This window comes from Stenotrophomonas sp. YJH_SMC_91 (assembly GCF_059368495.1).
In genome coordinates, this window is the sequence record NZ_JCAFRT010000025.1 from 1 (window position 1) to 46,978 (window position 46,978).

The window sequence follows — 46,978 nt, forward strand, 5'->3', positions numbered from 1 at the left end:
CCCATCCCGAACTCGGAAGTGAAACGCAGCTGCGCCGATGGTAGTGTGGCTCAAGCCATGCGAGAGTAGGTCATCGCCAGGGTTTACACCCAAAACCCCGCTGCTCACGCAGCGGGGTTTTTCTTTGTGCGCAGTAAATGCAGGTAGTGCCGGCCGCTGGCCGGCACCCGATGGCATTGCATCACCCGGTAGATCCACGCCATGCGTGGATGCCCTCTGCGAGGAGCCAAGGCGCCAACCAAGGTTGGCCGCTACCAACAGCAGGCCCACACAGCAATCGATTGCCGGCCAGCGGCCGGCAACTTTGTGCGCGGTAAACACCGGGTAGTGCCGGCCGCTGGCCGGCAACCCGATGGCATTACATCGCCCGGTAGATCCACGCCATGCATGGATACCCCCTGCGAGGAGCAGCGGTGCCAACCAAGGTTGGCCGCTACCAACAGCAGGCCCACACAGCAATCGTTTGCCGGCCAGCGGCCGGCACTACCAGGGGCAGGTCACGCATAAAAAGACGGCGCCCTGCGGGCGCCGTCCTGATCAAACTCGAATGGAAGGCCAGGATCAGGCGACCCGCGAGACCTCGAGCGGTTCCTGCTGGCGGAATACCGAGACTGCTTCGGTCAACGTGCCGGCCTGGTTCTGCAGCTCGCGTGCGGCAGCGGTGGCTTCTTCCACCAGCGCCGCATTCTGCTGCGTGGCCTGATCCATCTGCACCACTGTCTGGTTGATCTGCTCGATACCGATCGACTGCTCCTGCGACGCTGCAGAAATCTCGCGCATCAGGTGGCTGACATCCTCCACGCCGCCGACAATTCCCTGCATGCGCTGGCCGGCATCGGCCACCAGCTGGGCACCTTCGCCCACCTGCCGGCCCGCTTCGTCGATCAGCTTCTTGATCTCCTGTGCGGCCGCCGCCGAACGCTGCGCCAGCACGCGCACCTCGCTGGCCACCACGGCAAAGCCTCGGCCCTGCTCGCCGGCGCGTGCCGCCTCCACCGCTGCGTTCAACGCCAGGATATTGGTCTGGAAGGCAATGCCGTCGATGACGCCGGTGATGTCGCCGATCCGCTTCGAGGCACCTTCGATGGCCTGCATGGTATCCACCACCCGCTGCATGGCCGTGTTGCCGTCACTGGCAGCGTTCTGCGTGGAGGCGGCCAACGCACTGGCCTCACGCGCATGGGCGGCGTTCTGGCGCACGGTGGCGGTCAGTTCCTCCATCGATGCTGCGGTCTCCTGCAGGTGCGCTGCCTGGCGCTCGCTGCGCTCGGACAACGCGCCGTTGCCGGCGGCAATCTCGCTGGCGGCGGTACTGATCGACGCCGCGCATTCCTGGATGCGGCCGACCATGCGTGCCAACTGCCCGGCCGTGGCATTGGCATCGCGCTGGATGGCAGCGAACGCGCCGTGATACTCGCCGTGCATGCGCCGATCCAGATCGCCGTTGGCCAGTGCCGAGAGCATCTGCCGCACTTCGTTGACGGTGCTGCCGAGCGTATCGAGCAGCTGGTTGATGCCACCGGTCAGGCCATCGAGGAAGCTGGCGCCTTCAGTGGCCTGCAGGCGCTGGTCGAGGTCACCGGCCGCTGCCGCTGCGACGATGCCGGCCACGGCATTCTCCAGCGCGAGCTCATGGGTGCGGTCATGCCATTCCACGGCGAAGCCCAGGCGCACGCCCTGCGCGTCGAACACCGGCGTGACCACCTGCGCGAAGTGCACCGGGCCGATCTGCACCTTGCCGTTGTGCGCTACCTGCAGGCCGTTGAGGATCGCGCGGATGCGGTCCGGGTTGGCGTGGAAACGATGGATGCTGCTGCCGACCAGGCGCTCGGCGTCGAAATCGGGGAAGGCCTGTCGCAACGTCGCCTGCTGGTTGCGCAGCAGTGCCACCACCGAGCGGTTCACGTAGCGGATCACATGGTCGTTGTCGGCGATCATCATCGCGGTGCGCGAGGCATCGAGGGCCTGGCGGATCTGCGCGTTCTCGGCATGTGACGCGGCTTCGCGCCCACGCTGGGCCTGCACGTGGCGTGCAGTGTCGGCCAGGGCGTGGGCCAGTGAACCCGGCGCATAGGCGCCGGTATCGGCATGCGCGCCAAGATCGGCACCGGTGGCGATATCGCGTGCGAGCGCGGCAAGCCGACGCGGGCCGTGGCCGAGGGCCTCGGTCTGCTGCCGAAGGCGCAGTGCGACCTGGCCGAGGAACAGGGTCAGGCCCGCGAGCATGCCGGCCTGCAGCAGCGTCGGCCACAGCGCGGCACCGCCCTGTAGCGGTGCCAGCAGGGCGAGCGTACCGACGCCACCGGCCAGCCACACCGGAAGGCGATCGCGATGGCCCAGCAGCACGCCCAGCAGCAGGGCAATCGGCAATGCCGGCGACAGGCTGATGATCGCGCACAACACGGCCAGCTGCAGCGACAACAGCAACGCCAGACCGTTGCGGGCGATGGCCCGGCCCGCCTGGGCCCCGCCCAACCACGCGGCTGGCAGCACGGCGACGGCCGCCAACGCGGCGGCCTGCACCTGCGGGCCGCGCAGGGCCAGCGCCAGGCCAGCCAAGGCCAGTACCGCGCTGCCGATCAGCAGGCGGCGGTCAGCGCGGTGCGCGAGCTGCTGCAGGTGCGGCAGGCGGGCGGTATCGGGGGGACGGGAGGATGCAACGGACATCGGCGACTCCTGGATCAGCAGACGACAACGGCCACGCCGCGGCGCACGCAGGAGTGCGTGACCAGGGCGCGAGCCGGGAATTCGGGGAATGCGACGCGATCAGCGACGCGGAGACGGGACACCGCGGCCACATCCTGTGGGTGACGGTGCAATGGAGCAGGCATGCGGACTTCCTTGCAGAACCAGACACACGCCGCAGGCCCGACCGGACCTGCGTGCTGCGGACGCAGGGGCCCGCAACTGATGTATCGGCCGCAGACGCGCAGAGTGAAGCGCGCGGATACCTTTGCTCAGCCCGCGTTGTCGTTGCTGAAGAAGCGCAGGATCACGCCTGCGATCTGTTCCGGATCTTCCATGTGCAGGTGATGGTTGCCGGGAAACACCGCCAACCGCCCATCGCGCAGGTGCTGCAGGCGATCGCTGCGCATCGGCTCGGGGTAGTAGGACTGCGCTGGCGTGGCATAGATCACCTGCGTCGGGCAGGCGATGGCCTGCAGCAGGTTGTCGATCTGGCCTTCGCTGAGACGGATCGCAGTGGGCAGCATCAGGCGCGGATCGCTGCACCAGCGGTAGCCACCCTCGACCGGTTCCACGCCGCGCTCGACCAGCAGCCGTGCACAGTGCTCGCTGAGCTGGTTGGTCATCATCCGTGCGCGGATCGGCGCGGCGAGGTCGGGGAACACGCGCAGCTGCTTGCGTGCCAGTGCGCGCGTGGCATTCACATGCTCGCGCAGGCGGTTGGCGGTTTCTTCCTCGGGGCCGCGCAGGCCGCCGAGCGCTTCGATCGCCACCAGGCGCTCGACGCGGTCACTGACCGAGGCGGTGAGGCTGGCGATGCCGGCGCCCATCGAATGGCCGAGCAGGTTGAAGCGGTCCCAGCCCAGTGCATCGGCGACGTCGAGCACGTGGCAGATCGCGGCGGCCGTGGTGTAGTTGGCACCGGCCGGCAGATGCGCGCTGTGGCCATGACCGGGCAGGTCGATGGCAACCAGCTGCAGCGACGACAGGTGCGGCGCCAGCGGCACGAAGCTGGCCGCGTTGTCGAGCCAGCCGTGCAGGGCCAGCACGCGCGGGCCATCGCCGTGGTTGCGCAGGCCGGCGACGCGCGCGCCACCGACCTCCAGTTCAAACGGTTGCAGACTCATGCCAGCGAGGCCACGGCCAGCCGCGCAAGCGCGCGTGCGTGCTCCGGTTCGGCGTTGAGGCAGGGGATGTAGCGCATCGTCGCGCCGCGCTCGGCCAGTGTTTCGGTGAAGCCCATGGCGACCTCTTCCAGCGTCTCCAGGCAATCGGTGGCGAAGCCGGGGCACACCACGTCGATCTGCTTCACGCCGGATTCGGCCAGCGCCCACAGGCTGGGCTCGGCATACGGCTGCAGCCAGCGCTCGCGGCCGAAACGCGACTGGTAACCCATCTGCCACTCGTCCCTGCCCAGTTCCAGCGCCTTGGCGATGGCCTGTGCGCTGGCCTCGCAGCGCTGCGGATACGGATCGCCGGCATCGGCCAGGCGCTGCGGGATGCCATGGAAGGAGAACATCAGTGTCTGGCCGCGACCGTGCTGTTCCCAGTAGCGGCGGATCGAGCCGGCCACGGCCTCGACCCAGCCCGGATCGACCGAATAGTCGCGCACCAGGCTGACGGTCACGCCAGGATTGCGGCGCTGCCAGGCATCGACGCGGTCTTCAACCGAGGCAGTGGTGGTGGTGGAGTACTGCGGATACAGCGGCAGCACCACGATGCGGCGCGCACCGTCGGCTGCCAGGCGGTCGAGCTCGCTGGCCAGCGCGGGTTCGCCGTAACGCATCGCATGACGCACTGTCAGGGTCGGCAACAGGGCCTGCATGGCCTGCGCCAGCTGGCGCGTATGCACCATCAGCGGTGAGCCGTCGGGCAGCCAGACCTGGGCGTACTTGGCCGCCGAACGACTGCTGCGCAGGGGCAGGATCAGTCCGCGCAGCAGCGGCTGCCACAGCAGTGGCGGGATCGCGACCACGCGGCGGTCGGACAGGAATTCAGCCAGGTAACGGCGTACGGCGGGGGCCGTCGGCGTCTCGGGCGTGCCTAGGTTGACCGCCAGCACGGCGGTATCGGGTGCGTCGAGCATGGGCGGTATTGTCGCCGATCCGGTGTCGCGCCGGGATGCAGGGTTCGGATTGCGGGCATAGCGCGCATCAATGTGAGCAGGGAACGCTCATTGGGGATTCATGACAACGCTACTAATTTCAGTCACTTGCTATATCTTCCTATGGACTGACTTCTGGAGCCTGCCATGCGTCGCCCGATCCAAGCCCTGCTGATCGCCGCCAGCCTGCTGTCCAGCCAGGCCATGGCCGGGCCGCAGGAAGACCAGCGTGCGCGCAATGCCGTGCGCGTGCTGGCTGAAATCCAGGAAATCCCTGAACAGGGCATTCCGGATAAATTGCTGGACGAAGGCCGCGCGGTCATCGTCATTCCCGACACGATCAAGGCCGGTCTGGTCATTGGCGGTCGTCGTGGCCACGGCCTGATGTCGGTGCGCATGCCCAACGGCGCCTGGTCCAACCCGGTGTTCGTGAAGCTCACCGGCGGCAGCATCGGCTTCCAGGCCGGCGTGCAGTCCTCCGATGTGGTGCTGGTGTTCCGCAACGACCGCAGCCTGGACAACCTGGTCAACGGCAAGTTCACGCTGGGTGCCGACGCTGGCGTCGCCGCCGGTCCGGTGGGCCGCAACGCCGCCGCGGCCACCGACGGCCAGCTGAAGGCCGAGATCTGGTCCTGGTCGCGCGCCCGCGGCCTGTTTGCCGGCGTCGCGCTGGATGGCGCGGTGCTGCAGATCGACGATGCCGCCAATCTGGACGCCTACGGCAGCAACACCACGCCGCGGATGATCTTCGAAGGCCGCGCCGCCGGTTCGCCGTCGATGGATGTGGTCGCCTTCCGCGATCGCCTGGAAGAGGCCACCTACGCGGCGCGCAACAACCGCAGCGGCAACGGCGGCAGCGCGCCGCGCCCGGCTGCCGCCCCGGCAGCTGCTCCGGCGCCTGTTCAGGCAGCACCGGCTGCGCCGGCTGAGGCCACCACCGCGCCGCTGCAGAACGTGCCGCAGACCCCGCCGCCGCAGCAGCAGGGCTTCCAGCCGGTGAATGACGGCGAGATCCGTACGGAAACGCTGGGCGGAAACTGACTTTCGTCACGCGCGCCGGCTGACAGCCGGTGCGCTATGCTCGACAGCCTGATCACTAACGTAACGAGCGTCTTTATGGGCAGTTTCAGCATCTGGCATTGGTTGGTCGTGCTGGCCATCGTCCTGCTGGTGTTCGGCACCAAGCGCCTGACCAGCGGCGCCAAGGACCTCGGTTCGGCGGTCAAGGAATTCAAGAAGGGCATGCGCGACGAGGACAAGCCGAACGCGCAGCTGGGCGATGAGTCGCGCACCCAGGACGCGTCGCGCACCGCGCAGGACGAGCACGACCGTAACGCTCGCTGATCCGGAGCGGTTGCGGTGTTCGATATCGGCTTCAGCGAACTGCTGGTGATTGCAGTGGTCGCCCTGGTGGTGCTCGGTCCCGAGCGCCTGCCCAAGGCGGCCCGCTTCGCCGGCCTGTGGGTGCGTCGCGCCCGCAATCAATGGGATTCGGTGAAACAGGAACTGGAGCGCGAACTGCAGGCCGAGGACATCAAGCGGCAGATGCAGGATGTGCGTCAGGGCATGCAGGACACCGAGAACCAGCTGCGCGCCAGCGGTGAAGCGATCCGTCGCGAAGCCCAGCAGGCGCAGCAGCAGGGCGATGATCTGGTGCAGCACGTCCGTGCACCGGCGCCCGCGGATCTGCCGCCGCACATGAGCGCCGCGCCCGATGCCGTTGAACCAGCGCAGGACGGTGGTGCCGCCGAGCCGGTTTCGGCCGCGCCCGCTGAAGCTGTTACGCCGCCGCCGGCGCAGAGCACGGAGCGCCAGCCATGAGTGAACAGGATTTCGGCGAGAGCTCGCTGGTAGAGCACCTGGTGGAACTGCGCGGCCGGCTTGTGCGCGCATTGCTGGGCCTGGGCGTGGTGCTGCTGGCGTTGTTGCCGTTCACCCAGAAGCTCTACAACGCGCTGGCCGAACCGCTGGTCTCGCAGCTGCCGAACGGGCAGACGATGATCGCCACCAACCCGGCCGGTGCCTTCTTCGCACCGCTGAAGCTGACCTTCTTCGTCGCGTTGTTCGTGGCGGTACCGTGGCTGCTGTACCAGCTGTGGGCGTTCGTCGCGCCCGGTCTGTATGCACGCGAGAAGCGCCTGGCGGTGCCGCTGCTGGTGTCATCGGTGCTGCTGTTCTACACCGGTTGCGCCTTTGCGTATTTCCTGGTGCTGCCGGCGGTGTTCCACTTCCTCACCACCTTCAGCCCGGACGTGATCGCAATCACACCGGATGCGAATGCCTATCTGGACTTCGTGCTGGCGATCTTCTTCGCCTTTGGTGGCAGTTTCGAACTGCCGGTGGCGATGGTGATCCTGGTGTTGCTGGGCTGGGTGACGCCGCAGCAGTTCAAGGAAGGCCGCGGCTACGCGATCGTCGGCATCTTCGTGCTGGCGGCGGTGCTGACCCCGCCGGACGTGGTGTCGCAGCTGATGCTGGCGATTCCGATGTGCCTGCTGTACGAGCTGGGCATCCACGCCGCACGCTGGCTGGTGCCGTCGTCGGCAGTCAAGAAGCCCGCCGCCTGAAAGAAAAAAGGGGACGGAGGGGATTAAGTCGTTAGCTGCACACACTGGGCATAAACGACTTAATCCCCTCCGTCCCCTTTTTCATCAGGCGTGGAAGATGTCGCTCGAGGTCGGCGTGGTCGGGACCGGCGGCGCCGCGCGGCTGCCGCGGTGCACGAACATCTGCTTCCACGCGGCGTAGACCGCGCCGACATACAGCGGCATCAGCACCGTGGTCAGTACCAGCTGGGCGATGAAGGCGGCGGCCAGCGGGCCGCCGATCAGCATCGCGATCTGGATCACGATCACGAACAGGATGTACATGCAGAACGCGGCGATCAGGCCGAGTGCGGCGAACACGATCATCGCGCCGATGTTCTCGATGCAGCCCTGCAGGCTCAGGCGCAGCGCGTGCATGCCGCTCTGCTTGTCGAACACCACCAGTGCCGGCTGGGTGAACATCGCCAGCGATAGCGCGACCGCACTCAGGAACACCAGCAGCATCCACAGCGCGATGCGCTTGGCCGGCAGGTTGGCGACCAGCGCGGCCGCGTCATCCGGCTTGATCTGCTGGCCACTGCGGCTGATCTCTTCCATCTTGGTCATGACCTCGCTGAAGGCGGTGAAGCCCTCGCGGCCGATCATCAGGAACAGCAGCGCGCCCAGTAGCAGCACCGCCAGCACCTGGATGGCCAGCGGCACCAGCAGATGGCTGACGCGGTGGTCGCGGATCGGCTGCAGCAGGTGCGAAGCCAGGCCCGGGCGGCCTTCGTCGATCTCGCCCACGGCATACAGCATGCCGCCGAACATGATCGGCGAGATGGCCAGCGTCATCAGCTGCACCGCCATGCCGGCGGCGCCCGGAATCAGCGTCGACAACAGGGTGACCACCCAGCTCACCAGCAGCCAGGTCAGGCCGATCCGGGCCAGCTGCAGCGGCGCACGCCGGTACAGGGAGAACGTATCCAGCAACCACTGGGCGCCCGCCGAAGCCGGCAGCTTGCGAATCTCTTTCATGGACATCCGGGAAGGACAGGAGGGGGCCGGGCGGCTGCCCGTGCCGCCGATTATCCCTGTTTTGCCGCCGGCTGGGCTGAAGACAGCCGTGCCTGGCGGACGAAGCGCCGCAACAGCTGGCGGGCCAGCGGCGCGGCACTGACCGCGCGCTCGATGCTGCGGGCGCAGCCGCCATGGCGACCGATGCAGTCGGCGCGGGCACGCACGTAGCCACGCATGTGGTGGGTGGCGAACTCCGGATGGAACTGCACGCCCCAGGCCTGGCGCCCCCAGCGGAAGGCATGGCAGCCGTCCAGCGGCGAGCGGGCCAGCACCTCGGCCCCGTCGGGCGCGCGCAGCACGGTCTGCAGATGGGTGGCGTGCGCGGCGAAATGCTGCGGCAGGCCCTGGAACAGCGGGTCCTGCGCGGCCTGCGGCTGCAGTTCCAGCTCGATCGTGCCGGACTCGCGGCCGGCCGGGTTGTAGGCCACCTCGCCCCCCAGCGCGTGCGCCAGCAGCTGATGGCCGTAGCAGATGCCGAACACCGGCAGGTCCTCGTGCGCGGTCTGGCGCAGCCACGCGGCACTGCGCTCGCTCCAGTCGGCGTGGTCGGTGACGAACGCCGCCGAGCCGGTCACCAGCACGCCGGCGAAGGCGTGCGGATCAGGCAGGGCGTCACCGTGCTCGACATCAATTACCACCGTCTCGTGCTCGTCCAGTCCGGCGGCGACGCGGATCCAGTGCGGGAAGCGCCCGTAGCGGCGCAGCGACGGCACCGGGCGGCCGGTTTCAAGGATCAGGAACGGAGCTGGGTTCATCCGGGGGCGGCAGGACTGACAGGACTTCCTCGATTGTAGTCAGCCCCTGCGCCACCTTTTCAAGCCCGGCCTGGCGCAGGGTTCGCAGCCCTTCAGCCCGTGCAGCACGGGTGAAGCCGGCCAGATCCATGTCGGCGCGGATCTGCCCGCGCAGCCGCGAGCCCAATGGCAGCAACTCATACAGGCCGATACGGCCGAGGAATCCGGTGCGCCGGCACTCCAGGCAGCCGACCGGCCGACAGGGCGTGGCGGCATCTGGATATGCACCATGGCTATCAGCCAGCACCGCCCAATCGGCGGCGCCGAGGCTGTGCGGCTGCTTGCAGTGCGGGCACAGCGTGCGCACCAGGCGCTGGGCGAGGATGCCGTTGAGGGTGCTGGCCAGCAGGTAATGCGGCACGCCCAGGTCGAGCAGGCGGGTGACCGCCGACGGCGCATCGTTGGTATGCAGGGTGGACAGCACCAGGTGGCCGGTCAGCGAGGCCTGTACCGCCATCTGCGCGGTTTCCAGATCGCGGATCTCGCCGATCATGATGATGTCCGGGTCCTGTCGCAGCAGGGTGCGCACGCCGCTGGCGAAGTCCAGGTCGATGTTGGCCTGCACCTGCATCTGGTTGAATTCGGGCGCGATCATCTCGATCGGGTCCTCCACCGTGCACACGTTCACGTCCGGCGTGGCCAGCCGCTTCAGCGTGGAATACAGGGTGGTGGTCTTGCCCGAGCCGGTCGGGCCGGTGACCAGCACGATGCCGTGCGGGCGCTCGACCAGCGCATTCCAGCCGGCGGCTTCCTGCGGACTGAAACCGAGCTGGTCGATGCTCTTGAAGGCCGCATCCGGGTCGAAGATGCGCATCACGCACTTCTCGCCGAAGGCGGTGGGCATGGTCGACAGGCGCATCTCGACCTCGCGGCCACCCGGCGAGCGGGTCTTGATGCGGCCATCCTGCGGGCGCCGGCGCTCGGCCAGGTCCATGCGGCCCAGCACCTTGATGCGGCTGACCACGGCGGTCATCACCGCCGGCGGTACCTCGAACACCTTGTGCAGCACGCCGTCGATGCGGAAGCGCATGCGCCCCATCTCGCGGCGCGGCTCCAGGTGGATGTCCGAGGCGCGCTGTTCGTAGGCGTACTGCAGCAGCCAGTCGACGATGTGCACGATGTGCTGGTCGTCGGCATTGACGTCGCCGGTGCGGCCCAGCTCCACCAGCTGCTCGAAGCTGGGCAGGGTGGTGCTGGCCTCGCCGCGCACATCGCCACGGGCGCCGCGCACCGAGCGGGTCACCCCGTAGAACTCCATGGTGTAACGGTGCAGGTCCAGCGGGTTGACCACCGCCAGCTCGATGCGGCGGCGGGTCAGGTGCTGCAGGTCACGACGCCATTCCTGCACCAGCGGCTCGCTGGTGGCTACCAGCACGCGCTCGGCATCCACCGCCAGCGGCAGGAAGCGGTGGCGGCGGGCGTAGGCATGCGACACCAGCGCGGTCACCGCAGCGACGTCCACCCGGGTCGGGTCGATGCGCAGGTAACGGCTGCCGGTGCGCTGCGCCAGCCACTCGGTCAGGCGTTCCAGGGTCAGTTCGCCGCCGCCGGTGGCGGCCAGCTTGAGGTTGGACAGCAGTACCAGCGGATGCACTTCACTGGCGTTGCGCGCGCCCTGTGCGGAAAACCGCATGCGCTCGCGGTCCTGCTCGGCCACCAGGCCATCGGCGGTCAGGGCCGCGGCAATCTGCTCTAAATGCAGCCGTCCCCAGGGCAGCGGGACGCCGTCCGCCTCGCCGGGCGTGCCTGCCGGCAGCCGATGTTCCATCTGCCTGCTCCTCCCGGGTACGGAATGCCCCGCAGGTCGGCCGTTATACTAGCGCACCCCCTTGCCGGCCAAGACTCGTACGCATGTCCGCGACCCCGACCGTTCCGATCACCTTCCAGGGCCTGATCCAGACCCTGAACCAGTTCTGGGCCCAGCAGGGCTGCGTGCTCATCCAGCCGCTCGACCTGGAGGTGGGCGCCGGTACCTTCCACCCGGCCACCTTCCTGCGTGCGATCGGTCCGGAAGGCTGGAATGCGGCCTACGTGCAGCCGTCGCGGCGCCCGACCGATGGCCGTTACGGTGAGAACCCGAACCGCCTGCAGCGCTACTACCAGTACCAGGTGGCGATGAAGCCGGCGCCGGACAACATCCAGCAGTTGTACCTGGATTCGCTGAAGGCACTGGGCATCGACCCGCTGGTGCACGACCTGCGCTTCGTCGAGGACAACTGGGAATCGCCGACGCTGGGCGCGTGGGGCCTGGGCTGGGAAGTCTGGCTCAATGGCATGGAAGTGACCCAGTTCACCTACTTCCAGCAGGCCGGTGGCCTGGAATGCCGCCCGGTGCTGGGCGAGATCACCTACGGTCTCGAGCGCCTGTGCATGTACCTGCAGAACTGCGACAACGTCTACGACCTGATCTGGACCTACGGCCCGGACGGCCAGCCGGTGACCTACGGTGACGTCTACCACCAGAACGAGGTGGAGCAGAGCACCTACAACTTCGAATACGCCGACGTGGAAGAAATGTTCCACCGTTTCGACGCCTGCGAGCGTGAGGCGCAGAAGCTGGTGGAAGTGAACCTGCCGCTGCCGGCCTACGAGCAGGTGATGAAGGCCAGCCACACCTTCAACCTGCTGGATGCGCGCCGTGCGATCAGCGTGACCGAGCGCCAGCGCTACATCCTGCGCGTGCGCGCGCTGGCCCAGGCGGTGGCCAGGGCGTACTACGAGCAGCGCGAGAAGCTGGGCTTCCCGGGCGCGAAGAAGGCCTGACGGCCCTCCCGCACCGACCCGCTTTTCATCAACTACCCGGGGCGCCGGACGCGTTGCGCGCTGCGCCCCCACCACAGGATCGAACCGATGAGCCAACTGTCCCCCCTGCTGATCGAACTGGGCACCGAGGAGCTGCCGGTCAAGGCGCTGCCGGGCCTGGCCCAGGCATTCTTCGACGGTGTCGTCGAAGGCCTGCGCAAGCGCGGCGTCGCGCTGGAACTGGGCGATGCGCGCCCGCTGTCGACCCCGCGCCGACTGGCCGTGCTGCTGCCGGGCGTCGGTCTGGAACAGCCGGAGCAGCACAGCGAAGTGCTGGGCCCGTACCTGAACATTGCGCTGGACGCCGAAGGCCAGCCGACCAAGGCGTTGCAGGGCTTCGCCGCCAAGGCCGGGATCGACTGGACCGCGCTGGAGAAGACCACCGACAACAAGGGCGAGCGCTTCGTGCACCGCGCGGTGACCCCGGGCGCGAGCACCGCCAGCCTGCTGCCGGAGATCCTGCGCGAGGCGATCGCGGCGATGCCGATTCCCAAGCCGATGCGCTGGGGCGACCACGCCTGGGGCTTCGCGCGCCCGGCGCACTGGCTGGTGCTGCTGCACGGCGCCAACGTGGTCGAGGCCGAACTGTTCGGCCTGCAGGCCGGCCGCGTCAGCCGTGGCCATCGCTTCCACCATGACCAGGCGGTGTCGCTGGCGCAGCCGCAGGACTACGTTGAAGCGCTGCGCGCCGCGTTCGTGCTGGTCGACCCGAGCGAGCGCCGCGCGCGCATCGTCGCCGAGGTCGAGGCCGCTGCGGCCAAGGCCGGTGGCAGCGCCCGCATCACCGACGACAACCTGGAGCAGGTGGTGAACCTGGTCGAATGGCCGTCGGCGGTGCTGTGCAGCTTCGAGCGCGCGTTCCTGGCGGTGCCGCAGGAAGCGCTGATCGAGACGATGGAGATCAACCAGAAGTTCTTCCCGGTGCTGGATGCGGCAGGCACGCTGACCGAGAAGTTCATCGGCATCGCCAACATCGAATCGAAGAACGTGGCGGAAGTGGCCAAGGGCTACGAGCGGGTGATCCGTCCGCGGTTCGCCGATGCCAAGTTCTTCTTCGACGAGGACCTGAAGCAGGGCCTGGTGTCGATGGGTGAGGGGCTGAAGACGGTGACCTACCAGGCCAAGCTGGGCAGCGTGGCCGACAAGGTGGCGCGCGTGGCTGCACTGGCCGAAGTGATCGCACCCCAGGTCGGTGCCGATGCCGCGCAGGCCAGGCGGGCTGCCGAACTGGCCAAGAACGACCTGCAGTCGCGCATGGTCAACGAGTTCCCGGAGCTGCAGGGCATCGCCGGCCGCCACTACGCCGTGGCCGGTGGCGAATCGGCCGAGGTGGCGCTGGCCATCGACGAGGCCTACCAGCCACGTTTCGGTGGTGATGACATCGCGCTGTCGCCGCTGGGCAAGGTCCTGGCCATTGCCGAACGCGTGGACACCCTGGCCGGCGGCTTCGCCGCAGGCCTGAAGCCGACCGGCAACAAGGACCCGTTCGCGCTGCGCCGCAATGCGCTGGGCCTGGCGCGCACGATCATCGAAAGCGGCTTCGAGCTGGACCTGCGCGCACTGCTGGCCAGCGCCAACGCCGGCCTGGCCGCACGCAACGTGCAGGCCGACGTCGGCGAGCTGTACGACTTCATCCTCGACCGCCTGAAGGGTTATTACGGCGACAAGAACGTGCCAGCCACGCACTTCAATGCGGTGGCCGAACTGAAGCCTGTCTCGCTGTATGACTTCGACCGCCGCCTGGACGCGATCGGCACCTTCGCCGCGCTGCCGGAAGCCGAGGCGCTGGCTGCGGCCAACAAGCGCATCCGCAACATCCTCCGCAAGGCTGAAGGCGACATTCCGGCCCAGATCGACCCGGCGCTGCTGCAGGAAGACGCTGAGCGCGCGCTGGCTGAAGCGGTCACCGCGGCCATCGATGACACCGGCGCCAGCCTGCATCAGAAGGATTACGTGGCGGTGCTGGCGCGCCTGGCCCGCCTGCGCCCGCAGGTCGACGCGTTCTTCGATGGCGTGATGGTCAATGCGGAAGATCCGGCGCTGCGTGGCAACCGCCTGGCGCTGCTGACGATGCTGGGCGAGCGCTTGGGCAAGGTGGCAGCGATCGAGCATCTGTCGAGCTGATGCCCGTATCGGTAGTGCCGGCTGCTGGCCGGCATTGCCACCGCGCATCGCATCGACCTGTGGATTGCCGGCCAGCGGCCGGCACTACCGGATCGCCGTCGGTGGATGTCCATCGGGATCATTGCCGGCATCGCGCAGGATGCCGGCATCCTCGCCTGCGATCACGAGGATCGCCACAAAGGCGCGTATTTTGACCGCCACTTAACAACCGATCCCGAATGACGTGATGCATTTCGCATCGTCACCTTCGGTCGGTATGCTGTGCCGCATGCAGCCAAAGAAATACGCCCTGCCGCTGATGGTCCTGTCGCTGGCCGCCACCTCCGTGGCCCACGCGCGCGGCACCATCGACAAGGTGGACATCAAGGGATTGGACAAGGGCGACGACGCCGCGATCATCGAGAACATCCAGGAATCGCTGTCGCTGTACGACACGATCGGCAAGGAACAGGGCGAATCGCGCCTGGAGTACCTGCTGTCACAGGCCGAGCGGCAGACCCGCCAGGCACTGGAACCCTTCGGGTACTACAACCCGGTGATCAAGGTCGAGGCGCCGCGCGAGGACGAGCATGTGCGGGTGCTGATCCATGTCGACAAGGGCACCCCGGTGACCGTGCGCCGTGAGCACATCGACATCACCGGGCCGGCGATGTATGACCAGTACCTGCAGGACGACCTGGCCGCATTCAAGCCCCGCAAGGGCCAGCGCTTCGAGCACACGCAGTACGAAGCCAGCAAGATCACCATCACCCGTCGCCTGGCCGAGCGTGGCTACTTCGATGCCGACTACACCCAGCGCCAGGTGCAGATCACCCGCGCCGACAACGCAGCCGACATCGACCTGACCTGGGACAGCGGCCGCCGCTACAACATGGGGCCGGTGCGTTTCGAGCAGGATTACTTCGTCGACAAGCTGTTCGACCCGCTGGTGTACTGGGAGCAGGGCAGTTACTTCCACGAGGGCAAGCTGGACCGGCTGCGCGAGTCGCTGACCAAGCTGGACTACTTCAGCGTGATCGACATCCAGCCACGGCCCGACCAGGCCGATGCCAACGGCGAAGTGCCGGTGGATGTGAAGCTGACCCGCGCCAAGCGCACCATCTATACCGCGGGTCTGAGCTACGGCAGCGAGAGTGGCCCGGGTGTGCGCGGCGGCATCGAGCGGCGGTTCCTGAACAACCGCGGCCACAAGATGAACACGCAGCTGGACTATGCGCAGAAGCGCAAGAGCCTGGTGACCAGCTACCGCATCCCCGCCTTCAACTGGCTTGACGGCTGGTACACCTTCGCCGCCAGTGCGTATGACGAGCAGACCGATTACATCGACCTGCGCAACTTCAAGCTGATCGCCAGCCGCAGCGGCGAGATCAACGAGCACTGGACCGCGATCGCCTCGATCAACGCACTGCGCGAGCGTTGGCGCTATGCCTCCGGCACTGAATTCACCGATGCCGTCTACAACACCTCGACGCTGGTGTACCCGCAGATGGTTGCCGACTACGTCAACGTCGACGACGAGATGTTCCCGCGCAAGGGCATCAGCGGTACTGCGACGATGCGTGCCGGCGTTGAAGGTGCCGGCTCGGACACCAGCTTCGTGCAGGCCAACGCCGTGCTGCGCTGGTACATCCCGGTGGGTGAAAGCAACCGCCTGATCCTGCGCGGCGAGGGGGGTACCACCTGGACCAGCGATCTGGTGGCGATGCCGCCGAGCCTGCGCTACTTCGCGGGCGGTGACCGCAGCATCCGCGGTTACGCCTACCGCGAAGTCGGCCCGCGCACACCCAAACCCGACAAATACGCGCTGGGCGCCAAGAACCTGGTGATCGGCTCGGCCGAGTACGAGCACTACTTCAATGGCGGCCCGTGGGGCGCGGCGGTGTTCGTCGATACCGGCAGCGCCTTCGACAACACCATTGATCTGCACACCGGCGTCGGCTTCGGCGTGCGCTGGAAATCGCCGGTGGGCCCGGTGCGCGTGGATATCGCGCATGGCCTGAACAACCCGGATTCGCAGTTCCAGCTTTACCTCAACATCGGAGCGGACCTGTGAGCACGCCCGCACCCACCCCGAACACGCCGCCGCCGCGCGTGCGTTTCTACCGCCGCCGCCGCTTCTGGGCGTGGTCCGGCGTGGGCGTGATCGGCCTGGTGCTGCTGGCGTTGCTGGCGGTGTACTGGCTGCTGCAGACCGTGGCCGGCCGCGATGTGCTGCTGGCACAGGTGGTGGCGCGGCTGCCGGTGGGCGCCAGCTTCACCTGGGACAAGGTGGACGGCCCGGTGGCCGGTCCGCTGACCCTGTACAACGTCGACTTCCGCTACGACGACATCCATTTCCACGCCGAGCGCGCGCACCTGGAGCCGGACCTGCGCCCGCTGCTGGGCCGCAAGCTGCTGCTGGACAAGCTGGAGCTGACCAACGCGACGCTGAACCTGGCCAAGAGTGACGAGCCGTTCAAGCTGCCGTCGTGGCCCGATTCGCTGCCGCAGATCGAAATGCCGCTGGCGATCCAGGCCGATGCCATTGCCATCGACGGCTTCCGCATCAGCCAGGCCAACGAGCCGGTGATCGACATCAGCCGTGTGCGGGGTGGCATCGAGATCGCCAACGGCGAGTTCCAGGCGCACAAACTGGTCGTGGACAGCGACATGGGCAATTTCACCGCCCAGGGCCGCTACATCCCGGCCAAGGACTACGACACCGACGTGACCGTCACCGCAGTGTTGCCGGCCCCGCGTGGCCGTACCGCAGCGACGGTGGGGCTGGTGGCACGCGGTGACCTGGCGCACATGGAAGTGGCCGTAGCCGGGCGCGCGCCGAAGCCGCTGCACGCGATGCTGGTGTTCGATGGCCGCACCGATCCGAGCTGGAGCGCCAGCATCCGCAGCGACGAACTGGATCTGGCGCTGCTGTCGCCGGCACTGGCCAGCTCGGCGATCGCACCACTCGCACTGGACTTCACCGCGGCTGGCAAGGGCGGCAACGCCAACCTGCGTGGCAAGGTGAAGCAGGGTGATCAGGAGCTGGAGCTGGCGCCGTCGGTGGTGTCGCTGCAGGACCAGGTGCTGAAGGTGTCGCCCCTGCTGGTGAAAGGGCTTGGCGGTGAGGCACGGCTGGAAGGCACCGCCGACTTCAGCCAGGAAGACCAGCAGAAACTCAATTTCTCGGTGGTCGCCCATGACCTGACCTACGTGCCGGCGCCCGATCCGAACACGGCCGGCAGCGCACCGGTGCCGGTCACCCTGAAGGAAGCGCGCTTCGGCCTGGCCGGTACCTTGAAGGCGTGGGCCGCGATCGGCCGTGCCGATGTCGAACGCGAAAAGCAGAAGGCACAGCTGCAGTTCGACGTACGCGGCAATGACCAGGCCGCGTCGATCCACCAGCTGCAGGCGCAGACGCCGGGTGGGCAGCTGCAGGTGGAAGGCCAGGTGGCGTGGGCACCGCAGCTGGACTGGGATGCCAAGGCCACGCTGAAGGACTTCGACCCCGGCTATTTCGTGCCGGGCTGGAACGGCCGCCTGTCCGGCAACCTGGCCTCCAAGGGCCGCCAGCTGCCGCCGCCGGCAAACGCGCCGCCGGGCACGGCCGGCACGCTGGAAGCCACCGTCGACCTGCCGTCGCTGAAGGGCATACTGCGCCAGCGCAATCTCGACGCACAGGGCAAGTTCGCGCTGCAGGGCGCGCAGGGCCAGGGCGATCTGAAGCTGTCGCTGGGCAGCAGCCGGGTGACCGCGTCGGGCAAGGTGGGTGATCGCCTCGACATCGACGCGCGTTTCGAACCGCTGCAGCTGAGCGATCTGCTGCCCGGCGCCGATGGCGGCCTGCGTGGACAGGTACAGGTGAAGGGCCCGCGCGATGCGCCGGACATCACTGCCGACCTGGTCGGCAACAACCTCAACTGGGACGGCTACGGCGCCGAGAGCGTGAGCATCAAGGGCCACCTGCCATGGCGCGGCGACAGCGGCACGCTGGCGGTGCAGGGCCAGCAGGTCAACGCCGGCATGCTGCTGGAACGCTTGAACGTGGATGCGCAGGGCAGTGTCTCCAACCTGCGCCTGGCCGCGCAGACCCGCAACGAGATGGGCGCTATCGAGCTGCAGGGCAGCGTCCGCCAGCAGGGCGCGCAGTGGCGCGGCGAACTGGCGTCGCTGCGTATCGCACCGGTGAAGGGCGATGCCTGGTCGTTGCGTGCACCGGCGGCGTTCGCGATCAACGGCAGCACCTACACCCTGTCCGAAGCCTGCCTGGCCGCGGCCAGCAGCGGCGCGCTGTGCGCACAGGCCAACTGGCCGCGTGAGGGCCTGGTGGTGCGCAGTGATGCGCTGCCGCTGGCGCTGGTGCAGCCGTGGCTGCCGCCGCAGTCCGGCCGCCGCATCTACCTGCGTGGCGATGTCAGCCTGGACGCGCAGATCCGCCCGCGCGGCAATGCCTGGGAAGGCCATGTAGAGGTGCGCTCGAAGGAAGGCGGCGTGCGCCTGGGCGAGAACCGCAACACCGTGGGGGATACCACCCGCGGCGAGCTGGTGCGTTATGACCAGTTCTCGCTCAAGCTCGACATGACCCCGGCCAGCATCAAGGGCTACCTGGGCATGGGCTTCCAGGGCAACGGCTTCGTCGATGCCAGGATGCAGACCGGCTGGGAAGCCAGTGCGCCGCTGAACGGCGAGCTCTACCTCAACATGTCGCGACTTTACTGGCTGGAGCTGTTCTCGCCGGACATCGTGCGCCCGACCGGCCTGATCGAGGGCCACGTCAGCCTGCGCGGTACGCGCGGCCAGCCATCGCTGGGAGGTGACGCCCAGCTGAGCAACTTCAAGGGCGAATTCCCCGCGCTGGGCCTGACCTTCGACCAGGGCAAGGGCAGCTTCGTGGCCCAGCCCGACGGTTCGGCAAAGATCACCGCGCAGGCCAACTCGGGCCAGGGCACGCTTTATGTCGATGGTGGCCTGTCGTGGTTTGGTGATGCACAGCCGCTGCAGCTGAAGATCCACGGCGAGAACGTGCTGCTGTCCAACACCAGCGAGCTGCGCATCGTCGCCAACCCCAACCTCGACTTCACGCTGGCCAAGGCGGCGATGGAGCTGCGCGGCACCGTGCACGTGCCCGAGGCCGACATCGATCTCGAACGCCTGGATCGTGGCACCTCGGTGTCCGAGGACGTGGTGGTGCTGGACCCGGCCGACCCGGAAGAGTCGCGCACCTCGCCGCTGGACATGGACCTGACCGTCAGCCTTGGCGACAAGGTCAAGATGACCGGCTTCGGCCTGAAGGGCGCGCTGACCGGCAAGATGCAGGTCTGGGCCAAGCCTGGCCGCGAAATGACCGCCAATGGTGGCCTGGAAGTGAGTGGTCGCTACAAGGCATACGGGCAGGACCTGACCATCACCCGTGGCAACCTCACCTGGAACTACAACGCGGTGTCCGACCCGCGCATCAACATCCGTGCCGAGCGCCGGATCGGTGATGTCACCGCCGGCATCGACGTGACCGGGCGTGCGCAGCAGCCGCGCGCGGACGTGTGGTCCGAGCCGGCGATGTCGCAGTCCGAGGCACTGGCCTACCTGGTGCTGGGGCGCAGCCTGACCGGTGCCAGCAGCGACCAGGCCCAGCAGGTCAACGCGGCCTCGGCGGCGCTCTCGGCTGGCAGCGGCCTGCTGGCCTCGCAGCTGGGCGCCAAGCTGGGCCTGGACGATGCCGGCGTGAGCCAGTCGCGCGCGCTGGGCGGCTCGGTGATTGGCGTCGGCAAGTACATCTCGCCCAAGCTGTACGTCGGCTACGGCGTGTCGCTGGTCGGTGCCGGTTCGGTGATCACGCTGAAGTACCTGCTGCGTCGTGGCTTCGACGTGGAAGTGGAGTCGAGCACGGTGGAAAACCGTGGTTCGATCAACTGGCGGCGGGAGAAGTAACCCGCCGCCATTCAACCGTTGCCGGTGCCAGGGTCCAGCTGGCTCACGACTGCGAATGAGGGAGCAGGCCTGCGCGGACGAGGCCCGTGCGTGAGCACGCCTTGCCCATCGAGCGGCGACGGTGGTTCGGCCGGTGTTGGCGCGGACGCCGTTCGCGATGGAGTCCACCCCACGAAGTGCGCCAGCATGAGGGCGCCGGACACGATGACCACCGAGGCATGGATTGCCGCGCGTTTCATGCCGGACGTGTTGAGCGCACGTGGTCGCACGGCATCACCCAGTAGTGCCAGCACCGCCAGAACCGCCAGTACGATCAGCGCGCCCAGCAGGCAGCGGACAATCGCGACCTGCAACTTCGGGATGTTGAAGCGCCTGGGCTGCGATATCGCCAGCCAGAAGGCGACCTGATCCGCGTCCAGTGGCGCCAGCGTGTCGCGGACGGTATGCACCCCCAGATGCTGCATCGTGCGCCGCATGGTGCCTGCGCGCCCGGGCACGCAGGACGACAGCAGCGATTGCAGCCAGTGCCACGGCCGGGTCAAGCGTTCCACGCGGGCACGGGCTTCATGGGGGGACACCCGATCCTGCGGTCGGTCCAGTGCTGTGGTGAGGGCCGCATGGTTGCGCGGCTGCAGCTGCCAGTGGCGATGCAGTTGGCTGCGTCGTGCACGGACCCGGTAGGGATCGATATCAGCCCGGATCTCATTCCAGCAGAAGTATCGACCGAGCAGATCGAAATTGGACTCGCACAGCGGGCCGCCCTGGTGCAGCAGCTGCTGCAGGACCACGTCACCGATACGTGGCCTGTCGGCCAATGACCACAGCTCCGGACGCCCGGCCAGCCAGTGCTCGAAGCTGGCCGGGTCGGTGTCGCCGGCGGTGTTGATCAGCAGGCGCGCAAACCGGGGCAGGTTCAATGATGGCTCCACCACATCGTCCGGCATGTCGGTGTCGAGCGTGCATGGATGATGCAGCTCCGGCATGTGGTCCATCGGCGAATGGCTGTCGTACGGCGCCAGTGGCTCGGGCGGGCTGTTGTCCGCAGGCGTGGTCGCGAGCGCTTCTGCACTGCTTTCCTCCTGCCACTGCGCACGGTTGCGTATCCACCGCAGCGCTTCCTGATAAGCCTCGTGCAGCGTCTGGAATGCCACCGGGTCTTCGTCCGGGCGCGCCGCGCGCAGTCTCTGCGCGTAGGCGCGCTTGATCGCCCGTTCGTCGGCGCTGGCGTCGAGCCCGAGAGCGTCCAGCGCCCGGTTCACGCAGTGTTTCCAGAGGCCGGCGGAAGCCGGTCAATCGGCGCGTGACGACGCGCGCGGTGCACGAACTCGGCGCCCCACTGCAGCAGGGTGAGAACGATGCCTGCTTCGGCGATCAGCATGGCAAGTACCATGAACACGCCGTGGCGGACTCCGAATCGCATCCGGGCACCGACGCGTCGCCACAGGCGCGCAGTCGCCAAGGGCAGTGCCATGAAGATCAGCAGCGTACCCTCCATGCGGTGGCCCAGGCCATGGACAAGAACCAGGCTGCCGATCGCCATCAACGGCGCAGGTAGGGCCAGCAGCAGCCCTGCACGCCGATGAGTGAGGTCAAGCGTAAGTTGGCGCAGCGCCCAGCGAACAGGCACCCACAGTACTCCCATCACCGCCAGCAGCAGGCCCAGGAGCGCCCCCATCTGGACGAATATCGAGGCTTCGCCCGCCTTTCCCTGGACCAACGAGACACCTGCGATTCCACCGAAGAACAACAGGCTGCAGACGCCCAGCAGCACGCCACGCAGCGCGTTCACCTGCCAGCGCCACCGCCTGGGCCGGGAGACGTCGGCAAGACTTCGCCAGAACAGGATCTGCTGCGGATGCCATGCCTCGGGCAACTGCTCGCTTCCCCCCGACTCGATGGCATCCAGCAGCGCGTTGACTTCACTGATGTGCTCGGGCAGCTGCGCCTGCCAGAGGGATCGCCGCAGGTTCCATGGCTGCGACAGGTAGCGCAGGCAACGACTGACTGTGATCCTCCCCAACCGCAGGCTGCCCTCTTGTTCAAGCAGTGCCGACAGCTCTGCCGCATTCCCGGTCTCGGCGGCCCAGCGTCGATGACCGCGCGACTGGATCGATGCCAGCCTGTCCGGATCCACGCCATCGTGTACATCATCCCAGCCAAAGCAGCGTGCCAGCAGACCCATGTTGGCTGCGCTGACGCTGTTGTGACTGCGTGCCAGTTCATCCAGCAGCGCGTCGCCCACCAATGGCTTGTAGCGCAGCGACCACAGCACCGGCGTGGCCTCCAGCCAGGGGCCGAAGTCTTCAGGGGAAGACAGATGGGCCATGCGCAGGATCGTGTGCGCATGGCCCGATACGTGGACCGCTCCCTCCAGTTCCGCCACTTGTGCCGTGCGCAGCAGCACAGGCGTGCCGCGAGGTGGCCATGGAGGCGAGTACGAACGCGTTTCGGGCGGCGCCCATGCCACGTCTGCGTCGGGCGGCCAGGGTGCGATGTCGGTTGCATGCTCCGCCGGTTCGTCTTCGTCTGCGGTATTGGCCAGCGCTTCCTGGCGGACCCAGTCCAATGCCGCCTGATAGGCCTCATGCAGGTGCTGGAAGGCGATGGGATCCTCGTCGGGTCGAGTCACCCGCAGGCGATTTGCATAGGCGCGCTTGATCGCGCGCTCGTCAGCGGCTTCGTCCAGCTCCAGGACGTGAAGTGCCCAGCTCATGCATCGCGCTCGAGGGTGTCCAGTGCCTCGTCCAGCTGACGGCGATGACGCTCGACGGCAATGGCGTCCTGGCCTTCCAGCACATGGCGGAAGCTGCTCAGCCACGACTGCAGCTGTTCGCGGTGATGGATGCGTTCCTCGTACAGGCGCTCGGTGCGGGCGATCACCGCGAGGTTGGGCTGGGCGTCACGCGGGTGGATCTTCAGCGCTTCCAGTGCGCGCAGGCGCTGCTGGATCTCTTCGGGTGACAGCAGCCCGGGATTCTGTTCCAGGATGAGCTCGTGGCGCTTGCCGGTGGCATCCTCAGTGACTTCGACCTGCAGCAGCCCGTTCACGTCGTAGGTAAAGCGGGCGGTGACGCTGCGCTCCTGCATCGGGACAGAATGGGTCAGCGGCACGGTCAGCTCACCGAGCTTGATGTTGCGATCCACCGTCGGGCTCTCGCCCTGGAACACGTCGATACGGATGGCGTCCTGCCGCTCGTGCAGCGGGTAGAAGCGATCCTCGCGGCTGACCGGCACCACGCTGTTGCGCTGGATGATCGGGTGGAAGTAGCCGCTGCGTTCGCCACCGGCAGCATCCTGGCGGGACACCTGCGTGCCGAGCGTGTAGGGGCAGACATCGGTCAACACAACTTCGCGCAAGGATTCGTCGCGCGCCTTCAATCCCGCTGCAACGGCGGCGCCCAAGACAATCGCCTGGTCCGGATGGATATGGCGCAGCGGAAGCCGACCGAACATGCGGGTCGCCAGCTTGCTGACCATCGGCATGCGTACCGCACCGCCGACCAGGATGATGTCGTCCAGCGCGTCGGGCTTGAGCCGGGCGTCGCGGATCGCGCGTTCGATGGGCCCACGCATGCGCAGCAGCAGCGGTTCGCAGAGCTGGGTGTAGCGCGCCTCGTCCATCTGCCACTGGCGTTCGCTGCCGGCCAGGGGCAACTGCAGGCTGGCAGCGCCGCTCAGGCTGAGTTCGCGCTTGAACAGTTCCAGTCGACGCAGCAGCTGCGCCTGTTCGGCAGCGGACAGGTCGCTGGTGGACGTGCCCTGGTCGGCATGGAAGGCCCGCACCAGTACCTGCAGGAAATCCTCGCCGCCCAGGAAATTGTCGCCGGCGCTGGCATGCACTTCGACCACGCCGTCGAACAGTTCCAGGATGGAGACGTCGAAGGTGCCACCGCCCAGGTCCAGCACCAGCACGCAGCCTTCGCCGTCACGCTCCTGCAGGCCATAGGCCAGCGCGGCGGCCGTGGGTTCATTGATCAGGCGCTCGACGCGGATGCCGGCCAGCTCGCCGGCTGCCCGGGTAGCCTTGCGCTGGGCGTCGGAGAAATAGGCCGGTACGCTGATCACTGCCTCCTCCACCTTGTGGCCCAGTGCGGCTTCGGCGTCAGCCAGCAGCGAGCGCAGCACCATGGCCGAAAGCTCCTCGGGGCGGAAACTGCGCTCACCCAGCCGGGTCTCGCGATCGCTGCCCATCCAGCGCTTGAAGTGGGCCACGGTCTGCTGTGGATGGCTGACCAGGCGGTCGCGGGCTGGCTGGCCAACCAGCACGGCGCCATCGACCAGGCTCACCACCGACGGCGTCAACAGCTCGCCATGGGCATTGGGGAACAGCTGCGGCCCGGTTGCCGTGTGCATGCCGATGAGGGAATGGGTGGTGCCAAGATCGATACCGACGATCATCTGCTGACGTCCGTTGTGCAGGGAACCGCGATTGTAGGAGTGGCCCCGACCCCCTGACCATCGGGCGTTGCCCGACAGCGCCCCACGGGCTATGGTCCCGGGCTGTTCTGTCGTACCGGATTGCCTCATGTCATCACGCAAAGCCCTTCCCACCGCCCTGGCCCTGGGCCTGACCCTCGCCGCCGGTGCCCACGCCGATGAAGGCATGTGGATGCCGACCCAGCTGCCGGAACTGGCCAAGCCGCTGCAGGCCGCAGGTTTCAAGGGCAATCCGGCCGACCTGGCCAATGTCACCGCGCCGCCGCTGAGCGCCGTGGTGCGTGCCGGTGGCGGCACCGGTTCGTTCGTGTCCGCCGACGGCCTGCTACTGACCAACCACCACGTGGCGATGGGCGTGATCCAGTACAACAGCTCGCCCGAGCACGACCTGATCACTGGTGGCTTCATCGCCAGGGACCGTGCCGACGAGCGCCCGGCCAACCCGGACTTCCGCGTGCTGGTCACCGTCGGCTTCGACAAGGTGACCGACCAGGTGCTGGCGCAGGCGCGTGGCAAGACCGGCCGCGCCTACTTCGATGCCGTCGATGCGGCCAGCAAGCAGATCGTGGCCGAGTGCGAGAAGGACGGCAGCGTGCGCTGCTCGGTGGCCAACATGTACTACGGCACCGACTTCTACCGGATCGCCCAGCTGGAACTGAGCGACGTGCGCCTGGTGTACGCGCCGCCGCGTGCGATCGGCAACTACGGCGACGAGATCGACAACTTCATGTGGCCGCGCCACACCGGCGACTTCACCCTGCTGCGCGCCTACGTGGGCAAGGACGGCAAGCCGGCCGCCTACAGCAAGGACAACGTGCCCTACCAGGCGCCGGCACACCTGCAGATGTCGGTGGAAGGCCCGAAGGAAGGCGACTACGCGATGCTGGCCGGTTACCCGGGCATCACCTACCGCCATCGTACCGCGGCCGAATTCGCTGGCCAGATCGATACCGTGCTGCCGCGCCGCGTATCGGTGTTCCAGCAGATGATCGACACCATCGAGGCCGCCAGCGCCAAGGATGCACAGGCGCGCACCCGCTACGCCTCGCAGCTGCAGTCGCTGAAGAACAACCGCAAGCGCGCTGCCGGTGAGCTGGAAGGCCTGCTGCGCAGCGACGCGAAGGCCCAGCGTGCCGCCGACGAGACGGCGATGCTGGCGGCCACCGACCGCAAGTACCAGGGCGACATCAAGGCACTGCTGGCCAACCTGTCGCAGGGTGCGGCGGTGGGCGAGCGTGACTTGCTGCTGGACCAGATGGCCGCGCAGAGCCAGCTGCTGCGTTCGGCGTTGCTGCTGGAGCGCCTGCGCATCGAATCGGCCAAGCCGGACGCGCAGCGCGAAAGCGGCTACCAGCAGCGCGACCAGGCGATGATCGAAGGCGTGCTCAAGCAGGTCCAGCGCCGTTACGCACCGGAGGTCGAGAAGGCGCTGCTGACCACTCTGCTGACCCGCTACCAGCAGCTGCCGGACGCGCAGCGCGTGGCCGAGTTCGACGCGGCCTTCGGCCGTACGCCGCAGCAGCTGGCCAAGGCGCTGGACACCCTGTATGCGGGCACCCAGCTGGGTGACGAGGCGCAGCGCCTGTCGCGCTTCGCTGCCGCACGCGAAGGCAAGGCGCTGGCCGCCGATCCGCTGATCGCCGTGGCCGGCCCGCTGGTGGCCGCGCAGCTGCGCATCGAGAACGAGAGCAAGACCCGCGAAGGCGAGCAGCTGCGCCTGCGCCCGGCCTACATGCAGGCGCTGTTCGCCTGGCGTGCCAAGCAGGGCCGCGCCGTGTACCCGGATGCCAACCGCACCCTGCGCATCAGCTACGGCAAGGTCGAGGCGCTGCACCCGCGCGATGGCGTGACCTACTCGCCGGTGACCACCGTGGCCGGCATCGTCGAGAAGAACACCAACGCCTATCCGTTCGATGCGCCCAAGCCGCTGCTGGCGGCGATTGCCAAGGGTGACTTCGGCAGCACCGCCGACCCGGCGCTGAAGACCCAGACGGTCAACTTCCTGACCAACCTGGATACCACCGGCGGCAACTCCGGCTCGCCGGTGCTCAACGCCAAGGGCGAACTGATCGGCCTGAACTTCGACAGCAACTGGGAATCGGTCAGCGCCAGCTGGTGGTTCGACCCGCGCTACAAGCGCGCCGTGCACGTGGACATGCGCTACCTGCGCTGGCTGCTGGCCAAGGTCTACCCGGCGCCCGAGCTGCTGAAGGAAATGGGCGTGCCGGCCCAATAAAGCCGGTACCTGGCAGGTGCCCACCGCTTCCTGGTGGGTGCCCATTGATTCCCGGTAGGTGCCCACTGTCAGTGGGCACGGATGTCCCCGTCACGACCAACGGTCGTGACCCACCAGACGGACCAACGGTCGTGACCCACCGCCATGACCTACCCTCACGACCAACGGTCGTGATCTACTGGCCCCTGTTCCGACGGAAATGCACGCGTGGTCTCCAGCTGGATCCTGCTGCTGGTCTCGGTTGCCTATGCCGCGCTGCTGTTCGGCGTGGCGTGGTGGGGTGACCGCCGGCCGATGTATCCCGATCGGCCGTGGCTGCGGCCGGTGGTGTACAGCCTGGCGCTGGCCGTTTACTGCTCGTCGTGGACCTTCTACGGCGCGGTGGGTACCGCCGTGCGCAACGGCATCGGCTACCTGCCGATCTATATCGGTCCGTTGCTGCTGCTGTTGTTCGGCTGGCGCATCATCGAACGCCTGGCGCTGATCGCGCGCAGCCAGAACGTGGTCTCCATCGCCGATTTCATCTCCTCGCGCTTCGGCCGCTCGCGGCGGTTGGCGGCACTGGTGGCGATCATCGCCCTGATCGGCATCATCCCGTACCTGGCCCTGCAGTACAAAGCGGTGGCGATGAGCCTGCAGGTGCTGACCGGCAACAGCGGCCCGACCGGCTTCTTCACCGATCCGGCGCTGTACGTGGCGCTGCTGATGGCGCTGTTCGCCACCCTGTTCGGCACCCGCCAGGTCGACGCCACCGAGCACCACCACGGCATGATGCTGGCGATCGCCTTCGAATCGGTGATCAAGCTGCTGGCCATGCTGGCCGTGGGCGTGTTCGCCTACCTGTGGCTGAGCAACCGCACCGACGCGGTGGTCGAGTCGGTGCATACGCTGTTCACCGGCCTGCCGCCGGTGGGCTTCATCTCGCAGACCCTGCTCAGCTTCCTGGCCATCATCTGCCTGCCACGCCAGTTCCACGTGGCCGTGGTCGAGTGCGGTGACGTGCGCGACGTACGCCGCGCGCGCTGGATGTTCGGTGGCTACCTGGTACTGATCTCGGGCATGGTGCTGCCGATCGCCACCGCCGGCGTGACCCTGTTCGGCACCGGCGGCAGCGTCGCCGACGACTCGATGGTGCTGGCCCTGCCGCTGGCCGAAGGCCGCAACGCGCTGGCGCTGATCGCCTATGTGGGCGGCTTCTCCGCCGCCACCGGCATGGTCATCGTCTCGTCCATCGCGCTGGCCACCATGGTCAGCAACGATCTGGTGATGCCGGTGCTGCTGCGTCGCAGTGGCGACCATCAGGAAGCCGCCGACGTTGCCTCGCGCGTGCTGTGGATCCGCCGCCTGGCGATCCTGCTGCTGGCGCTGATGGCCTACAGCTACTACCGCACCAGCAGCAACGACAGCACGCTGGCCTCGTACGGCCTGATGGCGTTCGCGGCGGTGGCGCAGTTCGCGCCCGGGCTGATCGGCGGTCTGTACTGGCGCGGCGCGAGCCGGCGTGGTGTCGAGGTGGGCATGCTGCTGGGCTTCGCCACCTGGCTGTACACACTGCTGCTGCCGGCGATGACCATGGCCGGCTGGGTCGATGCTGGCTGGGTGCAGCACGGCCCGTTCGGCATCGAGTGGCTGCGCCCGCAGCAGCTGTTCGGCATGACCGGCTGGGACCCGCTGACCCATGGCACGTTCTGGTCGCTGCTGGTCAATGCGGCGACGATGATGCTGGTGTCTGCACGATGGCGGCCCGGTGTGGACGAGCGGCTGCGCGCCGCGCCGTTCCTCGACCCGTATGCCGAACGACCGTCGGTGGCGGGTGGTTGGCCGGGTCACGTGCATGTGGGCGATCTGCTGGCGCTGGCTTCGCGCGTGGTCGGCGAGCGCCACGCGCGGCGTTCGTTCTTCGAGCAGGCACAGTCGCTGGGCCGCGAGCTGCAATCCTCGGCGCCGGCCGACCGGCCGTGGGTGCAGTTCACCGAACGCCTGCTGGCCGCGTCGATTGGTGCGGCCTCGGCGCGCCTGCTGCTGACCAGCCTGCTGCGCGGCTCGGGCATGGACCTGGGCGAAGTGGTGGCGGTGCTGGACGAAGCCGGGCAGGAACTGCGCTTCAACCGCGAGATCCTGTCGACCACGCTGGAGAACATCAGCGCCGGGGTCAGCGTGGTCGATCCGGACATGCGGCTGACCGCATGGAATCGTCGTTACCAGGACATGTTCGGCTACCCCGACGGCATGCTCTACGTAGGTCGCCCGGTGGCCGACCTGATCCGCTACAACGCCGAGCGCGGCGAGCTGGGCGAAGGCGATATTGAAGTGCAGATCAACCGCCGCATCGGCTACATGCGCGCCGGTTCGCCGCACGTGTTCGAGCGCACCCGCAGCGACGGCAAGGTGATCGAGATGCGTGGCCAGGCGCTGCCCGGCGGCGGTTACGTGACCAGCTACAACGACATCACCGACTACAAGCACGCGGAAAAGGCCCTGCTGGAAGCCAACGAGACGCTGGAACAGCGCGTGGCAGAGCGTTCGCATGAGGCCGAGGTCGCGCAGCAGTCGAAGACCCGCTTCCTGGCGGCGATCAGCCATGACGTGCTGCAGCCACTGAACGCCGCACGCCTGTTCGCTTCCGCGCTGCGCGACAGCGATCACGTGAGCGATGAGCAGAAGCACCTGGCCGAGCGCGTGGATGCATCGCTGCGCGCGGCTGAAGAACTGCTCGATGGCCTGCTGGACGTATCGCGCCTGGACGCCGGCGGCCTGCACCCAGTGATCGGCGAGTTCGACGTGAGCGCGCTGATGCGCGAACTGGCTGCGCAGTACACTCCGGTCGCCGCCGGCCGTGGCCTGCGCCTGGATCTGTTCGCACGCCCGGCATGGGTGCGTAGTGACCGCCGCCTGCTGCGCCGCGTGCTGCAGAACTTCCTGGCCAATGCGCTGCGCTACACGCGCCAGGGACGCATCGTGCTGGCCGTGCGCCAGCGCGGCGACGAAGTGGAGCTGCAGGTCTGGGATACCGGGCCCGGCATTCCCGAGCACCACATGCGGCAGATCTTCGACGAGTTCCACCGCTACCAGCAACCGTTCGATTGGGGTGAGCAGGGGTTGGGGCTGGGCCTGTCGATCTGCCAGCGCATCTCGCGCCTGCTTGACCATCGCCTCAATGCGCGCAGCCGGGTCGGCAAGGGATCGATGTTCTCGATCATCCTGCCGCGGGTCGCACCGCTGCCGGGCTACACCGAACTGGCCGCGCCGGTACAGGCCGTCGCCGCGCCGGTGCGCAGCGATTCGCTGGCGGGCCTGCGCGTGCTGTGCGTGGACAACGACGAGGAGATCCTCGACGGCATGCGCGCACTGCTCGGCCGTTGGCAGGTGCAGGTGATCACGGCATCGACGTTGGATCAGGCGTTGGAGAAGGTGGCCGAACGGCCACAGGTGATGCTGGTCGACTACCACCTGCACGACCGCATGGATGGCCTGGACGCGCTTGTGGCCCTGCGCGAAGCCGCCGGTTACCCGCTGCCGGGTGCGTTGTTGACCGCCGATGGCCGCGATGAGCTGAAGCGGATGGCACGCGAGCGTGGCTACCGCGTGCTGACCAAGCCGATCAAGCCGGCCTCGCTGCGCGCCTTCCTCGGCGCGCTGCGCGACGCGCAGTAGTGCCGGCCGCTGGCCGGCAACCACTTCATCGGCCTAGCAGTAGATCCACGCCATGCGTGGATGTGACGTCAGGTAGTGCCGGCCGCTGGCCGGCAACCACGTAATCGCTCGCCTCTGGCGCGTTACCCCACGCCGTGCAGGTGCTCGTACAGGATCGTCGCGCCGATGATCACCAGAATAACGCCACCGATGATCTCGGCACGCTTGCCCACCATGCTGCCCAGCACGCGGCCGAGCATGATGCCGGCGGTGACCATGGTCAGCGTGCACAGGCCGATGACCGCAGCCATCACGCCGATATGCACGTCCATGAAGGCCAAGCCGATGCCTACCGCCATCGCATCGATGCTGGTGGCGAAACCGGTCAACGCCAGCTTCCAGAAGCCGTGGTGCTGCGAGGGGTCCTCGTCTTCCTCGGCACTGTCCGGGCGGAGGCCGTTGTAGATCATGTGGATGCCCAGCGCGCCGAGCAGGCCGAAGGCGATCCAGTGGTCGAAAGCTTCCACGTACTGCAGCGCGGCGCGACCGAGCAGCCAGCCGATGATGGGCGTGATCGCCTCGATGACGCCGAAGATGATGCCGGCACGCAAGGCATCGCGGAACACCGGCCTGCGCATGGCCGCACCCTTGCCGATCGCGGCGGCAAAGGCATCGGTGGACATGGCAAAGCCGATCAGGAGGATCGAAATGGGGGACATGGACAGCGGCTGAGGTCGGGCTAGGACGGACGCACGGCCTGCGCTCGCGCCCAACCTGACGTTGCGCGCGCGGGCCGCTGGTCTCGCCAACCATCATGGTTGTCCACGCCACGGCGCACTGGCCGAGTATGTTGACGTGGACGATTCCTGCGAAGGAATCCGGCTACTCCCCAAGGGGACGCGAAGCTTAGCATCGCGATTCGCGCGTGGCGCATTTCCAGCGAAACGCGCAGGCAGGGCTGGTTTGTATAGCGATGGCTATATCGCGAGCGCAACGGTGGCTGGTAGTGCCGGCCGCTGGCCGGCATGCGCAACGGCGAGAGCGTGCCAAGCAAGCTTGGCACCTACCGAAGCGGTTTCGGGTGATTTCAGGAGCTGAAGGCGATTGCCGGCCAGCGGCCGGCACTACCTCAATCTTCTTCCGGCGGCAGCACGATGGCGTCGTCGTCGATCGCCAGCTTGCCGGCCATCAGCACGGCCTGGGTGCGGTTGGTCACGCCCAGCTTGCGCAGGATGGCGGTGACGTGGGCCTTGATCGTTGCTTCGGAGACGTTGAGGTCGTAGGCGATCTGCTTGTTCAAGCGGCCTGCGCCCAGCATCTGCAGTACGCGGAACTGCTGCGGGGTCAGCTCGCGCAGGCGCTGGCCGACTTCGCGCTCTTCGCTGCCGGTGGGCGGCACGTTGTGCGCTTCCGGTGGCGCCCAGGTCTCGCCATCGAGGATGGTGCCCAGTGCATGACCGATGGTGTCCGAATCCGCAGACTTCGGAATGAAGCCCAGCGCGCCGTGGTCGAGCGCGCGGCGCATCACCGTCGCCTCTTCGCGCGCGGACACCACTACCACCGGCAGGTGCGGATGCAGCGAGCGCATGTGCACCAGCGCGTTGAAACCCTGCGCACCGGGCATGTTGAGGTCCATCAGGACCAGGTCGGCGTCGTTGTGCTGGTCGGCCAGCGCATACAGCGCTTCCACGCTGTCTGCCTCGAACAGCTGCACGCCGGGGATGACCCGCTGCACGGCGCCGCGCAGGGCTTCGCGGAACAGCGGGTGGTCATCGGCAATCAGGAGGGTGGTCATGGTCGGGGGGAACCGTGGGGGAAAGCAGATGGGGTCAGAGCCCTTTCCTTGCGGAAAGGGATCCGACCCCGGTCGTACATCAGCGCACCTTGCGCTCGTCCACCAGTGACGCCACCACCGACGGATCAGCCAGGGTCGAGGTGTCGCCGAGCTGGTCCGGCGCGTTCTCGGCGATCTTGCGCAGGATGCGGCGCATGATCTTGCCCGAGCGGGTCTTCGGCAGGCCCGGTGCCCACTGCAGGTGGTCGGGCGTGGCGATCGGGCCGATCTCCTTGCGCACCCAAGCGATCAGCTCCTTGTGCAGCTCGTCGCTCGGTGCCTCTTCGGCCACCAGGGTGACGTAGGCGTAGATGCCCTGGCCCTTCACGTCGTGCGGGAAGCCGACCACGGCCGCTTCGGCCACCTTCGGGTGCGAGACCAGCGCGCTTTCCACTTCGGCGGTGCCGATGCGGTGGCCCGACACGTTGATCACGTCATCGACGCGGCCGGTGATCCAGTAATAGCCGTCCTCGTCGCGTCGGCAACCGTCGCCGGTGAAGTAGCTGCCCGGGTAGGTGCGGAAATAGGTATCGATGAAACGCTGGTGGTCGCCGTACACCGTGCGCATCTGGCCCGGCCAGGAATCACGGATGATCAGGTTGCCCTCGGTCGGGCCGTCCTGGATCTCGCCATCGGCATTGACCAGCGCCGGCTGCACGCCGAAGAAGGGCAGGGTGGCCGAACCCGGCTTGAGGTCCATCGCGCCGGCCAGCGGCGAGATCAGGATGCCGCCGGTCTCGGTCTGCCACCAGGTATCGACGATCGGGCAGCGGCTGTCGCCGACCACCTCGTAGTACCAGCGCCAGGCTTCCGGGTTGATCGGCTCGCCGACGCTGCCGAGCAGGCGCAGCGAGGCGCGCGAGGTCTTCTTCACCGGCTCCTCGCCTTCGCGCATCAGCGCACGGATGGCGGTCGGGGCGGTATAGAAGATGGTCACCTTGTGCTTGTCGATGACGTTCCAGAAGCGCGAGGTGTCCGGGTAGTTCGGCACGCCTTCGAACATCAGCGAGGTCGCGCCGTTGGCCAGCGGCCCGTACACGATGTAGCTGTGGCCGGTGACCCAGCCGACGTCGGCGGTGCACCAGTAGATGTCGTCCTCGCGCAGGTCGAACACCGCTTCATGGGTGTAGGCCGCGTACAGCAGGTAACCGCCGGTGGTGTGCAGCACGCCCTTCGGCTTGCCGGTGGAACCGGAGGTGTAGAGGATGAACAGCGGGTCTTCCGCGTTCATGCGTTCCGGTTCGCAGGTGGCCGGCTGGCTGTCCACCACATCGTGGAACCAGCGGTCGCGCGGGGCCTGCATGTCCACCGCGCCGCCGGTGTGGCGCACCACCAGCACGGTTTCCACGGTATTGGTGCCCGGCAGCTTCAGCGCGGCATCGACGTTGGCCTTCAGCGGAATCCTGCGGCCACCGCGCAGGCCCTCGTCGGCGGTGATGATCAGCTTGCTCTGGCAGTCGCTGACACGGTCGGCGATCGAGTTCGGCGCGAAGCCACCGAACACCACCGAGTGGATCGCACCGATGCGCGCGCAGGCCAGCATGGCCACGGCGGCGTCGACGATCATCGGCAGGTAGATGGTGACGCGGTCGCCCTTCTTGACGCCGAGATTGCGCAGTGCATTGCCGAGGCGGCAGGTGCGCTCGTACAGCTCGCGGTAGGTCACGTGCTGGGCCGGTGCATCCGGGCCGTCCGGCTCGAACAGCAGGGCGGTCTTGTCGCCGCGCGTTTCCAGCTGGCGATCCAGGCAGTTCACGCTGGCATTGAGCTCGCCATCTTCGAACCACTTGATGTGGAAGTCGGACAGGTCGTAGCTGACGTTCTTGATCCTGGTCGGCTTGCGCATCCACTGCAGGCGCTCGGCGGCCTTGCCCCAGAAACCATCCGGGTCGGTCACCGAAGCCTGGTACTGCTGTTCGTACGACGTCTTGTCGATGCGTGCCTTGGCGGCGAACTGCGGATCGACGGGGTAGATATCAGCCATGGCACCCTCACTTGCACGTTGACTTTGTATGTGCGGTCGCAGCATCGCAGCGACCGATCCCCTTCAGTTTGCCCCATCCACCCCCGGCCGCGTCACCACTCTGGTTAGACCATGGTCGAAAGTGAGCGCCCAGCAGGGCCGGGTTCGACCAATGGCGAATAGCCGCTATACATAATCGCCCCGCAGTCTCGGCTCGACCGTGCCCCACGCGCGGCATCACCTTGCCACTTGGGAGAGAGGGCAACATGAGCCACCGTACGTTGAAAGCCGTGCGCACACCTTTGGCGGCCTGCCTGTTGGTCGCCCTGGTCGCACCGGGCATGGCGTTCGCTGAGACCGCCAAAGAGAAGGCACTGGAAGCACGCGTTGCCGAACTGGAACGCCAGGTCCAGCTGCTGCTGTCTTCGCAGCAACAACAACAGACCCAGATCAGCCAGACCCAGCAGGCGGTGACCGAAGTGCGCACGGTGCAGGCCGAGCAGAAGCCGGTCGCCTCGGTGCCGGCCGGCAAGCAGCCGATCCAGGTCACCACCATCACCCCGGGCGCCGCGCCGGGCACCACGGTCAAGATCGGTGGCTTCATCAAGGCCGACTTCCTGGCCACCCAGACCAGCGATGGTCAGCTGGCCGACGACGCCACCGGCCGCTCGCTGTACCTGCCGGGCCAGACCCCGGTGGAAGGCGCCGGCGGCAGCGGCAAGCGTTCGGGCACCGACTTCAATGCCCATGCCAAGTTCTCGCGCTTCAACCTGGGCATCGACAACGTGAGCGAATCGGGCAACAAGGCCGGTGCGTTCTTCGAGATGGACTTCTTCGGCAACTCGCTGGGCAACCAGACCGCCACCAATACCTACGGCGTGACCCTGCGTCATGCCTACATGTACTGGAACAACTGGATGGCCGGCCAGACCTGGTCCAACTTCATGGACGCGGCGTCGCTGCCGGAAGCGGTCGACTTCGTCGGCCCCACCGACGGCGTGATCTTCGTGCGCCAGGCCCAGGTGCGCTACACCCAGGGCGGCTTCAGCGTCGCACTGGAAAACCCGGAAACCACCACCCTCACCGGAACCCGCAACCCGGTCACCGGCGCCTGGACCAACACCAGCGCCAACTCCGACCGTGGCAGCCTGCCTGACCTGACCCTGCGCTATGGCTGGAAGGGTGACTGGGGCACCTTCGGTGTCGGCGGCATCGTCCGTCAGCTGAAGGTCGACAACCAGGCCACCGGCGCCAAGGCCGACAAGGTGGCTGGCGGCCTGACCCTGGGCGGCAAATGGGTGATGGGTGACAGCGATTCGCTGCACTACCAGCTGACCGGCGGCGAAGGCATCGCTCGCTACATCGGCCTGGGCATCACCGCCGATAGCGCCTACGACGTGGCCCGCGACGAGCTCAACCCGACCGGCGTGCTGGCCGGCTACGTGGGCTGGCGGCATGCGTTCTCGCCGAAGCTGCGCACCAACCTGATCTATGCGCGCAGCGACTACGACAACGACAGCATCCTGGGCCCGCTGGTGACCAAGAGCGTGCAGAGCATCCGCGGCAACATCTTCTATTCGCCGCTGCCCAAGGTCGATATCGGCGCCGAACTGATGTACGGCCGTCGCGAAGTGGAGAACGGCAACAAGGGTGACATCACCCGATTGCAGTTCACCACGAAGTACAGCTTCTAAGAGCGTGCCGGCCAGCGGCCGGCACCTACCGAGATGGGGTGCCGGCCAAGGTCGGCACCTACCGAGATGGGGTGCCGGCCAAGGTCGGCATCTACCGAATTGAGTGCCGACCAACGGTCGGCACCCACCAACAACGATTGCTTCGGAGGGGAAGCGTCCCATGTCCAGTACACCCAGCACCGCACATAAAGCGGGCACCCTGACCAAGGGCCACAAGAAGGTCATCTTCGCCTCGAGCCTCGGCACGGTCTTCGAGTGGTATGACTTCTTCCTGTACGGCTCGCTCGCGGCCATCATCGCCAAGCAGTTCTTCAGCGGCGTCAATGAAACCACGGGCATGATCTTCGCCCTGCTGGCGTTTGCCGCCGGCTTCTTCGTGCGTCCGTTCGGCGCGGCCTTCTTCGGCAGCCTCGGCGACCGCATCGGCCGCAAGTACACCTTCCTGGTCACCATCCTGATCATGGGCATCTCGACCTTCCTGGTCGGCGTGCTGCCCAACTACGCCTCGATCGGTTTCGCCGCACCGGTGATCCTGATCATCCTGCGCCTGGCCCAGGGCCTGGCGATGGGCGGCGAGTACGGCGGTGCCGCCACCTACGTGGCCGAGCACGCGCCGGACGACAAGCGCGGCCTGTACACCAGCTTCATCCAGTGCACCGCCACGCTCGGCCTGTTCATGTCGCTGCTGATCATCCTGGCCTGCCGTTACTTCCTGGGCAATGAAGCCTTCGAAGCCTGGGGCTGGCGCATTCCGTTCCTGGTCTCGATCCTGCTGCTGGGCGTGTCGGTGTGGATCCGCCTGCAGCTGAGCGAGTCGCCGCTGTTCCAGCAGATGAAGTCGGAAGGCAAGGGCTCCAAGACGCCGTTCCGTGACAGCCTGAAGGGCGGCAACCTGAAGCTGATGCTGCTGGTCCTGCTCGGTGCGGCGGCCGGCCAGGCCGTGGTCTGGTACGGCGGCCAGTTCTACGCGCTGTTCTTCCTCAGCAGCATGCTGAAGGTCGATGCCACCACCTCCTACCTGCTGATCGCGGCCGCGCTGGCGCTGGGCGTGCCGTTCTTCATCTTCTTCGGCTGGCTGTCCGACCGCATTGGCCGCAAGAAGATCATCCTGGCCGGCTGCCTGCTGGCGGCCATCACCTACATCCCGATCTTCAAGGGCCTGACCCACTTCGCCAACCCGGCCATCGAAGAAGCGCGTGCATCCTCGCCGGCGCTGGTCGTCGCCGATCCGAACACCTGTTCATTCCAGTTCGATCCGGTGGGCCTGCGCAAGTTCACCAGCTCCTGCGACGTGGCTACCGCCGCGCTGACCAAGGCTGGTGTGCCGTACGACGTACAGCCCGCTGCCGCCGGTTCGCTGGCGATGGTGAACGTGGGCAGCGCCAGCGTCACCTCGTATGAGGCCGCCGGCCTGACCAAGGAAGAAGGCAAGGCCAAGGCTGACGCGTTCGGTGCGGAACTGAAGACCGCCCTGACCACCGCCGGCTACCCGGCCAAGGCCGATGGCGCCCGCATCAACATCGCCGGCACCATCTTCATGCTGTGGCTGCTGGTGCTGTACGTGACCATGGTCTACGGCCCGATCGCCGCTTACCTGGTCGAACTGTTCCCGACCCGCATCCGCTACACCTCGATGTCGCTGCCGTACCACATCGGCAACGGCTGGTTCGGTGGCTTCCTGCCGGCGATCTCGTTCGCGCTGGTGGCCGGTACCGGCAACCTCTACTACGGCCTGTGGTACCCCATCATCATCGCGCTGATGTCGGTGGTGATCGGCGGCCTGTTCCTGCGTGAGACCAAGGACGTGGATATCACCAAGTAACCGGTGTGCCGACCAACGGTCGGCACCCACCGGGTTTCAGGGGCCGCGGTGCAGACCGCGGCCTTTCCGTTTGTGGGGCGTGCCCACTCGGCTCGCAATCCGGTAGTGCCGGCCGCTGGCCGGCAACGGCTTTATGTCCGCGGAGATTCATGAGGTTGCCGGCCAGCGGCCGGCACTACCATTGGGTTGCGCAGCACCCCGTATAGTCGGCCCATGACCACCACTACGCCGGAAGACCTTCCCGCCCTCCTGCACACCCTGCGCAGCGCCTGGCAGTCGCAGCGCCCTTCGCCCGACCAGCGCGAAGCTGACCTGCGCCGCCTGCGCGAGGCGTTGAAGCCACGCCTGGACGAAATGGCGCAGGCCATCGCCGAGGACTTTGGCCATCGCGCCCACGTGGAATCGAAGCTGGCCGATGGCATGAGCGTGCTGTCGGCCATCGATCACCTGCGCCGCCACCTGCGGCGCTGGTCGAAGCCGCAGCGGGTCGGTGCAGGCTGGAAGCTGTGGCCGGCGCGTGCGCAGCTGCGGCCGACGCCGCTGGGCGTGGTCGGGGTGATCTCGCCCTGGAACTACCCGGTTACGCTGGCGCTGGTGCCGCTGGCCACCGCGATTGCCGCCGGCAACCATGTGTTGCTGAAGCCCTCGGAACACACACCACGCACCAGTGCATTCCTGGCCGATCTGCTGGCCAGTGTGTTCCCGCCCGATCGCGTGGCGGTGGTGCAGGGCGGGGCGGATGTGGCGGCGGCGGTGTCCTCGCTGCCGCTGGACCATCTGCTGTTCACCGGCTCGACGGCCGTCGGTCGCAAGGTGATGGCGGCCGCCGCCGAGCATCTGGTGCCGGTCACGCTGGAGCTGGGCGGCAAGTCGCCGGCGATTGTCTGCCGCGATTTCCCGCTGGACAAAGCCGCCGCGCGGTTCGCCACCGGGAAATGGTTCAACGCCGGGCAGACCTGCATCGCGCCGGATTACGTGCTGATCGACACCGTGCGCCAGCGCGAGTTCGTACAGGCGCTGCAGCAGCAGGTGCGCGAGCGCTATGGCGACTTCAGCGATGCCGACGACTACACCCGCATCATCAATGAAGGCCAGTACCGGCGCCTGCAGGGCTATCTGGCACAGGCGCGCGAACGCGGCGTGCCGGTGATTCCGCTGGCGCAGGTGGATGAGGCGCGCGCCGACCGCGAGCGCCTGCTGGTGCCGACCGTGGTGCTGGACCCGCCGGACGACCTGGACCTGATGCGCGAGGAGATCTTCGGGCCGATCCTGCCGGTGCGGGCCTATCCGGATCTGGATGCCGCGCTGGCCGACGTGCTGTCCCGCGACCGGCCGTTGGCGCTGTATCCCTTCAGCCATGACCGGGCCACGGTGGAGCGCATCCTCGGCCAGGTGGTGGCCGGTGGGGTGACGGTGAATGACACGCTGCTGCACTTCGCCGCCGATGGCCTGCCGTTTGGCGGGGTCGGGGCCAGCGGCATGGGCGCGTACCACGGCCGCGCCGGGTTCGATGCGATGAGCAAGCGGCTGCCGGTGCTGTGGCAGTCGCGCTGGGCGGCCAGCGACCGGCTGCGGCCGCCGTATTCGAAGATTGCGGGGTTGTTGAAGCTGCTGCTTCGGTAGTGCCGGCCGCTGGCCGGCAACCGCATGGACCGTCGGCAAGACCCTGCAGTTGCCGGCCAGCGGCCGGCACTACCGGTGGGTGCCCACCTGGGGTGGCACGCGTGCCAAGCGCACCCGGGTAGAATGCCTGCATGAAGATCGCCTCGTGGAACGTCAATTCGCTCAATGTCCGCCTGCCGCACCTGGAGCAGTGGCTCAGGGAGTTCGGCCCGGACATCGTCGGTATCCAGGAAACCAAGCTGGAGGACCACAAGTTCCCCGATTCTGCGCTGATCGCCGCCGGCTACCGCAGCGTGTTCGCCGGCCAGAAGACCTACAACGGCGTGGCGCTGCTGTCGCGTGAGCCGGCGCAGGACGTGCAGATCGGCATTCCCGGCTTCGAGGACGAACAGAAGCGCGTCATTGCCGGTACCTTCGGCGACCTGCGGGTGATCAACCTGTACGTGGTCAATGGCCAGGACATCGGCACCGACAAGTACGACTACAAGCTGCGCTGGCTGGAAGCGGTGCATGCCTGGATCGCCGAAGAACTGCAGCGGCATCCGAAGCTGATCGTGATGGGTGACTTCAACATCGCCCCGGACGCGCGCGATGTGCACGACCCGGAGGTGTGGAACGACAACCACATCCTGACCTCCACCGCCGAGCGCGGCGCGCTCAACAAGCTGCTGCAGCTGGGCCTGCACGATGGCTTCCGCCTGCACAACGACGAGGCGGGCACCTTCAGCTGGTGGGATTACCGTGCCGCCGGCTTCCGCCGCAACCTGGGCCTGCGCATCGACCTGACCCTGGTCTCCGATGCGCTGAAGGGCAGCGCGGTGGCCTCGGGCATCGACCGCGAGCCGCGCACCTGGGAACGCCCGAGCGACCATGCGCCGGCCTGGGTGCAGATCGGTTGAACGAACAGGGCCCGACGATTGCCGGGCCCGTTCTGGATCATCTGCCGGCCAGTGGCCGGCACTACCCTCAGATCACCGTATGCTCTTGCGGGTGAACAGGTTGACGATCGCCAGCAGGATCACCGCGCCGATCAGCGAGAACAGGAAGGTGCGGATGGTGATCGCTTCGTTGATGCCGCCGCCGAACAGCCAGCCGGAAATCAGCGCGCCGACGATGCCGACCACGATGTTGAGGATGATGCCCTGCTGGGCATCGCGCTTCATGATGATGCTGGCCAGCCAGCCTACGATGCCGCCGACGATCAGCCAGATGATGATGCCCATGATCGAACCTCCGGTGGGAAACTGTGACCAGTTGACGCGCACGGCCGTGAACCCGTCGTGCAATTGCGTGATGGGCGCGTGCGGATGAGCCTGCCAGCCACCCTCGACGGCCCGTGGCGCTTCGGTCCGGTAACGGTCTGGCGGCGTCCGCACGTGCCGGGCCAGCGCGGTGAACCGCAGGCGCGGCAGGTACTGGCGCAGGCGCTGGGCACCGATCCGCAGACGCTGCCACTGGTCCGTGACGACAAGGGCCGGCCGGAGCTGAGCGGCCCGTTGGCCCACTACGGGACCGGCTGGAGCCACAGCGGTGAGGTGCTGCTGGTGGCGCTGGGCGAAGGCGTGCGGCTGGGCGTGGACCTGGAACTGCTGCGGCCGCGGCCGCGTCTTCTGGAGATCGTGCGGCGCTTCTTCCACCCGCAGGAGGTGGCCTGGCTGGAACGCCTGGACGAGGCCGACCGCGAGCACTGGTTCTTCCGCGTGTGGTGCGTCAAGGAAGCCATCCTGAAGGCGCACGGCCAGGGCATCTCGTTCGGCCTGCACCGCCTGCAGCTGGCGCCGGGGGCCGATGGCGCCCTGCACCTGCGCTGGTGCGACCCGGAACTGGGCGAGGCCGCGCGCTGGCACCTGCACGAATGGCAGGCCACCGGCCAGTTCCGTGCGGCGTTGGCCTGGTATCCGCACTGAAGCGGGGAATCAGCGCGCAAAACCGGCGATAATGGCGGCATGAGCGAACACCCACTTCCCGCCAGCGTGGCTGCCACGCTGGAACAGGGCCTGGCCAGCATGGGCCTGGACGCCGCGCTGGCGCCGCCGCTGCTGCGCTACCTGGCCCTGCTGCACCGCTGGAACGGCACCTACAACCTCACCGCCATCCGCGACCCGCAGGAGATGGTTACCCGCCACCTGCTCGATTCGCTGGCGATGCAGCCGTTCGTGGCTGATGGCAGCCTGGCCGACCTCGGTACCGGCCCCGGGTTGCCCGGCATCCCGCTGGCGATCGCCTGCCCGGGCCTGCAGGTCACCCTGGTGGAGAGCAACGGCAAGAAGGCGCGCTTCATGCGCGAGGCCGTGCGCCAGCTCGGCCTGGGCAACGCCCGCGTGGCCGAATCGCGGGCCGAAGCGCTGGACGAGGCCGGTCGTTACGACCAGCTGACCGCGCGCGCAATGGATACCCTGGCTGGCATCGTCCGCGTCGGCGGCCATCTGCTGCGCCCCGGTGGCGTGCTGCTGGCCATGAAGGGCGTCTACCCGCATGAGGAGATCGCGGAACTGCCGGCTGGCTGGCAGGTGCGTGAGGTGACCCCGCTGAGCGTGCCCGGCCTGGCCGGCGAACGCCACCTGGTCACCGTTACAGGTCCCTGATTCCCGCCGCCAGCCCTTTGTGGAACAACGGGTTGGCGATCCACGATTTCCGCAAGGGGCCGGTTGTACGCATAATGACCGGTCCCAACCATCCGTCGACGAGGCACACCCGCATGGCCCGCATCATCGCCATCGCCAACCAGAAGGGTGGCGTCGGCAAGACCACGACCGCCGTCAACCTGGCCGCTTCTCTGGCCAACGCACCCAAGCGCGTGCTGTTGGTCGACCTGGACTCGCAGGGCAACGCGACCATGGGCAGCGGCGTGGACAAGCGTGAGCTGGCGGCCTCCACCTGCGATCTGCTGCTGGGCGAGAACAGCGCCGCCGATGTGCGCGTGCAGACCGCCGAAGGCTACGACCTGCTGCCGGGCAACATCGACCTGACCGCCGCCGAGATCCAGCTGATGGGCCAGAGCGAGCGCGAGCAGCGCCTGAAGCGCGCACTGGCGCCGATCCGCGACGAGTACGACTACATCCTGATCGATTGCCCGCCGGCGTTGTCGCTGCTGACGCTCAACGCGCTGGCCGCCGCCGATTCGGTGATCGTGCCGATGCAGTGCGAGTACTACGCACTGGAAGGCCTGAGCGCGCTGGTGGAAACCATCGAAGCGCTGCGCACCAGCCTGAACCCGGCGCTGGAGATCGAAGGCGTGCTGCGCACCATGTTCGACGTGCGCAACAACCTGGCCAACGCAGTGTCGGCCGAGCTCACCGAGCACTTCGGCGACCGCGTGTTCCGCACCATCGTGCCGCGCAACGTGCGCCTGGCCGAGGCGCCCAGCCATGGCCAGAGCATCGTCGGCTACGACCGCGCCTCGCGCGGTGGCGTGGCCTACCTGGGCCTGGCCGGCGAGATCATCCGCCGCAACAACGAACGCAACAAGGCCGCCAAGGCCGTGGAGACCGTCTGATGACCAGCAGCAAGCCGGCAGCCAAGAAGCGAGGCCTCGGCCGTGGCCTGGACGCGCTGCTGGGCCCGAAAGGCGCGGTCAGCCAGGTGCAGGCCACCACCGCGGTGATTGAGCCGCTGCCGGGTGAAGTGCTGCGCAAGTTGCCGGTCGGCCAGCTGCAGCCGGGCAAGTACCAGCCGCGCCGCGAGATGGACGAGGGCAAGCTCTCCGAGCTGGCCGACTCGATCAAGTCGCAGGGCGTGATCCAACCGATCCTGGTGCGCCAGCTGCCGGCAGGCAACTACGAAATCGTCGCCGGTGAGCGCCGCTGGCGCGCATCGCAGCTGGCCGGCCTGGACGAAGTGCCGGTGGTGGTGCGCGAGCTGGAAGACCGCACCGTCATCGCGATGGCGCTGATCGAGAACATCCAGCGCGAAGACCTCAACCCGCTGGAAGAAGCCGAGGCGCTGCAGCGCCTGATCAGCGAGTTCACCCTGACCCATGCCGAGGCCGCCGAGGCCGTCGGCCGCTCGCGCGCGGCGGTGTCCAACCTGCTGCGCCTGCTGGAGCTGCCGGTGGCGATCCGCTTGCTGCTGGAAACCCGCCGCCTGGAAATGGGCCACGCCCGCGCGCTGCTGACCCTGGCTCCCGAGCTGGCTGGCAAGCTGGCGCAGGAAGCGGCCGATGAAGGCTGGTCGGTGCGCGAGGTCGAGCGCCGTGCGCAGGCCTTCGCGGCCGGCAAGGTGCCGAGCAACCGCCCGGTGGCGACGCCGAAGGTGCAGCAGGCCGACATCGCCTCGCTGGAAACCGAACTGTCCGAAGCACTGGGTGCCAAGGTGGCGATCAACCACGGCCGGGGCGGCAAGGGCAAGCTGATCATCCACTACACCGATCTGGATACCCTGGACGGCGTGCTGGAAAAGCTGCGTACGCGCCAGGGCTGAGCCCGGCGCCGCGTCAGGGGGTGCGGCCTGTTCCCGCCGCGTCCTGCAGATGACAGGGAACGCACCGCCGCGCGTGCCGGGGATGCACTGCTCTCCGGTCCGTGGCCTCATCCAGGGAACAGGACATGAGCAACGAATACGAGGACGTCAGCCCGGACGGCACCCAGATACTGGTACATCGCCGCGAAAAGGACTTCGTGCCCGCCATCGGCGAAGAACAGCACATCGAGGCGATCAGCGCCCATCTCGAACGCCATCTGGGCCCGGTGTCCGGTGTCTTCCACGAGATCATCTCCGATCTGGTGCACATCGACGTGCACGTGGTGCCGGCCAATGACCACTGCCCATACCTGCGCCTGGTCACCTCCGGCATGAGCGACCTGCCGATGACCGTGCCCGCCGAGGTGGACGCGGACGTGCCGCGCTACATGGAACTGATGGTGACCCTGCCGGCCGACTGGCCGATCTCCCAGGACGCCTTCGAGGACGAGCGCAATTACTGGCCGGTGCGCCTGCTGAAGGGCATGGCACGGTTGCCGCACGAGTACGACACCTGGCTGGGCTTCGGCCACACCATTCCCAACGGCCATCCCAGCGAGCCCTACGCGCCGGGCGTGGGTTTCGACGGTGCCATCGTGCTGTCGCCGGTGACCGCCCCGGAGGACTTCGCCACGCTGGCGCTGGAGGACGGCAGGACCATCAGCTTCATGAGCCTGGTTCCGCTGTACCCGGAAGAGATGGACCTGAAGCTGAGGAAGGGCGCCGAGGCGCTGCTCGACCGCTTCGATGCGAAGAACATCCAGGACGTGATCGAACCCGGCCGCACCAACGTGGCGAAGAAGCGTTTCGGATTGTTCTGAGACCGGTAACATCAGGGGCCTGAATTTCGTTTCCAGGCCCCTGTCATGACCATCCTGCTCACCGGCGCTGCCGGCTTCATCGGTGCCTACACCGCCCGCGCGCTGCTGGAGGCCGGCCAGCCCGTGGTTGGCCTGGACAACTTCAACGACTACTACGACCCGCAGATCAAGCGCGACCGCGTGGCCGCGCTGTGCCCGGCGCTGGACCTGCGCACCCTGGACCTGACCGACCAGCAGGGTCTGGCGGCACTGTTCGACGAGGTGAAGCCGACTGCGGTGATCCACCTGGCCGCGCAGGCCGGCGTGCGCTATTCGCTGGAAAACCCGCACGCCTACGTCGACAGCAACCTGGTCGGCTTCGTCAACATGCTCGAACTGTGCCGCCACCGTGGCGTGCAGCACCTGGTGTATGCCTCCAGCAGCTCGGTCTACGGCGATTCGGCCACGCCGCCGTTCTCCGAGGACCAGCGCGTGGACCAGCCGCGCTCGCTGTACGCGGCGACCAAGGCGGCCAACGAGCTGATGGCCTACACCTACGCGCAGCTTTACGGCCTGCATGCCACCGGCCTGCGCTTCTTCACCGTGTATGGCCCGTGGGGCCGGCCGGACATGGCACCGCTGCTGTTCTCGCGTGCGGTGCTGGCCGGGCGGCCGATCGACGTGTTCAACGAGGGCCGCATGCAGCGTGATTTCACACATGTCTCCGACATCGTGTCGGGTATCCTCGGCGCGCTCGCGCATCCGGCCGATGGTCCGGTACCGCACCGGGTGTTCAACCTCGGCAACCATACGCCGGTCGAGCTGGAGCGCTTCATCAGCGTGATCGAGCAGGCCGCCGGTCGCCCCGCGCAGAAGGTCTACAAGCCGATGCAGCCGGGCGACATGGTGCGCACGATGGCCGATACCCGGCGCGCCCATGACGCATTCGGCTTCGACGCGGTGACCCCGATCGAAGAAGGGTTGCCCCCCGTCGTGCAGTGGTGCCGCGAGTATTTTGGCGACCGCGCCTGAGGACGGATCCTCACACAGCCGGATTCATCTTCGGATAACCTCGGCTTCGGAGAATGCGCGGTCTTTGTCCCCCTTTGGCCGAGTGCCTTATGAGCCAACCCGAGCTTTCCGTTGTCGTCCCGGTGTTCAACGAACGCGACAACGTCGCCCCGCTGGTTGCCGAAATCACCGCTGCACTGCGTGGCCGGCTGCCGTTCGAGATCGTCTACATCGATGATCACTCGCGCGATGACACCCTGGCGGTGCTGCAGGGCCTGAAGGCGACCACACCGGAACTGCGGGTGCTGCACCATGTGAACCAGAGCGGGCAGAGCACCGCCGTGCGCACCGGTGTCAAGCACGCACGTGCGCCGTGGATCGCGACCCTGGATGGCGATGGCCAGAACGATCCGGCCGACATTCCCAAGCTGCTGGCCGCGCGCGATGGCGCCGAGGCGCAGGTGAAGCTGTTCGCCGGCTGGCGGGTCAACCGCCAGGACAGCGGCAGCAAGCGCTGGGCCAGCAAGTGGGCCAACGCCATCCGCGCGCGCATGCTGCGCGACGATACGCCCGATACCGGCTGCGGCATCAAGCTGTTCGAGCGCAGCGCGTTCCTCGACCTGCCGTACTTCGACCACATGCACCGCTACCTGCCCGCGCTGATGCAGCGTGCCGGCTGGAAGACCACCAGCGTGCCGGTCAACCACCGCCACCGTACCGCCGGCGTGTCCAAGTACAACAACCTGGGCCGTGCACTGGTCGGCATCCGTGACCTGCGCGGCGTGGCGTGGCTGATCACCCGCAGCAAGCGCACCGCGGTGGAGGAGCGTTGATGGATCTGGAGCTGCACTGGCTCGACCAGCCGCTGACCTGGTTGTACTGGACCGGCCTGCATGTGACCGGCTGGAAGCTGATCGGCTATACCGGCGCGCTGATGTTCGGCGGCCGCTGGCTGGTCCAGTTCATCGCGTCCAAGCGTGCGGGCAAGCCGGTGATTCCGCGCCTGTTCTGGTACATGAGCGTGGTCGGCAGCCTGATGACGCTGAGCTACTTCCTGTTCTCGGCCAAGCAGGACTCGGTGGGCGTGCTGCAGAACCTGTTCCCGGCGTTCACCGCGCTGTACAGCCTGCAGCTGGACATCAAGCACCGGGGCTGGAAGCGGGACAAGGCCAGCCATTGAGACTGCGCCGGGATGCGGTCTGCCGTGGGTAGAGTCGACTGTCAGTCGACTTTCGCGCGGAGCGCGGGGTTTGCTGCATATGGCGGAAGAGCAGCCGACTGACAGTCGGCTCTACCACGCGCCTTCGGCGCTGGGGCCCCGGCCTGCGGCCGGTTCCCGGCCCTGCCTGCCGTGGGTAGAGTCGACTGTCAGTCGACTTTCGCGCGGAGCGCGGGGTTTGCTGCATGTGGCGGAAGAGCAGCCGACTGACAGTCGGCTCTACCACG

35 protein-coding genes, 1 rRNA gene and 1 riboswitch are annotated in these 46,978 nt (G+C 67.4%); of the genes, 23 read left to right on the forward strand and 13 right to left on the reverse strand.

Features of this window, described 5'->3' with window-relative positions; all coding sequences use genetic code 11:
• Positions 1–82, forward strand: a 5S ribosomal RNA gene (gene rrf, locus AC5P5X_RS19825); the annotation flags it as partial.
• 479 nt (positions 83–561) lie between these two features.
• On the opposite strand, the gene AC5P5X_RS19830 is transcribed toward rrf, so the two are convergent.
• The 3 genes from AC5P5X_RS19830 to hemH form a co-directional block, all read right to left on the reverse strand.
• Complete coding sequence (locus AC5P5X_RS19830) at positions 562–2,667, reverse strand: methyl-accepting chemotaxis protein (RefSeq protein ID WP_062605299.1); 2,106 nt, start codon at positions 2,665–2,667, stop codon at positions 562–564.
• Between the two features lie 290 nt (positions 2,668–2,957).
• The gene (locus tag AC5P5X_RS19835; protein WP_062605301.1) at positions 2,958–3,812 is read right to left on the reverse strand and encodes an alpha/beta fold hydrolase; all 855 of its coding nucleotides are present in this window, start codon (positions 3,810–3,812) and stop codon (positions 2,958–2,960) included.
• A complete protein-coding gene (gene hemH / locus AC5P5X_RS19840) occupies positions 3,809–4,771 on the reverse strand; it encodes a ferrochelatase (protein ID WP_062605303.1) in 963 nt (320 codons plus the stop codon). Before hemH ends, AC5P5X_RS19835 begins: the two co-directional genes overlap by 4 nt.
• Before the next feature lie 165 nt (positions 4,772–4,936).
• Here hemH and AC5P5X_RS19845 point away from each other — a divergent pair, with 165 nt between their 5' ends.
• The 4 genes from AC5P5X_RS19845 to tatC all read left to right on the forward strand — a co-directional run bounded on the left by AC5P5X_RS19845 (position 4,937) and on the right by tatC (position 7,356).
• On the forward strand, positions 4,937–5,830 hold the full coding sequence (locus AC5P5X_RS19845) for a lipid-binding SYLF domain-containing protein (RefSeq protein ID WP_005411678.1): 894 nt from the start codon (positions 4,937–4,939) through the stop codon (positions 5,828–5,830).
• Positions 5,831–5,905: 75 nt separating this feature from the next.
• The gene (tatA, locus tag AC5P5X_RS19850; protein WP_005414932.1) at positions 5,906–6,133 is read left to right on the forward strand and encodes a Sec-independent protein translocase subunit TatA; all 228 of its coding nucleotides are present in this window, start codon (positions 5,906–5,908) and stop codon (positions 6,131–6,133) included.
• A gap of 15 nt (positions 6,134–6,148) precedes the next feature.
• Positions 6,149–6,610 (forward strand): Sec-independent protein translocase protein TatB, encoded by a 462-nt coding sequence (tatB, locus tag AC5P5X_RS19855; protein ID WP_005414931.1) that lies wholly within the window; start codon positions 6,149–6,151, stop codon positions 6,608–6,610.
• On the forward strand, positions 6,607–7,356 hold the full coding sequence (gene tatC, locus AC5P5X_RS19860) for a twin-arginine translocase subunit TatC (protein WP_005420449.1): 750 nt from the start codon (positions 6,607–6,609) through the stop codon (positions 7,354–7,356). The genes tatB and tatC overlap by 4 nt, the downstream gene beginning before the upstream one ends.
• Positions 7,357–7,440: 84 nt before the next feature.
• On the opposite strand, the gene AC5P5X_RS19865 is transcribed toward tatC, so the two are convergent.
• From AC5P5X_RS19865 to AC5P5X_RS19875, 3 genes are read right to left on the reverse strand one after another with little or no spacing between them, the layout of a single operon-like run.
• Positions 7,441–8,352, reverse strand: a complete 912-nt coding sequence (locus AC5P5X_RS19865) for a BPSS1780 family membrane protein (RefSeq protein WP_099562707.1) — start codon at positions 8,350–8,352, stop codon at positions 7,441–7,443.
• 50 nt (positions 8,353–8,402) lie between these two features.
• On the reverse strand, positions 8,403–9,149 hold the full coding sequence (locus AC5P5X_RS19870; protein ID WP_062605304.1) for a glutamine amidotransferase: 747 nt from the start codon (positions 9,147–9,149) through the stop codon (positions 8,403–8,405).
• On the reverse strand, positions 9,121–10,956 hold the full coding sequence (locus AC5P5X_RS19875; RefSeq protein WP_111189037.1) for a GspE/PulE family protein: 1,836 nt from the start codon (positions 10,954–10,956) through the stop codon (positions 9,121–9,123). The genes AC5P5X_RS19870 and AC5P5X_RS19875 overlap by 29 nt, the downstream gene beginning before the upstream one ends.
• An 83-nt stretch (positions 10,957–11,039) precedes the next feature.
• Here AC5P5X_RS19875 and glyQ point away from each other — a divergent pair, with 83 nt between their 5' ends.
• The 4 genes from glyQ (at position 11,040) to AC5P5X_RS19895 (ending at position 20,021) form a co-directional block, all read left to right on the forward strand.
• Entirely contained in the window at positions 11,040–11,951 is a 912-nt protein-coding gene (glyQ, locus tag AC5P5X_RS19880; RefSeq protein WP_012481649.1) for a glycine--tRNA ligase subunit alpha, read from the forward strand.
• Between the two features lie 87 nt (positions 11,952–12,038).
• On the forward strand, positions 12,039–14,114 hold the full coding sequence (glyS, locus tag AC5P5X_RS19885; RefSeq protein ID WP_012481648.1) for a glycine--tRNA ligase subunit beta: 2,076 nt from the start codon (positions 12,039–12,041) through the stop codon (positions 14,112–14,114).
• A gap of 256 nt (positions 14,115–14,370) precedes the next feature.
• Positions 14,371–16,167 carry an autotransporter assembly complex protein TamA gene (locus tag AC5P5X_RS19890; RefSeq protein ID WP_005414924.1) on the forward strand — a complete coding sequence of 599 codons (1,797 nt, stop codon included), beginning with the start codon at positions 14,371–14,373 and terminating at the stop codon, positions 16,165–16,167.
• Positions 16,164–20,021 carry a translocation/assembly module TamB domain-containing protein gene (locus AC5P5X_RS19895; RefSeq protein WP_033835359.1) on the forward strand — a complete coding sequence of 1,286 codons (3,858 nt, stop codon included), beginning with the start codon at positions 16,164–16,166 and terminating at the stop codon, positions 20,019–20,021. Before AC5P5X_RS19890 ends, AC5P5X_RS19895 begins: the two co-directional genes overlap by 4 nt.
• Before the next feature lie 11 nt (positions 20,022–20,032).
• Here AC5P5X_RS19895 and AC5P5X_RS19900 read toward each other — a convergent pair whose 3' ends face one another.
• The 3 genes from AC5P5X_RS19900 to AC5P5X_RS19910 all read right to left on the reverse strand — a co-directional run bounded on the left by AC5P5X_RS19900 (position 20,033) and on the right by AC5P5X_RS19910 (position 24,419).
• Positions 20,033–21,280: a J domain-containing protein gene (locus AC5P5X_RS19900; RefSeq protein ID WP_012481645.1), complete on the reverse strand. Its 1,248-nt coding sequence runs from the start codon at positions 21,278–21,280 to the stop codon at positions 20,033–20,035.
• Positions 21,277–22,425: a heat-shock protein gene (locus AC5P5X_RS19905; RefSeq protein WP_172986132.1), complete on the reverse strand. Its 1,149-nt coding sequence runs from the start codon at positions 22,423–22,425 to the stop codon at positions 21,277–21,279. The genes AC5P5X_RS19900 and AC5P5X_RS19905 overlap by 4 nt, the downstream gene beginning before the upstream one ends.
• A 305-nt stretch (positions 22,426–22,730) precedes the next feature.
• On the reverse strand, positions 22,731–24,419 hold the full coding sequence (locus AC5P5X_RS19910) for a molecular chaperone HscC (RefSeq protein WP_012481643.1): 1,689 nt from the start codon (positions 24,417–24,419) through the stop codon (positions 22,731–22,733).
• A 127-nt stretch (positions 24,420–24,546) separates the two neighbouring features.
• On the opposite strand from AC5P5X_RS19910, the gene AC5P5X_RS19915 reads away from it, so the two are divergent.
• Positions 24,547–26,694: a S46 family peptidase gene (locus tag AC5P5X_RS19915; RefSeq protein ID WP_049397049.1), complete on the forward strand. Its 2,148-nt coding sequence runs from the start codon at positions 24,547–24,549 to the stop codon at positions 26,692–26,694.
• A gap of 207 nt (positions 26,695–26,901) precedes the next feature.
• The gene (locus AC5P5X_RS19920) at positions 26,902–30,348 is read left to right on the forward strand and encodes a hybrid sensor histidine kinase/response regulator (protein ID WP_111189038.1); all 3,447 of its coding nucleotides are present in this window, start codon (positions 26,902–26,904) and stop codon (positions 30,346–30,348) included.
• A gap of 122 nt (positions 30,349–30,470) precedes the next feature.
• Here the strand turns inward: AC5P5X_RS19920 and AC5P5X_RS19925 are convergent, their stop codons facing one another.
• The 3 genes from AC5P5X_RS19925 to acs all read right to left on the reverse strand — a co-directional run bounded on the left by AC5P5X_RS19925 (position 30,471) and on the right by acs (position 34,145).
• Complete coding sequence (locus AC5P5X_RS19925) at positions 30,471–31,046, reverse strand: manganese efflux pump MntP (protein ID WP_049397048.1); 576 nt, start codon at positions 31,044–31,046, stop codon at positions 30,471–30,473.
• 88 nt (positions 31,047–31,134) lie between these two features.
• A riboswitch (yybP-ykoY riboswitch) is annotated at positions 31,135–31,224 on the reverse strand.
• A 232-nt stretch (positions 31,225–31,456) separates the two neighbouring features.
• Complete coding sequence (locus tag AC5P5X_RS19930; protein ID WP_006477308.1) at positions 31,457–32,122, reverse strand: response regulator transcription factor; 666 nt, start codon at positions 32,120–32,122, stop codon at positions 31,457–31,459.
• A 79-nt stretch (positions 32,123–32,201) separates the two neighbouring features.
• Positions 32,202–34,145 carry an acetate--CoA ligase gene (gene acs / locus AC5P5X_RS19935; RefSeq protein WP_005411661.1) on the reverse strand — a complete coding sequence of 648 codons (1,944 nt, stop codon included), beginning with the start codon at positions 34,143–34,145 and terminating at the stop codon, positions 32,202–32,204.
• Between the two features lie 245 nt (positions 34,146–34,390).
• Here acs and AC5P5X_RS19940 point away from each other — a divergent pair, with 245 nt between their 5' ends.
• From AC5P5X_RS19940 to xth, 4 genes are all read left to right on the forward strand, one after another.
• The gene (locus AC5P5X_RS19940; protein ID WP_111189039.1) at positions 34,391–35,818 is read left to right on the forward strand and encodes a DcaP family trimeric outer membrane transporter; all 1,428 of its coding nucleotides are present in this window, start codon (positions 34,391–34,393) and stop codon (positions 35,816–35,818) included.
• Between the two features lie 160 nt (positions 35,819–35,978).
• Positions 35,979–37,640 (forward strand): MFS transporter, encoded by a 1,662-nt coding sequence (locus tag AC5P5X_RS19945; RefSeq protein WP_005411659.1) that lies wholly within the window; start codon positions 35,979–35,981, stop codon positions 37,638–37,640.
• A 213-nt stretch (positions 37,641–37,853) separates the two neighbouring features.
• Positions 37,854–39,263: a coniferyl aldehyde dehydrogenase gene (locus tag AC5P5X_RS19950; protein ID WP_099485160.1), complete on the forward strand. Its 1,410-nt coding sequence runs from the start codon at positions 37,854–37,856 to the stop codon at positions 39,261–39,263.
• 131 nt (positions 39,264–39,394) lie between these two features.
• On the forward strand, positions 39,395–40,162 hold the full coding sequence (gene xth, locus AC5P5X_RS19955) for an exodeoxyribonuclease III (protein ID WP_033835352.1): 768 nt from the start codon (positions 39,395–39,397) through the stop codon (positions 40,160–40,162).
• A 72-nt stretch (positions 40,163–40,234) separates the two neighbouring features.
• On the opposite strand, the gene AC5P5X_RS19960 is transcribed toward xth, so the two are convergent.
• The gene (locus tag AC5P5X_RS19960) at positions 40,235–40,486 is read right to left on the reverse strand and encodes a GlsB/YeaQ/YmgE family stress response membrane protein (RefSeq protein WP_005411656.1); all 252 of its coding nucleotides are present in this window, start codon (positions 40,484–40,486) and stop codon (positions 40,235–40,237) included.
• 84 nt (positions 40,487–40,570) lie between these two features.
• On the opposite strand from AC5P5X_RS19960, the gene AC5P5X_RS19965 reads away from it, so the two are divergent.
• The 8 genes from AC5P5X_RS19965 (at position 40,571) to AC5P5X_RS20000 (ending at position 46,712) form a co-directional block, all read left to right on the forward strand.
• Positions 40,571–41,170 carry a 4'-phosphopantetheinyl transferase family protein gene (locus tag AC5P5X_RS19965; protein ID WP_033835351.1) on the forward strand — a complete coding sequence of 200 codons (600 nt, stop codon included), beginning with the start codon at positions 40,571–40,573 and terminating at the stop codon, positions 41,168–41,170.
• Positions 41,171–41,209: 39 nt separating this feature from the next.
• A complete protein-coding gene (rsmG, locus tag AC5P5X_RS19970; protein WP_012481632.1) occupies positions 41,210–41,848 on the forward strand; it encodes a 16S rRNA (guanine(527)-N(7))-methyltransferase RsmG in 639 nt (212 codons plus the stop codon).
• Between the two features lie 113 nt (positions 41,849–41,961).
• Entirely contained in the window at positions 41,962–42,759 is a 798-nt protein-coding gene (locus tag AC5P5X_RS19975; protein WP_005411653.1) for a ParA family protein, read from the forward strand.
• Entirely contained in the window at positions 42,759–43,682 is a 924-nt protein-coding gene (locus AC5P5X_RS19980) for a ParB/RepB/Spo0J family partition protein (RefSeq protein WP_005411652.1), read from the forward strand. The genes AC5P5X_RS19975 and AC5P5X_RS19980 overlap by 1 nt, the downstream gene beginning before the upstream one ends.
• A gap of 125 nt (positions 43,683–43,807) precedes the next feature.
• Complete coding sequence (locus AC5P5X_RS19985; RefSeq protein WP_099473895.1) at positions 43,808–44,542, forward strand: suppressor of fused domain protein; 735 nt, start codon at positions 43,808–43,810, stop codon at positions 44,540–44,542.
• Positions 44,543–44,587: 45 nt separating this feature from the next.
• A complete protein-coding gene (locus tag AC5P5X_RS19990) occupies positions 44,588–45,553 on the forward strand; it encodes an NAD-dependent epimerase/dehydratase family protein (RefSeq protein WP_005411650.1) in 966 nt (321 codons plus the stop codon).
• 89 nt (positions 45,554–45,642) lie between these two features.
• Positions 45,643–46,365 carry a glycosyltransferase family 2 protein gene (locus AC5P5X_RS19995; RefSeq protein ID WP_005414909.1) on the forward strand — a complete coding sequence of 241 codons (723 nt, stop codon included), beginning with the start codon at positions 45,643–45,645 and terminating at the stop codon, positions 46,363–46,365.
• Positions 46,365–46,712, forward strand: a complete 348-nt coding sequence (locus tag AC5P5X_RS20000) for a lipid-A-disaccharide synthase N-terminal domain-containing protein (RefSeq protein ID WP_005414908.1) — start codon at positions 46,365–46,367, stop codon at positions 46,710–46,712. Before AC5P5X_RS19995 ends, AC5P5X_RS20000 begins: the two co-directional genes overlap by 1 nt.
• Positions 46,713–46,978: the final 266 nt, after the last annotated feature.

What these genes read in the sequence shown, in the direction of transcription:
- AC5P5X_RS19990 (WP_005411650.1), top strand. Translation starts at nt 44,588, where the DNA reads ATGACCATCCTGCTCACCGGCGCTGCCGGCTTCATCGGTGCCTACACC.
- AC5P5X_RS19870 (WP_062605304.1), bottom strand. Translation starts at nt 9,149, where the DNA reads ATGAACCCAGCTCCGTTCCTGATCCTTGAAACCGGCCGCCCGGTGCCG.
- rsmG (WP_012481632.1), top strand. Translation starts at nt 41,210, where the DNA reads ATGAGCGAACACCCACTTCCCGCCAGCGTGGCTGCCACGCTGGAACAG.
- AC5P5X_RS19875 (WP_111189037.1), bottom strand. Translation starts at nt 10,956, where the DNA reads ATGGAACATCGGCTGCCGGCAGGCACGCCCGGCGAGGCGGACGGCGTC.
- AC5P5X_RS20000 (WP_005414908.1), top strand. Translation starts at nt 46,365, where the DNA reads ATGGATCTGGAGCTGCACTGGCTCGACCAGCCGCTGACCTGGTTGTAC.
- hemH (WP_062605303.1), bottom strand. Translation starts at nt 4,771, where the DNA reads ATGCTCGACGCACCCGATACCGCCGTGCTGGCGGTCAACCTAGGCACG.
- AC5P5X_RS19925 (WP_049397048.1), bottom strand. Translation starts at nt 31,046, where the DNA reads ATGTCCCCCATTTCGATCCTCCTGATCGGCTTTGCCATGTCCACCGAT.
- AC5P5X_RS19890 (WP_005414924.1), top strand. Translation starts at nt 14,371, where the DNA reads ATGCTGTGCCGCATGCAGCCAAAGAAATACGCCCTGCCGCTGATGGTC.
- AC5P5X_RS19965 (WP_033835351.1), top strand. Translation starts at nt 40,571, where the DNA reads ATGAGCCTGCCAGCCACCCTCGACGGCCCGTGGCGCTTCGGTCCGGTA.
- AC5P5X_RS19945 (WP_005411659.1), top strand. Translation starts at nt 35,979, where the DNA reads ATGTCCAGTACACCCAGCACCGCACATAAAGCGGGCACCCTGACCAAG.
- AC5P5X_RS19930 (WP_006477308.1), bottom strand. Translation starts at nt 32,122, where the DNA reads ATGACCACCCTCCTGATTGCCGATGACCACCCGCTGTTCCGCGAAGCC.
- acs (WP_005411661.1), bottom strand. Translation starts at nt 34,145, where the DNA reads ATGGCTGATATCTACCCCGTCGATCCGCAGTTCGCCGCCAAGGCACGC.
- AC5P5X_RS19975 (WP_005411653.1), top strand. Translation starts at nt 41,962, where the DNA reads ATGGCCCGCATCATCGCCATCGCCAACCAGAAGGGTGGCGTCGGCAAG.
- AC5P5X_RS19915 (WP_049397049.1), top strand. Translation starts at nt 24,547, where the DNA reads ATGTCATCACGCAAAGCCCTTCCCACCGCCCTGGCCCTGGGCCTGACC.
- tatA (WP_005414932.1), top strand. Translation starts at nt 5,906, where the DNA reads ATGGGCAGTTTCAGCATCTGGCATTGGTTGGTCGTGCTGGCCATCGTC.
- AC5P5X_RS19985 (WP_099473895.1), top strand. Translation starts at nt 43,808, where the DNA reads ATGAGCAACGAATACGAGGACGTCAGCCCGGACGGCACCCAGATACTG.
- AC5P5X_RS19995 (WP_005414909.1), top strand. Translation starts at nt 45,643, where the DNA reads ATGAGCCAACCCGAGCTTTCCGTTGTCGTCCCGGTGTTCAACGAACGC.
- AC5P5X_RS19940 (WP_111189039.1), top strand. Translation starts at nt 34,391, where the DNA reads ATGAGCCACCGTACGTTGAAAGCCGTGCGCACACCTTTGGCGGCCTGC.
- AC5P5X_RS19960 (WP_005411656.1), bottom strand. Translation starts at nt 40,486, where the DNA reads ATGGGCATCATCATCTGGCTGATCGTCGGCGGCATCGTAGGCTGGCTG.
- AC5P5X_RS19980 (WP_005411652.1), top strand. Translation starts at nt 42,759, where the DNA reads ATGACCAGCAGCAAGCCGGCAGCCAAGAAGCGAGGCCTCGGCCGTGGC.
- AC5P5X_RS19830 (WP_062605299.1), bottom strand. Translation starts at nt 2,667, where the DNA reads ATGTCCGTTGCATCCTCCCGTCCCCCCGATACCGCCCGCCTGCCGCAC.
- AC5P5X_RS19910 (WP_012481643.1), bottom strand. Translation starts at nt 24,419, where the DNA reads ATGATCGTCGGTATCGATCTTGGCACCACCCATTCCCTCATCGGCATG.
- xth (WP_033835352.1), top strand. Translation starts at nt 39,395, where the DNA reads ATGAAGATCGCCTCGTGGAACGTCAATTCGCTCAATGTCCGCCTGCCG.
- glyQ (WP_012481649.1), top strand. Translation starts at nt 11,040, where the DNA reads ATGTCCGCGACCCCGACCGTTCCGATCACCTTCCAGGGCCTGATCCAG.
- AC5P5X_RS19845 (WP_005411678.1), top strand. Translation starts at nt 4,937, where the DNA reads ATGCGTCGCCCGATCCAAGCCCTGCTGATCGCCGCCAGCCTGCTGTCC.
- AC5P5X_RS19865 (WP_099562707.1), bottom strand. Translation starts at nt 8,352, where the DNA reads ATGAAAGAGATTCGCAAGCTGCCGGCTTCGGCGGGCGCCCAGTGGTTG.
- AC5P5X_RS19950 (WP_099485160.1), top strand. Translation starts at nt 37,854, where the DNA reads ATGACCACCACTACGCCGGAAGACCTTCCCGCCCTCCTGCACACCCTG.
- glyS (WP_012481648.1), top strand. Translation starts at nt 12,039, where the DNA reads ATGAGCCAACTGTCCCCCCTGCTGATCGAACTGGGCACCGAGGAGCTG.
- AC5P5X_RS19835 (WP_062605301.1), bottom strand. Translation starts at nt 3,812, where the DNA reads ATGAGTCTGCAACCGTTTGAACTGGAGGTCGGTGGCGCGCGCGTCGCC.
- tatC (WP_005420449.1), top strand. Translation starts at nt 6,607, where the DNA reads ATGAGTGAACAGGATTTCGGCGAGAGCTCGCTGGTAGAGCACCTGGTG.